Raw genomic sequence first — 56,822 nt, forward strand, 5'->3', positions numbered from 1 at the left:
CATGCCCTCGGCGGGCGGACGATGTCGCCCTGGAAGAGCGAGAAACCGGACGGCACCTCGACCCGGCGGGTGAGCTGCTCGGGTGGGAGCGCGCTGTTCGCGTTGTACATGCGCATGGAGGAGCCGATCGTCCCCGTGAGCCAGTAGAGGGTGACGTTCGTGAGGATCTCGTCCTTCGTGAAGCTCCGTTCGAGATCGCCGTCGCAGTCGCTCCACGCCCGCAGCTTCTCGACGATCCACGCGGCGAGCCCGGCCGGTGAGTCGTTGAGTCCGGCGGCGGCGGTCTGGGGCCTCGTGCGGTGCAGGGCGCCGTAGGCACCCTCGCTCGCGCCCCAGGCCGCGGCGTTCGCGAACCAGGCGCGCTCCTCGGGGGTGAGCTCGGCCGGGTCACCGGTGAAGACGGGCAGTCCGCCGTCCATACGGTGGACGGCCACGACCCGGTCGGGGTGGTCGAGTGCCAGATAGCGGCTCACGTGGCTGCCGATGTCCCCGCCCGCCGCGCCGAACCGCGCGTAGCCGAGGACGTCCATGAGTTCGGCCCACAGGCCTGCGACGCCGATGGAGTCGAGCGGCGGGCCGGTGGGTCGGTCCGAGTACCCGTACCCCGGCATGTCCGGCACGACCACGTCGAACGCGTCCGCGGGGTCGGCGCCGTGCGCGCCGGGATCGGTGAGCAGGGGGACGACCTTCGAGTAGCGCCAGAACGAGTCCGGCCAGCCGTGGCTGAGGACCAGCGGCAGTACGGGGCCGGTCGGCGCGACGGCCCGGGCGTGCACGAAGTGGATGCCGAGGCCGCCGAGCCGGGCGCGGAAGCGGGGCAGCCGGGCGAGCGCCGCCTCCTGCGCCGGCCAGTCGAACGTGTCCGCCCAGTACGCGACGAGTTCACGGAGGTAGCCGACATCGGTCCCGAGCGACCATCCGGCGTCCTCGGGGGCGTCCGGCCAGCGTGTCGCGCGCAACCGCGTACGGAGGTCTTCGAGCGCCGAGGGTTCGGTGTAAGGGGTGAACGGCTCCGGCCGAGGCGATGCGTCCGACATGGCACGCATGCTATCCGGGGCCCGCCGTGCCCTCACGCGCGGCGGACCGCGAGCCGGAGCGCTTGCTCAGGCGTTCACAGCCTGTTCAATGGTGGGGTGGCAACTGATCAAGGTGTCCATTCCGACGATCTGCAGGATGCGCAGTACGGACTCCTGGGCACCGGCGATACGCAGCCAGCCCTGGGTGCCGCTCACGGCCTGGTACGCGCCGATGAAGACGCTGATCCCGCTGGAGTCCATGAAGGTCACCCCGCTGAGGTCGACCACCGTGCGCGGGTGCGCCGTGCCGTCGGGCGCCAGCAGAGCCTTGCCGAGCATGTTCTTGACGGTGTGGTCGATCTCGCCGCGCACGGTCACGACACGGATGCCGTCGATCGCGGAGTGCTCGACGGAGAGCCGGCCTGGCTGGTCCACACTCTGAATGTTGGTCACCGTCTCCTCGACTGCGGTTGTGTGCCCCGACGTGCCCCGGGCAGGTGCCCGGCCATTGTGCCCGAACGCTCCCCTTCCCGCACCCACACAGTTGTGCCGGAGAGCACATTTGTACGATGCATGAATGACGGGTCCACGGGTAGCGGAGCGCCTGTGAACGGAGAATGAGGGCGATGCCGGTGGGATCCCACGACGACGGTGACGGCTGTACCGAGTCGGACGGACGGATGATGCAGACCGGCTACGCCATAGGCGGAGACGACGGATGCATCGCCGACGCCCGCCATCACGCCGCCGCCTTCCTCGAACGGGTCCGCGCCGGACAGCACGCGTCCGTGTCCGCCCGCGTGATGGACCTGACCCAGCTGGTGGTCAGCGAGCTGATCACCAATGCCTGCAAGTACGCCCCCGGCCCCGTCCTGATGGAGCTTCGCGTCACCCTTGAGACCGTGGACGTCATCGTGTGGGACAGCGACCCGACGGTCCCCGAGGCGCATGCCGCCGACGCGGGCAGGGTCGGCCAGCACGGCCTGGAGATCGTCAAGGCCGTGGCCCAGGACCTGCAGATCCACCAGGAGCCGGTCGGGAAGCGGATAACGGCCCGCATCGCCCTGTCCGACCCACCGTGACCGTGCGACTGCGACTGCGACTGCGACTGCGACCGTGACCGCGCCCCGGCCGTGGCTGTCCGTGTCGCCGCACCTCGCTAAGGTCGGTCCGTGATCGCTACCTCCGCCCGGCTGCTGCGGCTGGTGTCCCTCCTGTCGAGCAGGCCCACCTGGTCCAACGCGGAACTGGCACGGCAACTGGACGTCACCGAGCGCACCGTGCGCCGGGACATCGACCGGCTGCGTGAACTGGGATACGGCGTCGAGTCGATCCCGGGACCGGGCGGCGGCTACCGCTTCGGCGCGGGCAACCGTATGCCTCCGCTGAACCTCGACGACGACGAGGTCTTCGCCGTGGCCGTGGCGCTCCGGGAGGCCGCCCACGGCGCGGCGCTCGGCGCCGACCCGGCAGCGCTGTCGGCCCTGCTCAAGCTGCGGCAGATCCTGCCCACCCGGATGGCGAAGCGCCTGGCCGGTCTGGACGCCACCGTCGAACACACCCCGCGCTGCGAGCCGCCCCAGGCGTCGGCGGACGTGCTGTTGCTGCTGGCCTCCGTGTGCCGGGCGTCCGAGCGCACCACCCTCACGTACCGCGACATGCACGGCACGACCACCGTCCGGAGCGTCGATCCGTACCGCCTCGTCCACACCGGCGTGCACTGGTACTTCGTGGCCCGCGACGTCGACCGGGAGGCCTGGCGGACGTTCCGCGTCGACCGGGTGGTCGATGTCGAGTCCACCAGGGAGGTGGTCGCACTGCCCGACGCGCCGGACGCCGCGCAGATGGTCTCCGACACCATCACCCGCACCGGCTACCCGTTCTTCGCCCGCGTCCGGCTCCCGCTGTCCTACGACGACGCCCGCCGGCTGGTGGCCCCCATCGTCGCCACCCACGAGGCCGACGGACCGGACGCGACGGTCATCACCATCGGCGGCTCCGATCCCGACCAGCTCGCCGGCTACCTCCTGAGCCTGCGCACACCGCTGGAGATCCTGTCGCCGGAGCCCGTGCGCGCGGCACTGCTCGCCCGGCTCGACGCCCTGTATCGCGGCAATCAGCCAGGCAGCCAGGGCGGTGACCAGGCCTCTCGCCCCCTTCCGGAGGAGCAGAGGTGACGTCCGAGGAGGGCTCCGGCAGCGTCCGGTACGAGACCAGGACCGTAACTGTCCTGATCTGCTCCTAGCCTGGAACGGCAGCTCACCACCGCCGCCCGCCGCACCCCGCCCCGCAGACCGACAGTCCGAGCAGAGGGACCGCCATGCCGTTCGCCGACGAACTCATCGGCCGCCACACCGTCGACAGCCTCACCCGTGCCATCCGAACGGCCGCCCCGAAGGCCGAACTCACGGCGCTGCGCGCGGCACCCGGACTGATCGACCCGTTGTCCCTGCGGGAACGCGCCGATCTGCTGCGCGACGCCCTGCTCACCGACCTCCCGGGTGACTACACCGCGCTGGCCCGGACAGTGCGTACCGCGCGCGACGAGGCGCCGGAGTTCACCGGTTGGCTGATCTGGCCGGTCACCGGCGCGCTCGCCACCCGTGCCGTCCAGGAGGGCGGGGCGGCGGCCTTCGACGACGCGATGGAACTCCTTGCGAGTCTCACCGGGCGCCTGTCCTCGGAGTTCGCCATCAGGACCCTGCTGCGGCACGACCTCGACCGGGCCCTCGGCATCGTCGTGGGCGACTGGACCGGGTCGGCCGACGCCGACGTGCGCAGACTGGCCTCCGAAGGCACCCGCCCCTACCTTCCCTGGGCGGTACGGGTCCCGGACATCCTGGCCCGTCCCGCGGCGACCGTGCCCGTCCTGGACGCCCTCTACCGCGACGAGAGCGACTACGTACGCCGCTCGGTCGCCAACCACCTCAACGACCTGAGCCGTGACCATCCCGAGCTCGTCGTCGACACCGCCCGCCGCTGGCTGGAGAGCCCCGACGCCACCACCGGGCGCCTGGTACGCCACGGGCTGCGCACCCTGGTCAAACGCGGCCACCCCGGCGCCCTGGAACTGCTCGGGTTCGCTCCCGCGACCCTGGAGGTCGACGGACCCCAACTGGACCGGGACACCGTCCCGTTCGGCGGCACGGTCCGCTTCACGGCCTCGATCCGCAACACCGGTGACGTCCAGGCGCGGCTGACGATCGACTACGTCGTGCACCATCGCAAGGCCAACGGCGGCCAGACCGGCAAGACCTTCAAGCTCACCACCCGCACCCTCGCACCGGGCGAACGGACCGACATCGCACGGGAGCATTCGTTCCGGCCGATCACCACGCGCCGCTACCACCCCGGGCAGCACGCGATCTCCCTGCAGATCAACGGAGTTGCGACGCCTCGCGCCCACTTCGAGCTGGCGGCCCCGGACACGCCCTGAGCGGTCCACCGCGCCGCACCGCCAGGTGCCGTCAGACGTAACCGGGCTCTGCCGACGCCAGTCGTGTCGGCGGCGGCAGCGGCGCGTGCCGGGGGCAGGCCTCGAACGCCTGGATCACGAACCCCGCGAACCGGCGTGAGGCCATGACCTGGGCGGCGGGCGAAGCGGAGTGGATCCCCTTGTTGGCCATGAGCATGAGGATGAGGTCGTCCAGGACGAAGTCGGGACGCAGACGCCCGGCCTCCTTGGCGCGCCCGGCCAGTCCGGCGACCGCCCTCACCGTGTACTCACGGCCCGCGTCCACGTCCGTCGTGCCGGGGAACGTGGACATGAAGGCCTCGGTGAAGCCACGGTCGCGTGCGTGCAGCTCGCAGACCCTCTCGATCACCTGGCAGAAGCCCCGCCAGGGATCGGGATCGGCGCACCCCTCGTCGACGATGTCCCGGCAGGCGCGCAGCTGGTCCGCGAAGACCGCGGTGACCAGTGCCTGCTTGGTCGGGAAGCGGCGGTACAGGGTGGCGGGGCCGACCGCGGCGCGCCGGGCGATCTCCCGCATCGGTACGTCCAGGCCCTCGGCCGCGAACAGTCTCCTGGCCGCGTCGAGGATGCGTTCGCGGTTGTCCAGGGCGTCGGAACGCAGGGTGTGAGGCAAATGATCGGTCACCGCTCTCACTTTACCTAAGTGGACGGGGGCGTCCGTTAGCGTCCGGGAGAGGGAAGCAGCCGCCCAGGTCATCGGGTGCGGCACACCGGTCCGAACACCGATCCGAGCACGTGGAGACGACATTGAAGGCGATCGAGATCCGTACGTACGGAGGCCCCGAGGGGCTGGCCGTGGTCGACCTGCCCGCGCCCGTACCGGCCGCGGGCGAAGTGGTGATCGCCGCGGAAGCGGTGGGCGTCGGCGGTGTCGACACCGTGATCCGGAGCGGCGCTCTGGCCGCCTACGGCTTCAAGGAGGGGCATGTCCCCGGCAGCGAGGTGGCGGGCACGGTCACCGCGGTGGGCGAGGGCGTCGACACGTCATGGGTCGGCCGACGGGTCTGGGGGTTCACCGGCACGGGCGGCGGCTATGTCGAACAGGCCGTCGCTCCGGTGCAGGAGATCCTTCCCCTCCCCGACGACCTCTCCGCCGCCGACGCGGTGACGCTCGGCAGCTCCGGAGTCGTCGCCCACTACGCACTGGCGCACGCCCGTTTCGCCCCCGGCGAGACGGTCCTGGTGCGCGGCGCGGCCGGCAGTATCGGCATCATGACCGTCCAACTGGCGGCCAAGGGCGGTGCCGGCGCGGTGGCGGTCACCACGTCGTCGACCGAACGCGGCGCGCGGCTGCGGCAGTTGGGCGCGACCCATGTGCTGGACCGGTCCGGCGAGGGCGGCCAGGACGCTCCCGCGGGCTACGACGTCATCATCGACGTCGTCGCCGGTGACGACCTGCCGTCGTTCTTCGACCGGCTCAACCCGAACGGCCGCATGGTCGCCGTCGGCGTCGTGGCGGGCCAGCCACCGGCGGACTTCGGTACGAAGTTGATGGCCGCGTTCCGTAAGTCGCTGTCCTTCGCCACCTTCAGCGCGGACACCGTCACCTCGGCCGACCGGCATGCCGTACGCAGCGAACAGTTCGCCGCCGCGGGTCGCGGTGAGCTGGCCACGGTCGTCCATGAACTGCTCCCGCTGGACCAAGCCGTACTGGCCCACCGGAAGATGGACGACGGTGAGGTCTTCGGCAGGATCGTGCTGACTCCGTAGCGCTCGCTCTCCCAGCTTTCTTCGCGGCCCCGCACGGAGTGACCGCGTCAGCTCGGCTCGGCCCAGCCCGGCTCAGCTCAGCTCGGCTCAGTTCGAAAAGCGTGTAGCGATCCGGGAGATGTTCGAGGTGTGGCTGTGTGCCCGCATCAACTCCTCGGCCCGCTCGCCGTTGCCGGCGGCGATGGCCTCGTAGATGACCCGATGCTGTCTGTACCGCTCGTCGACGACCTTCGAGTGCGCCCCGCGCACCTCCGACAGGATGCTGTCCCGTCGTTCCTCCGAACCGAAGGCGTCGACGGTACGCAGCATCTGGATCAGGGTCGCGTTGCCGCTGGCCTGGTCCACGATCATGTGGAAGTGGCGCATGAGTGCCTGGATTTCGAGCACCAGGTCCCGCTCCGCGTCGGTGCCGGGGTCCGCGTCGCGCAGTGCGCCGCGCAGGGCGTCCGCCTTGTCCAGGCAGTCGGACATCTCGCGGCGCTGGGCCGCGGTCGACTTCTCCGCGGCCAGCCGGGCGGCGAGCGCCCGGAGCACGTCCTCCATCATGGTGAACTCGCGCAGCTCCTCCTTGCCGAACTGCGCGATACGGACCGACCTGGGCCCCGTCCGCTCCACCAGCCGGTCCTGCTCCAGGCGTCGCAGCGCCTCGCGGACGGGGGTCGCGCTGATGCTGAGTGACTCCGCCAGGCCCCGCTCCGTGACCTTCTCCCCGCGCTTCAGGGTTCCGGTGACGATGGCCTCGCGGATCGCGGCGTACGCCTGATCGCCGAGGGTGACCGGGGACGAGAGCTGGGGGAGCAGAGCCATGCGGAACATGGTATTTGCTACAGCATAAATGTCAAACAAGCGATCCCACAATGGAGGAGCTCGTCGAGGAGCTCGTCCGCAAGCGCGCCGGGTGGCCCGCCGAGGATTCCGTCGGGCAACCCTCAAGAAACCGTCAGGTTCGGCGTGGGGCGGCCGTCAAGTCCGCCGAGCAGCATCAGTGCCTCAACCACCTAACCCATGGGGGATGCAGGCATGGCAGCACTTCTGTACCGGCTGGGCGCGCTCGGCGCCCGACGGTGGCGAACGATGTTGGTCGGATGGCTCCTGGCGCTCGCCGCGGTGACCGGTCTCGGCTTCTCGTTCGCCGGTTCCTTCGAGGACAGCGGTTCCATCCCCGGGTCACCGGCGCAGACGGCGTTGACCAAGATGGACCGTCACTTCCCCTCCCCGGACGTCCAGTCCGCGGACATCGTGTTCCAGGCCCCCTCCGGCCGCAAGGTGACCGACTCCGATCTGCGCGAGTCGCTGGCGTCCGTCATCGCCGCGATGGGCGATGTGCACGGTGTGGCCGAGGTCGGTGACCCGGTCGAGGAGGACACCGTCTCCGAGGACGGCCGCACGGCGGTCGCGCAGGTCGCGTTCACGACGAAGAAGGACGAGGACGTGCCCGCCGGCACGCTCGACGGAGTGCAGGAGGCGGGGGAGCAGGCCCGGCAGGCGGGTCTCAAAACGGTCTACGGCGGTGACGCCTACGCCCCCTCGACCTCGCCCTTCGGACCTCCCGAGATGGTCGGGCTGGGCGTGGCCCTGGTCATCCTCGTCATCACCTTCGGTTCGCTGCTCGCCGCCGGACTGCCGCTGCTCACCGCGGTCCTCGGTGTCGTCGGCACCATGGCGGCCATGATGGGCGCGGCCACGGTGCTCGGCGTGAGTGACAGCGCGCCGACCCTGGCGATGATGCTGGGGCTCGCCGTGGGCATCGACTACGCCCTGTTCATCGTCTCGCGCCACCGGGCCCAACTCGCCGCCGGAATGCCCGTCGTGGAGTCCGTCGCCAGGGCCAACGCGACCGCGGGCAGCGCGGTCGTCTTCGCCGGTGCCACCGTGGTCATCGCGCTCGCCGGACTCTCGGTGGCGGGTGTCCCGATGCTGACCTCCATGGGCCTCGCGTCCGCCGGAGCCGTGGCCGTCGCCGTCGTGCTGGCGCTCGGGCTGCTCCCCGCACTGCTGGGCATGTGCGGCCGCAGGCTCACCCCCAGGGCCGGCACCCGCTGGCGCCGGCGAGCGGCACGAGCACCGGGCAGGCCCTCCATGGGCGTGCGCTGGACCGAAGGCGTACTGCGCCGCCCGGTGCGCACCCTGATCCTCGGAACCGTCGCCCTCGTCGCCCTCGCCCTCCCGGCCCTGCAGCTCAAGCTCGCCCTGACCGACGAGGGCAACAGCCCCACCACGACGTCGAGCCGTCAGGCCTACGACCTGGTCGGTGACGCCTTCGGAGCCGGGGCGAACGGCCCGCTCGTCATCCTCGTCGAGGACGACGACCCGGCCGCCGTCGCCGCGACGGCCACCGCCGTCGAGGACAGGCTGCGGGACGTCAGGGGCATCGCGGACGTCAGCGGCGTCGACGTGGCCGAGGACGAGTCGGCCGCACGCATCCGGATCATCCCCGACACCGGACCGCGTACCCAGGAGACCAGCGACCTGGTCTCCCGGTTGCGCACCGAGATGAAGCCCCTCGCCGCGTCCGGGGGCAGCTATGTCGCCGTCACCGGCCTGACCGCGGTCAGTATCGACGTCTCCGACAAACTCAGCGGCGCGCTGGTCCCCTTCGCGGTCGTCGTGGTCGGCCTCTCCCTGCTCCTCCTGATGATCGCCTTCCGGTCCGTCGCCATCCCCGTCAAGGCCACCATCGGTTTCCTGCTGTCCGTCGGAGCCGCGTTCGGAGCCACCGTCGCGGTCTTCCAGTGGGGCTGGCTGGCCGGCCTGCTGGGAGTGGCGAGCACCGGGCCGGTGGCGGGCTTCATGCCCATCATCGTCATGGCCGTGCTCTTCGGACTCGCCATGGACTACGAGGTGTTCCTCGTGTCCGCCATGCGGGAGGACTACGTCCGCCACCGTGACGCCCGCGCCGCCATCCTCACCGGAGCCCGCAACGCCGCCCGCGTGGTCACCTCCGCCGCCCTCATCATGATCTCGGTATTCGTCGGCTTTCTGTTCTCGCACGACGCGGATATCATGCCGATCGCTTTCGCCCTGGCCTTCGGAGTCATGGTGGACGCCTTCCTGGTCCGTATGACGCTCGTGCCCGCGGTACTGGCTCTCCTCGGGGACCGGGCCTGGTGGCTGCCCCGGCGCCTCGACCGCTTCCTGCCCCGGCTCGACGTGGAGGGCGAGAACTTCCACGCACCCGACGCCGAGCCCCGGGCCGCCGACAAGCAGTCCGCTCCCGTGAGCATCTGACCGGCCCGTGTCGGTGGACTCAGAACCTGTGTCGACGGCCTTCGGGCAGCCCGACCCGCCCGTACAAGGAGCACGTATGAACGCCGTCGACGCGCCGGAGACCACCGACCGGGTGCTCGTCATCGACGACGACCCGGGGATCAGACGCCTGCTGATCTCGGCCCTCGGGTTCGCCGGATTCGAGGTGGACGTGGCGGGCGACCTGACCGAAGCGCTCGAACAGGTCGCCCGCAGGCCCCCCGACGTCATCGTTCTCGACGTCATGCTCCCCGGAGCCGACGGCTTCGAGATCCTCCAGCTGCTGCGTGACCGCGGTATCGAGGTGCCGGTCCTCTTCCTCACCGCACGCGACGCGATCGAGGACCGGGTACGGGGACTGCGGCTCGGCGGGGACGACTACGTCACCAAGCCCTTCAGCGTCGTCGAGGTCGGCGCCCGACTGCAGGCCCTGCTCCGGCGGGCCCGCAGCGGGGCGTCGGCCGCGCCCGAGGAGCCGGCCCTGTCCCTCGCGGACCTCGCGATGGACGACCCCCGCCACGAGGTCCGCCGCGCGGGGCGCCTTCTGGAACTCTCACCCACCGAGTACCGCCTGCTGCACTACCTCCTGAGCCACCAGGGCCAGGTACTGTCCCGCGCGCAGATCCTCGAAGCGGTCTGGCAGTACGACTTCGGCGGGGACACCGTCGTCGTCGAGCGCTTCGTCTCCAACCTCCGCCGCAAGATCGACCACGGCCACCCGCCCCTGCTGCACACCGTCCGGGGCGTCGGCTACACCCTCCGGGAGCAGGCCCGCACATGAGACTCCGCGACCGCCGCGTCTGGTCCTTCTCCAGTGTCCGTCTGCGTCTGCTGACCGGCCTGGCCGTACTGCTCGTGTCCGGGCTGACGGTCAGCGCCGTCATCACCGGCGTCCTCCTGGAGGACTACCTGGACAGGCGCTACGAGAGAACCCTCGAAACGTACGCCGACCGGATCACCGAAGTCGTCGGACGCGGCCCGCAGACCGCCGACGCCGACCAGCTCGGCACCCTCCTGGGGCCGCCGCTCGGCCTGGTCGCCGTGGACGCCGACAACAACGTGCTGCTGAGCACCGGTTCCGCGTCCTCGGCGGCCCGCCCGGTCGCCGAGCTGAGCACGACCGCCCCGGCCGGCACCATCGTCGACTACGACGGGCACGACAAGGAGCACGGCCTCGCGGCGATCCGTATCCCCAGCCCCGGACTCACCGTCGACCGCGGACCCGACGAAGCCGTCGTACGGCCGGCGGCGCTCGTCCTCACCATCGACTCCTCGGTGGGCGACGGAACCGTCGCCGTACTCGTCAAACGCCAACTCGTCCTGGTGGGAGCCGCGTTGCTGCTCCTGCTCGCCCTCGCCGTCATCGTCCTGCGGCTCGGTCTGCGGCCCCTGGCCCGGATGGCCCGTACCGCCGACGCCATCGCCGAGGGCCACCTCACGGAACGGCTGCCGGCCACCCGGAACGGCAGCGAGACCGACCGGCTCGCCGAGGCGGTCAACCGGGCCTTCGACGCCCAGGCCCGCGCGGAGGCGACCGTCCGCTCCCTGGCGGCCGACACCTCCCACGAACTGCGCACCCCGCTCTCCACCATCTCGGGCTGGCTCGACCTGCACCGCCAGGGCGGGGTCTCCGGACCGGGCCTGGAGACAGCGCTCGAACACATCGAGAACGAGGTGGGACGGATGCGCCTGCTCGTCGAGGACCTCGCCCTGCTCGCACGCCTGGACGCCGGCCGTCCCGTCGAGCGGCACGACGTCGACCTCACGGCGCTGGCCGCCAGCGTCGTCGAGGACGCCCAGATCATCTATCCCCGACGCGCCATCACCATGGCGACCGCACCGGAGGCACCCGTCGTCGGTGAGGCCAACCGCCTCCAGCAGGTGCTGCGCAACCTCGTCGGCAACGCCGTCCAGCACACGCCCGCCGGGACCGCCGTACGGGTCGAGATCACGCGGGACCGCAAGGACGTACAGCTGCGTGTCGTCGACGACGGTCCCGGTATCGCGGCCCAGGACCTGCCCCGCGTCTTCGAACGCTTCTGGCGCGCCGAGGCCAGCCGCAGCCGCGCCTACGGCGGCTCGGGCCTGGGCCTGGCCATCGTGGAGGCCATCGTCCACGCGCACCAGGGACAGGTACGGGTGCAGTCCGAGGTGGGAGTCGGCACCACCGTCACCATCCGGCTCCCGCACGCTCCCCGCGGCGCAACTGGTTGACAATCATGCTGTAGCAAATACCATCTCTTCCGTGGGGTGATTCAGCTCCGCGGGGCGATGGGCGGCCCCGCCCGGCCCATCGCCGTACGCACCGCCCCGGTTGGCGTGCTGACCCCCTCGGACACCGAGTCCCGCACCCGCAATCCACCTCCCGATTCATGCGTACCGGGCCACGTGTTCCGTGTGCCCCGTCCAGAAATCTCCCCGTCCATCTACGGCACTAGTGCTATAGCAAATAGTGGAGGATCAATGATGATCTCGCTCCCCAGGGCCAGGGCCTTCGCCCTGGCAGCCGCCTGCATGGTCGTTCTGGCCGCGTGCGGAGGCTCCACGGGTACGGACGGGTCGGCGAAGCCGACGTCCTCGGTCGACGTGGGCAAGGCGGCGCCCGTCACCCCGCTCGACGCGGCCACGGTGGCCAGGGCCGAGAAACAGGGATCGGTCCTCCTCTACACGAACGCGGACGCCGACCAGATGACACCGCTCACCAAGGCCTTCGAGGCGAAGTACGCCGGCATCAACGTGCGCGTCCTCAACATGAACGACCCGCAGACCTTCCAGCGCTACGCCACCGAATCCGCCACCGGTGTACGCACCGCGGACGTCGTGATGGCCACGGACGCGGTGGAGGTACTGAACTTCGTCAGCAAGGGCAATGTCCTCGACTACAAGGACCCCAACCTCAAGCACCTTCCCGCATACGCGCAACTCGCCCCGGGTGTGGTCTCCATGTCGGAGGACCCGCTCGTCGCCGTGTACAACACCGCGCTCATTCCCAAGGACAAACAGCCCAAGGACCTCGAATCCCTCGCCGCGCTGTCCAAGTCCCTCAAAGGGAAGATCGGGACCACCGACATCAGCAATCCCCATTCCTTCGGCGCGGTCAGCAACTACACCACCGCGCACGGAGACGCGGGGTGGAAGAACATCGAAGCCCTGGGCCCGAACACCGGCGTCGAGTCGGGCAACGGAAACCTGATGCAGAAACTGGCCCAAGGGCAGTACCAGGCCACCTATTTCGTGGCCGGATCGGTCCGGGCGCTGATCGAGGGGGAGGAGGCGTCGAAGATCCTCAACTACACGTATCTGACGGACGGAACGCCGCTGCTCCCCAGGGCCGTCGCCGTCACCAAGAAGGCGAAGTCACCCGACGCGGGAAAGCTCTTCGTGAACTTCCTGCTGTCGGTCGAAGGCCAGGAAGCCGCCTGCAAGGGCGGATTCACTCCGTATCGCGACGGAGTGGACTGCGCCTACGGTCTGCCGGCCGTGGAAAAGGTCGTCGGCGCCGACAACATGATGCTCGGCGGCTATCCCAAGGACATCGTCAAGAACAAGCCGGAGATCGTCGACCGCTGGAAGAAGGCGTACGGCCGATGAGCACTGCCCGACTCCGGCCGCCACCGGCCCGTATCCCCTCACCACCGCCGAAAGGATCCCGACGGCGCTGGATCTCGACCAACGCGAGCCACTACATTCTCTGGGCACTCGCCCTGCTGGTCATCGTCGGATCGGTCGTCCCGGTCGTGGCCGCCGCGGTGTGGTCGACCCCGCTCTACGCATCAGGCGGGCATCTGACGTGGAACAACTTCGACGCGCTGCTCACCGACCGCAATTGGTGGACCGCGGTCACCAACTCGATCCTGTTCGCCGCCCTCAACACCGCCGGATCCCTTCTCGTCGGCGTGACGTGCGCGCTGTTCCTCACCCGCACCGACATTCCCGGACGCCGTGCACTGACGACATTCCTGCTCGTTCCGATCGCGCTGCCCGGACTCGTCCTCATCATCGGCTGGGCGGCCATGTGGACCCCGGCGGGATTCGCGTCCTCCTGGCTCGAGGCGAACACGGTCCTGAGCATGCCGGTGAATCTCTACAGCATTCCCGGTATGGCCATGGTCGCGATGAGCGTGGCCTCGCCCACCGTGTTCCTGCTGTGCCGCGGCACGCTGCTGTCGATCGACCCGTCCCTGGAGGACGCCGCCCGTACGTCGGGCGCGAGCCCACTGCGCAGCCTGCTCTCCGTCAGCCTGCCGCTGATGCGTCCGGCGATCACGAACGCGGCGCTCCTGGTCTTCGCCCTCTCGATGGAAGTACTGGGGCTGCCCCTGATTCTGGGATTCTCCAGCAAGATCAGTCTGATCTCCACGTATCTCTACGACCACTGGGTCAACGACGCCCAGCAGGGCCTGGTGTCCGCCGGCGCGGTGTTCCTGCTCATCACGGTCTCCGGGCTCCTCGTGCTGCGGAACCGGCTCGTGGGTGATACCGCGCGCTTCACCACGACCACCGGAAAACCCACCGGAGTCCGGATTCTGAAGCTGGGCCGGGCTCGGTGGGCGGTCGCGGGAGGTCTCGCCTTCTTCGTGCTGGTGTTTGTTCTGGTTCCCCTGGCCGGAGTCGTGATGGCGGCATTCACCTCCATTCTCTCGCCCTTCATCTCCCCGTGGAGCGTGCTGACCCTCAGCAACTTCTCCGCCGTGTTCGAGAATCCGCTCTACACCGACTCGATCGTCAACAGCCTTCTCATCGCGGCGGTCGGCGGGGCGCTGACGACTCTTGCCATCGCCGTTCTCTCGGTGATCGCACACCGTTCCCGATTCCGCTTCCGCGGCTCCCTGCAACAGGGCATGCTCTGGCCGCGCATGATGCCGGCGCTCGTCACCGGTATGGCGTTCTTCTGGAGCTTCGCCCTCCTCGACAGATCCGGAGCAATACGCGCCAGCCTGTGGGGAATCGGCATCGCGTTCGCCGTCAGAAGTCTCGCCCTCGGCTACAGCGCCTTCTATCCGGCGCTCGCCGGAATCGGCGCCGATCTCGACAATGCCGCCCGCACCTCGGGTGCCACCTGGTGGACGGCGATGCGCACCGTCGTCCTCCGCCTCGTCGCACCCGCCATGGGCGCCTCATTCGTGCTGCTTTTCGTGGCCATGCTCAACGACGCCGAACCGGCGGTCTTCCTCGTCACCGACGAGACCCCCGTACTCGGCCTCACCATGCTGCAACTCGCGGCAACAAGCATCGGCGGGACCGTCGCCGCGTTGGGAGTAATCCAGATGGTCATCACCTTGGTCGTTCTGGGCGCGGGTCGCGCCCTGCTGGGGGTGCGTCCGCGTGCCTAGTCTCCAGCTGAACAAAATCACCAAGCAATTCGCGCGGCACACCGCTCTGCACGAGGTGTCACTCACCGTCCGGGACGGCGAGATATTCACCCTGCTGGGGCCCAGCGGCTGTGGAAAGTCCACCACCCTGTGGTCGATCGCCGGACTGCACCGGCCCGACTCGGGCAGTATCGCGTTCGGCGACCGTGTCGTCTTCGACCACGGACGCGTCAATGTCGAACCGGAGCACCGCAATTGCGGTGTCGTGTTCCAGTCCTACGCCATCTGGCCGCACCTGTCGGTCGCGCAGAACGTGGGTTATCCCCTCAAGCTCCGCAAGACCCCCAGGGCGGAACGCGACCGCCGGGTGCGGGAAGTCCTCGAACTCGTCGAACTGGGCCGCCACGCAAGCCGCTACCCCCACGAGCTGTCCGGCGGCCAGCAGCAACGGGTCGCACTGGCCCGCGCCCTCGCCCACCCACCCGACCTGCTGCTCCTCGACGAACCCTTCTCCAACCTGGACGCCAAACTCCGCGACCGCTCCAGGCAGTGGCTCAAGACCCTCCAGTCACAGGTCGGAGTCACCACCGTCTTCGTGACCCACGACCAGGACGAGGCGCTGTCCGTCAGCGACCGCGTCGCCGTCATGGACCAGGGGAAGGTACGCCAGGTCGGTACCCCCACCGAGATCTACGAGCACCCGGCGGACCTGTTCGTCGCCGACTTCGTCGGAACCGCCAACCTCCTCGCCGCCACCGTCGTCGAGGCGGACGGCACCCATGCGGTGATCCGCGTCGACGGCGTCGGCGAACCGCTGAGGGTGCCGCATCCGGACAGGCGCCTGGGACCGGTACGGATCTGCATCCGCCCCGAGAACATCGAGATCCGCCGCGGCGGCGCCGATGTGGGCCAACCCCTCGACACGCTGACGGCCAAGGTCGACAACCAGGCCTACCTCGGCGACCACTACCGGTACACCATCCGCATCGGCGGCACCCCGGTGATCGTGACCACCACGCGCCCGGCGACCACCGGTGAACTCACCGTCAGCCTTCCGCCGGAAGACATCCGCATCTTCCACGAGGAAGCCGACTCCAACGAGGAGAACCACCATGCCCCCGTCCACTGACTCCGCCGCGCAGGTCGGAATCCTGACGCCGTCCGGCATGCTCGGTGCCGGCTTCACCCCGGAGAGCATCGAGCGAGGCCTGACCCTCCAGCCGGACGTCATCGCGGTCGACGGCGGATCCACCGACTCCGGACCCCACTACCTCGGCGCCGGTGTCGCGAAGACCACCGCCGCCGCGGTGGGCCGCGATCTGCGCATCCTCCTCAAGGCCGCCGCCACCGCGGACATCCCCCTCATCGTGGGTTCCTGCGGCACCAGCGGCACCGATTCCGGTGTCGACTGGGTGGCGGGGATCGCCGAGCAGATCATGGCCGAGGAAGGCCTCGATCTGAAGATCGCCCGGATCTACAGCGAGCAGGAAGCCACGTTCCTCAAGGACGAACTCGACGCGGGACGGATCCACCCCCTCGCCCCGCACGGCCCCCTGGAGCCGGAGACCCTCGAAAGCTGCACGCACATCGTCGGCATGATGGGCCACGAACCCTTCGTCGACGCCATCCGCGCGGGCGCCCAGGTCGTCCTGGCGGGACGGGCCACCGACACCGCCCTCGCCGCCGCCGTCCCGCTGATGCTCGGCATGCCGGCCGGACCCACCTGGCACGCCTCGAAGATCGTCGAATGCGGCGGACAGTGCACCACGGACCCGCGCGCCGGAGGCGTCTTCGCCACCATCGACCAGCACGGTTTCGTCATCGAGCCCCTCGACCCGGCCAACGCCTGCACGCCGATCTCGGTCGCCGCACACATGCTGTACGAGACGGCCAACCCGTACCGGATGCGGGAACCGGCGGGCACGCTGGACGTCTCCGACGCCACCTACACGGCACTGGACGAGCGCCGGGTACGCGTCGAGGGATCACGCTTCGAGCCCGCCGAGCAGCACACCATCAAACTCGAAGGAGCCAGGGTCACCGGCTACGAGACCGTCTCGTTCACCGGCATCCGCGACCCGTACATCGTCGCCCACATCGACCGCTGGGCGGCACTCCTGCGTGTCATCCTCACCGAGCGCGTCAGCCAGACGCTCGGACTGACCGACGACGACTACGGCCTGGACATCCGCCTCTACGGCCACAACGCCATCCTCGAAGACATCGACCCCGACTCCGGGCCACCCCGCGAGGTCGGCGTCATGCTCCTCGTCAGCGCACCCTCGCAGGCCACCGCGACGGCGATAGCCAAGGTCGCCAACCCCCTCATGCTGCACCTCCCGCTGCCGGAGATGGAGTACCTGCCCAGCTTCGCCTTCGCCACCTCACCTGCGGAGACCCAGCGCGGGGCGGCCTACGAGTTCGTCCTGAACCACGTCGTCGACGTCGACTCGCCCACCGGCATGTTCCGTACCCAGCACTCCCGCGAGGTCTCCCATGTCTGAGCACGCCACCCGTTCGCCCGTGCTGGGTGACTACGCGACCGAGATCCGCTCCAAGAACGCCGGACCGTTCTGGGTCACCATGGAAACCTTCATGAAGGACAGTGCCGGTTACGCCGTCGCGGCCGACGAGTCCTTCCTCAACGAGGCGGTCGTCGCCGACCTCTACCGGGTGGACGCCGAGCAGGTCCAGATCTTCCGCATCCCGGCACTGAACGTCGTGAAGATCTCCTTCCCGCGCCCCGTCACCCAGGCCGGTCTCCGCGACCGGGACATCCACGCCGGCCAACACCACGTCCCGCTGGCCGCCTTGAGGGTGCCCGACAGGCTGACCCGGGAGGATCTGACCCCGATCCCGGAGGAGAAACTGACCTTCCGGCTCCCCATCGTGTTCACCGACCCGGCCGCCGAGCGACGGCATCGCAAGGAACGCCTCGCGGGCGCCCTGCGCATCTTCGGCCGGTTCGGGTTCGAGGAAGGGGTCGCCGGACACATCACCGCACGCGACCCGGAGTTCCCCGACCACTTCTGGGTCAACCCCTTCGGCGTGTCCTTCAAGCACGTGAAGGTCAGCGACCTGCTGCTCGTCAACCACCAGGGCGAGGTGGTGCAGGGGCGTCACCGGGTGAACCGGGCCGCCTTCGCCATCCACGCGGCCGTCCACGCGGCACGGCCCGACGCGGTCGGCGCCGCCCACAGTCATTCGGTGTACGGCAAGGCGCTGTCGGCGACAGGCCAGCGGCTCGAACCGCTCACCCAGGACGCCTGCGCCTTCTACGAGGACCACGGCTGCTACGAGGACTACTCGGGCGTGGCCGACGACCCCGCGGAGGGCAGGCGTATCGCCGAGGCGCTGGGCGGGCACAAGGCGGTCATCCTGCGCAACCACGGCCTGCTCACCGCGGCGGGCTCGGTCGACGCCGCCGCGTACTGGTTCATCACCATGGAACGCTCGGCGCAGGCCCAACTCGCCGCCAAGGCAGCGGGACCCACGATCCAGATCCCCCACGAGGAGGCCAAGCACACCTACGGGCAGGTGGGCTTCGACCTGGCGGGCTGGTTCCAGTTCCAGCCCCTCTTCGACCAGATAACCCGCACGGACCCGGACCTCTTCGACTAGAACGCGTCCGCCCGAGGCGGCGGCCGGGGTCTGCCGACGGACACGAGAGCATCCGTCGCGGCAGACCCCGGCCGCCGCCCGCTGTCGCACGTGGTTGTCGCACGTGGCTGTCGGGGGTGCGCGGTGGTGGCACGACGATCTGATCAATTAGCTCGATCGGGGGGTGGGGGACCCCATTCGCCGAAAGAGGCACGACGGCGGCGTGGATGCTCTTGGACGTGGTGCTCTGCGCCCTGGTGCACGTCCGGCCAGGGCGTCTCTTGCAGATCCTGGAGGATCTATGCGACACCGTGTCTCCCGCCCGCGCAAGCGAGCGCTGGCCGTCGGACTCGCGCTGATCGTGGCCGTGCTCGCGCCCTCGGGCTCAGCCGGCGCGGCCGACCGGTACGAGTGGGCCGCGCTGGGTGACTCGTACACCGCCGGAGGGTTCGTCGGAGACCCCCAGCCCGCACTGGGTGACGCGTCGCGGGACGGCTGCGACCGTACCTCCGACGCCTACCCCGGCGTCGTCGAGCGGGAGCTGGACGAGTTCCCGCCGGGCAAGCCCGTCCACCTGACCAACGTCAGCTGCGGCAACGCCACCATCGCCGACATCGCCGCCGCCCGTCAGACGCCGATCAGCCCGGTCCAGCCACCCGCCGACGGCTGGCCCGCGGTGGATCCGCAGATCGAGCGCGCCGGACTCAATGACCAGACCGACGTCGTCACCGTCGGAGTCGGCGGCAACAGCCTGCCCTTCGGCGGCATGCTCCTCACCTGCCTGACAAAGGGGGCGACGGGCGCGTCCTGCCGCGACCACTACACGAATCCCCCCGAGGGGGAGGAGAGCATCCAGGACAAGCTCGCCCGGGTCCAGGACGAGTACGTCCAGATGCTGGCCGAGGTGCACCAGGCCGCGCCCAACGCCAAGGTGATCACGGTCGGCTACCCGGCCGTCCTGCCGGAAGAGGGCAGTGCCTGCAACCGCCTCTCCCTCAGCGAGCTGGGCTCGGTCACCCACGCCGACGTCGACTGGCTCCGTGACGACGTCCTCAAGCCGCTGAACAACACGATCAGGCAGGTCTCGGAGTTCTTCGGCGACCGTTACGTCGACGTGTACTCCTCCAGCGTGGGCCACGACGCCTGTCAGCCCGCCGACACCAAGTGGGTCGAGGGAATCTGCGGGGCCGCCGAGGACTACTGGCCCGGCAACCTCCCCGGCACCCTGCTGGACTGCCGTCTCATCGGCAAGCGCATCACCCTGGTCCACCCGAACGCCGCCGGGCACGCCAACGCAGCCGCACACGTCGAACGCGCCATCCGTATCGCCCTCCTCGAACGCTGACCGACCGCCGCGACCGGCCGCTGGAACCGCCCGCCGGTTCCCCGGCGCCCTGTCAGTAGTCCCGGCCGCCGCCGTCAGTTGACGGTGAACCGGGCCCGACCTTCGAGCGCCGCCACGAGTTCGGCGGCGCCCGCCAGGCCCGCCGCGCGGCGGGCCTGCGCGGTCTGGCCTGCGAGGTGGGAGTAGACGGTGATGCCGTCGACGCCTCGCAACGGGCTGTCCGCCGGGAGGGGTTCCCGCGTCACCACGTCGAGTGCCGCACCCGCGATGCCGCCCGTCCGGACCGCGTCGGCGAGCGCCCGCTCGTCGACGACGGCCCCGCGGGCGGTGTTGATCAGCACGGCCGTCTCCTTCATCCGCGCGAACGCGGCAGCGTCGAACATGCCCCGGGTGCCGTCGGTCAGCGCGGTGTGGATCGACACGTAGTCGGAGACGGCCAGCAGTTCGGCGAAGGGCACGAACCGCACCGCGAGGTCACCGCGCAGGCCCTCGGGGACACCGGTGCTGCACACCACGTCCATCCCGAACGCCCTGGCCAGAGGTACGACGGCCCGAGCGGCGGCGCCGAAGCCGACGAGGCCGAGTGTCGCCCCGCGCAGCTCGTGACCGTCCTCGCGCGGCCACCCTCCGGCCAGCACGCCCGTCGCACTGTGGACCAGCCGTCGCGCGGAGGCGAGCAGCAGGCCCAACGTGTACTCGGCGACGGCGTTCGCGTTGATCCCGGGCAGGTTGCTCACGCCGACACCGAGGCGGCGCGCGGCCTCGATGTCGATGGAGTCGTACCCGACACCCGTACGCACCACCACCCGCAGTCGCGGAGCACGGGCCAGTACCCCGGCGGTCAGGGGCTCGTTCGCGACGAGTGCCGCGTCGATCCCGTCGAGCGCGGACACGAGGTCCTCCGGATCGCGTCGTCCGACCATCGGAACGTGGCGCGTCTCAAGACCGGCCGCCCGGAGGTAGTCGTCCACCTCGTCGCCGGGACGCAGATAGTCAGTGGTGATCAGGACGCGTGGCACGCTCCGCCGCCTCCTCGGCCTTCGCGCGGCCGGCTCCGTGGCCGATCCGGTGTGCGACGGCCGAGCCGAGCGCCGTCGTCGTCCCGTTGCCGCCGAGGTCCGGCGTGAGGACGTCCGGCTGACCCTCCAGGACCGACTCGATGGCGGCGACCATGTCCGCCGCGGCAGCGGCCTCGCCCAGGTGCTCCAGCATCATCGCGCCGCTCCAGATCTGCCCGACCGGGTTGGCGATGCCGCGCCCCGCGATATCGGGGGCCGACCCGTGGACGGGCTCGAAGAGGCTCGGACGGGTCCGCTCCGGGTTGATGTTCGCACTCGGCGCTATCCCGATCGTGCCGGTACAGGCCGGGCCCAGGTCGGAGAGGATGTCACCGAACAGGTTGCTCGCGACGACGACGTCGTACTGCTCGGGCCGCAGCACGAACTTGGCCGCCAGGATGTCGATGTGGTCCTTGTCGGCGGACACCCGCGGATAGCGCAGCGCCATCTCGCTCGCCCGCTCGTCCCAGTAGGGCATGGATATGGAGATCCCGTTGCTCTTGGTCGCCCAGGTCAGCTGCCTGCGCGGCCGGGAATCGGCGAGTTCGAAGGCGTACCGCAGCACCCGGTCGACGCCGACGCGGGTCATCACGGTCTCCTGCAGTACGGTCTCGCGCTCGGTGCCCTCGAAGATCCGCCCGCCGATGCTGGAGTACTCGCCCTCGGTGTTCTCGCGCACCACGTAGAAGTCGATGTCTCCCGGACCGTGGTCGCGCAGCGGACTGCGCACGCCCCGCAGCAGCCGGACCGGCCGCAGATTGACGTACTGGTCGAATCCGCGGCGCAGCTGCAGCAGGCTTCCCCACAGCGACACATGGTCGGGGACGACCTCGGGCCAGCCGACCGCACCGAAGAAGATCGCGTCGAAGCCGCCCAGCACGCTGTGCCAGTCCTTCGGCATCATCTCCCCGTGGCGCGTCCAGTAGTCCGCGCTGGCGAAGTCGAACTCCTCCACGTCGAGGACGAAGCCGTACGCGTCGGCCGCGGCGCGCAGGCACCGCAGCCCCTCGGGAACGACTTCCCGGCCTATGCCGTCCCCGGGCACGGCGGCGATGCGGTAACGCTGTGGCACGACTGCTGCTCCTTGCTCGATGCGTGTGCGGCTCTTCACTGTGGGCTCCGGCGCTGTCCGCCACAACGGGCCACGGGGCAACCTAGACTTGCCTCAGCGGAAAACCCGGCCGGACAGGAGACGGTATGGACCCGGGCGGCAGCCCCACGAAGATGTCCGTCGACGACCTGAAGTTCTTCCAGGTCGTGGCAGCCAGCGAGACGCTCACGGCGGCCTCGCGCCGGCTCGGCTGGTCCCTCCCGGTGGTCAGCAAGCGGCTCAGCGCACTGGAGAGCCGTCTCGACGTGCGTCTCGTCCAGCGCGGCACCCGCCGCCTGGTCCTGACCTCGGAGGGCGCCCTGTACGCGAGCGGGCTCGACTCGATCCTCGACCGGCTCCGCGAGCTGGAGGACCTGGTGACCGAACGGTCCGGGGAACTGCGCGGCGCCCTGGTAGTCCAGGCGACCCTGGGCCTCGGCCGAGCCCATGTCGCCCCGCTGCTCGCGGAGTTCGCGGCGGCGCACCCCCAGCTCCAGGTGCAGCTGAACACGTCGGCGTTGCCCCTGCGCCCGCATCGGCGGACCTTCGACGTGGCCGTTCACGTGGGAAGTCCGCCGGACTCCTCACTGCGGATGCGCCGGCTGGCGGAGAACCGCCGGGTGCCGTGCGCGTCGCCCGCGTACCTGGCACGGCATGGCGCGCCCACCTGTGTGGAGGATCTGGCGCGGCACGACTGCATCGTGCTGCGCGAGAATGAGGGGGACTACGCGCTCTGGCGGTTCGGCGACGTCGGCGATCCGCGCCATGTGCGGGTGCGGGGTCCGCTGCAGAGCAACGACGGGGACATCGTGACCGGTTGGGCGCTGGAGGGCCGAGGAGTGATCATGCGCTCCGAGTGGCAGGTCCGGCCCCACATCGAGCGCGGCGACCTGGTCCGCGTACTGCCGAACATCCCGACGCCCGCGGCCGACATCTATGCCCTGCTCGAAGACGACGGACATGTTCCCCGGCGGGTGACCGAACTGATCGAGCACCTGGCGGCCCGGTTGCCGGGACGATTGGCACGGTCGGCCTGACACGACTGTTTCTGACAGGGAAAGGCTGGGTTGCCCCGTACGGCATACATCTCGGCCGTGCCAAGGCTGTCAGCCGTATGCATGCTTAACCGCACCTATCCGTGCCGGGCCAGGACGTCCTCCGTCAGGTCGGGGAGGGGGCGCCCTGTCCCCAGGGCCGTGGAGCGCAGCCGTGCCAGCGCTTCGGCCGGTGTGATGCCCAGCCGCTCGGCCATCACGCCGGTCGCCACATGGGTGCGCTGCCAGTGGACGTCCAGTGCAGGGGTGATCCTCGCGGTGAGCAGGATGAGCGCCGCCGCCCGTACGGCCAGCCTGGCGGCCTCTTCCGCCTCGTCGCCCAGCGGACCCGCCTCGTAGCGCAGCATGTCCGCCGTCCCCAGATGCGCATGGCCCTCCACCAGCGGAAACGCATAGATGGCGCCCACCGTGGACAAGCGCTCCCGGGCCAGCGGGCCGAACAGGGGCCACGGGGTCACAGAACCTTGGAGGTCCTCGACCATGAGCGGCCGGCCGATCGCCGCGGCCGACACACACGGTCCTTCGCCCACCTCGAACTGCAGCTCCTCCAGGCGCTGGGCCGCCGCGTTCGTGGCGTGCAGCATTCGCCGGTGCGGGGTCTCCGTCCACAGCGCCAGGGTGACGGCGTCCACCGGCAGCGCCTCGCACAGTGCCTCGGCCACCCGCTGGGACATCCCGCGCTCGTGGTCGGGCCCGGTGGCCGCCCGGACCACCGCTTCAGCGGGCCACGGGTCGGCAACCATGTCGGCCTCACTCTCCACGCGTTTCCCCGGAGCCCCCGCCGGAACGGGGTGCCCTCCGGGTTTCCGTCCCGGAGGCTTCCAAACGAAAGGCGGCCCTCCGCCCGGTCCGTGGTCACCCCGAGTCATGTCAGCGGCCTTGCTTCCGATCATCGCCGCTCCTCCTCTAGGCTCGGCGCAGGCGCGGTCGGGTTCTCGGCCGCACACCGCAGGCTCCCGGCCCCCGAGCCCTGACCGACTGCCAAGGCCGGCCGGAGCCGCACCGCCGACATCCTCAGTGGTTCCGGCCCTGCCCTCCTGGCGTGTCGGCGAGGCAACTCCCGCCGTCTCGCCCGGCTGCCAGGAGGGCAACTCGCGCGGCGGCCGATCACCCGACGACCGGCGACCCGAGGACCATCCGGGGGTTCTGAACAGGCGTCCCTTGTTGCAGGAGTGGCTGAATGGGGTACCCAGCCGACGAACGCAGAGGAAGGGGCGTACGAGATGCGCATCGATCTGACCGGCCGCACGGCACTGGTCACCGGATCCACCCAGGGAATCGGCGCGGCGATCGCCACCGGCCTCGCACGGGCGGGCGCCCGCGTCGCCGTGAACGGCCGGAGCGAACAGCGTGCCGAGGAGGCTGCGGCCCGGCTGGCCAAGGACGTGCCCGGCGCGGACGTGGTGCCCGTGGCGGCGGACGTGACCACCGAAGAGGGGGCGGCGCAGGTCGTGGACGCCCTGCCGCAGGTGGACATCCTCGTCAACAACCTCGGGATCTTCGGGTCCGCGGACCCGCTGGAGATCACCGACGACGAATGGCGCCGCTACTTCGAGGTCAACGTGCTGGCCGCCGTGCGACTGATCCGCTCGTACCTGCCGGGCATGACCGAGCGGGGCTGGGGGCGCGTCCAGAACATCGCCAGCGACTCGGCCGTGGTCATCCCCGCGGAAATGATCCACTACGGCATGTCGAAGACCGCCCTGCTCGCGGTGAGCCGGGGCTTCGCGAAGGAGGCGGCGGGCACCGGCGTCACGGTGAACTCCGTCATCGCCGGCCCCACGCACACGGGAGGCGTCGAGGACTTCGTGTACGGGCTCGTCGACCGTGACCTTCCGTGGGACGAGGCCCAGCGTGCCTTCATGAAGGAGCACCGCCCCCAGTCCCTGCTGCAACGGCTGATCGAGCCGGAGGAGATCGCGAACATGGTCGTGTATCTCAGCTCCGACCAGGCGTCGGCCACCACCGGGGGCGCACTGCGCGTCGACGGCGGATACGTCGACTCGATCCTGCCGTGAGGCGCATGCTGTGACGCGCCTGCCGTGAAGCGCCTGTTGTGACACGGCCGGTCCGCGCCTGCTCCCGCAGACACTCCCGGGCTCTCTCAAGCAGGGCGTGGGCCGTCCCTGCCCGGCCGCTCGACCATCCGTGACAGCTCGACCCGTGAACGCACCCCGAGCACGGCGAACACCTTCCGCAGGTGATAGTCCACCGTGCGGGTGCTCACGGCCAGGCGCAGCGCCACCTCCCGGTTCGTGGCACCCTCGGCCACACAGCGCGCGATCCGCAGCTGCTGCGGCGTGAGGCCTTCCAGCACTCCGGCCCGCGCCGCGGCCGGTGCCACCCCGTTCGCCCTGAGTTCGGCCCGCGCCTGGTCGGCCCAGATCCGGGCGCCGCAGCGCTCGAAGGCGACCAGCGCGGCCCGCAGACAGCCGCCCGCCTCCCGGAGTCTGCGCCGCCTGCGCAGCCACTTGCCGTACAACAGCTGCGTACGCGCCTGCTCGAAGTCGCCGCCCGCCTGCGCGTGCAGGACGAGGGCGTCCCCGTACAGCCCGTCGGCCAGGTCCGCGTCGGCCACCAGTGCCCGGCACCGGGCGAGTTGGGCGGGTGCCTGCACGTCAGCGCCGAAGTGCGCCCACAGCGCGAACTCCTCGACGACGGCGCGCGCGTCCTCCCGCTGCCCGGCGAGCACAGCGGCCTCCACATAGCAGGGCATGACCAGCATGCGTACGGCGAAGTGACCGCCGTCCGGGCCCGGGTGGACCAGTGAGCCGAGCCGGGCAGCCGCCTCGAACGGGCGACCGCGCCCCAGGTCGGCGCGGCCCGAGGCCCATTCGGCGAGGGTGGTCGCCTGCATCAGACCGTGACGCCGTGCGGTGGCCAGCGCGGCGCCGGCGTGGTGTGCGACGAGCGTCGACTCGTCCGCGATCGACGCCGCCAGGGCCAGTACGGCGTGGTGGTGGGCCGCCACATTGCTCTGCCCGTACCGGTGCGCGGTACGCAGCCCCTCCTCCGCGTGCGCCCGGGCCCGTGCGTGCTGCCCCGTCCTCAACTCCGCGTAGGCCAGCAGCTCCAGGGCCCGCGGCACGGCCGCCTCCGGGCCCTGGGAGCGGGCCGCAGCGAGGGTCCGCGCGCCGATCCGGCAGGCGGCGGGCACGTCCCCCAGCAGGAGGGCCGCCGCGCCCGACCACAGCAGCCGCTCCGGCCCGTCCTCCTCCCAGGCGTGCTCGACCACGTGCCGCAGCCAGGGAATGGCCCGGCCGAAGTCCCGTTCCAGCATCGCCCGCATGCCGTGCAGGTAGTCCCGCGCCAGGCTGTCCCGTTCGGCGGCGGGGGCCGTCACCGTCACCGTCGCCACCGGGGTACGGTCCGCCGCGTTCAGCGCCCGCAGACAGGCGACGGCGTCTCCCGTGGCCCAGGCGGCCTCCGCTGCTGCGAGCCCCGCGAGCAGGGCGTGCGCGGGATCGTCGTCGGCGAGCAGGGAGTGGGCGAGCAGCAGGGCCTCACCGGCGTCGGCCGCGGGGCCGTCACGCAACGCGAGGATGCCCCGCACCCGGGCCGAACGCCCCCGGACGACGGCGGGCAGTGCGCCGTCGCGGGCCCGGCCGACCAACCGGCGGGCCATCCGCGCCCGGCCCGCGAGCAGCGCCTGCCCGGCTGCCGCAGTCAGGTGTTCCGCCCGCTCGCGCCCGTCCGCCATCAGCTCAGCGGCGCAGGCGTACGCCATCGAACGCTGGGCGCGGGACGCGGCGACGCACGGGTCGGCCGCGGCGGCGGACAGCTGATCCGCCAACGCCGGGGCGTGTCCGGCGACCGACCAGGCCCGATGGAGCAGCGCGACGAGCCCGTGCCCCTCGTTCTCCAGAACGGAGGCGAGTGCCCGGTGCGCCGCACGCCGCCGGTCGGGGGGAGCGCAGGCATGGACGGCTCCGCGGATCAGGGGGCTGGTGAAGCGGAACCGGCCGTCGGACAGCACGAGTACGTCCGGGAGTTGGTCCGAACCGAGTACGGCCCGCGCCCGGTCGAGCCGCGCCGCCGCCCCGCGCACCAGGTCGGCGTCGGCGCCGGCGCCCGCCGGATCGTGCTCGTGCGCGGCCGACACCAGCAGGAGGAGTTCACCAGCGGCGGCGGAGAACCCCGCCAGATGTGCGCCTGCCACACTCCGCAGCGCTTCCGCGTCGGCCAGCGGCCACGGCAAGCGGTGTTCACCGGACAGCTCGGCGGGGGACAGCCCGGCCACCAGCGCGCGCAGCAGGGCGGGGTTGCCGTCGGCCTCGTCCAGCAACTCCGCGCGGACGGCCGGGTCCACGGGCCCGTACGCCGTGTCGTCGAGCAGCATGTCCATGGCGGACGACGGCAGCGGTGCGAGGGTCAGGACGGGCAGTGCGGCGAAGTCGGGATCGGCCGCGTGCTGCCCGGCGACCGTGAGGAACAGCCGCACCGGCCCGGACGCGGGCAGCCGCCGGGCGGCGAAGCCCAGGGCGGCCCGCGAGGGAGCGTCCCACAGGTGCGCGTCGTCGACGCACACCAGCAGGGGCGAGCCCGCGGCGGCGTCGGTCAGCGACCGGAGCAGCCACTCAGGTGCCGTCCCGGGGTCCGGGGCGCCGGCGGTCCGCCCTCCCGGCAGACCGTCGGCGGCACACCGCAGCGCGTGCACTCCGCTCAGGGACAATGCGGACTCGGCACGACTGGCTCGTACGCGCAGCACGGGCCCGGCCGTGAAGGAGCGGGCCGCCCAGTCGATCAGCGCGGTACGGCCGAGGCCCGGATCCCCGGTCAGTACGAGCACTGGGGCATCCGGGGAGTCTGGGCCGGACAGGTCCAACACGGTTGCCAGGGCGGCGAGTTCCGCGCTTCGGCCGTGCGGGGGAAGAGATCGTGGTGGGGGTGACTGCGGTGCGGGGGACCGCGGTGGGGGAGACTGGGGCGCGTTCGTCCGTCCGGTCATCCCTGTGACGTTACTTTCGCGCGACGAGAGGCGGAAGCTCTCCGTCCGGCGCCTCCCGGCAGGCGGTTTCCTGCTTCCACCTGCGCCGACACGGCCTGAGGCCGACCCTCCCGTGGACGACTGCCCAGCGGTGCCACCGCAGATCTGTGCACCCGCACAGCGCCGATGGGCGGCCGCGTTCCCCGCACGACCGCCCACCGGCTGCTTATCGGGGTGCCGGACTCAGGAGGTGTGCGGGCAGTTGCCCCGGTACTCCTCGATGGTCAGGCTCGGCCGCGGCAGCGGGCAGAGGAACTGCTCGTAGCGGGTGTCGTTGTCCACGAACCGCTTGAGCCAGGAAATGCTGTACTTCGCGATCGTCGTGTCGGACGAGTTCGGCGTGAAGTGTGTCGCGCCGTTGAGCTCCAGGTACGCCTTGTCGGTGGACGACGGCAGGCTTCCGTAGAACGGCTCCGCGTGCGAGGCGACCGGCGCGATCGTGTCGCCGTCGGCCCCGAAGATCAGCGTGGGTGTGCTGACCTCGGGCCAGGACTTGTCGGTGTTCCAGGGAGTCAGCGGGATCGCCGCCTGAAGGGCCGGGCGGGACTTGGCGGCTTCGAGGCTGCCGCCGCCACCCATCGAGTGCCCCGCCACCGCGAGCCGGCTGCTGTCGATCCGGGTGCGTACGCTGCTGCGCCCGGTGAGGTAGTCCAGCGCGGCCAGCAGCTGACGGCCGCGCGAGTCGGGCTGGTCCAGGGTCGTCAGGGTGTCGATGGTGAAGACGACGAAGCCCTGGGAGGCCAGCCGCGGGCCCAGCCACGAGATCGAGGACTGGGTGCCGGTGTACCCGGGGGAGATCGCCACCGCGCCGAACGTGCCGTCGCCGGTGCTCGTCGGGTAGTACACGGTTCCGCCGCCGAAGCCGGTGACCGACAGCGAGGAGACCGTGGTCTGGGACACGCTGTAGGAACCCCGTGCCGCCTCGATGCTCGACGTGGTGGGGGCGGGGCCGCGCTCGTAGGGGTTGTCCGCGGCCTGCGCCCCGGGAGTCGCCAGGGAACTGAGCCCCACGACGGCTGCCAGCGCCGCGAGGGCGCCGGTCAGCCGCTTCGCGGTCCTCCCCCTGCGATCGCGCCGGCTGTGGACGGCGGATGCGGGCGGGACCGTACCGGGGGTGAGCGAGCTGTTCTGCGAGTGCTGCTGCACGACGAAGTCGTCCTCTCGGCCGTGACGAGCCGCCGGACCGGACGTGCCGCACGGAGGACCCGCGGGGCACGTCCGGCAGCTCTGCCGACGGCGCCGACCGGTGGTCGGCCGTGCCACTGTCCGGCCGGGAGGAGGGCGCGGCCATCGGCAATATCACCGGTCTTCGACAACCGGCCCCCGGCCCGGGTCACTTGACGGTGATGCTGCCCGCGTGGTCGAGGTCGGCGGCGGAGCGTCCGACGTACACGGGCACCTGGCCGGTGGGAGTCACCCAACGGCCCCTGGCCTCGTCCCAGTAGGACAACGCGCGCCGGCTGACGGTGACATGGACCTTCTTCCGCCGCCCCGCCTCCAGCTCGACGCGGGCGAAGCCGACGAGTGTCCTGGCCGGGGTGTCGGTCCTGGTCGGCAGGTGCCCTATGTAGACCTGAACCACCTCGGACCCCGTACGGCGGCCGGTGTTGTGCACCTCGACGGTGACCTCGGCGGCCTCGTCCCCGCGGCCGAGGCTGTGCACGCGTGCCGTGCCGTGGCGGAAGGAGGTGTACGACAGCCCGTGGCCGAACGGGAAGAGGGGCTTGGCGCGGTGCTTGTCGTACCACTTGTAACCGACGTGGATGCCTTCGTCGTACGTGAGGGTGTTGGCGATGTCGTCGTCCTTGGCGCCGGTGTAGGTGGCGGGGCCCTGCTGTTCGTCGGCGGGGAAGGTGACGGGGAGCCGGCCGCCGGGTTCGGCGTCGCCGTAGAGGATGTTGGCGATTCCGGTGCCGGTCGCGGCGCCTTGGTACCAGGCCTGCAGTACGCCCTTCACCCTGCCCAGCCACGGCATGAGCATGGGCCCTGAGGTGTTGAGGACGACGACCGTGTTCGGGTTGGCGGCGGCGACGGCTTCGATGAGCCGGTCCTGGTCGCCGGGCAGGGAGAGGTCGTCGCGGTCGAAGGCCTCGCCGGTGTAGTTGTTGACGAACACCACCGCCACGTCGGCCTTCCTCGCCGTCGCGACGGCGGCCGGTATGAGTGACTCGGGCTGCCAGCCCAGGGTCATGGCGGGCCCCCGGAAGCCGGCGTCCCTGGTGCTGTACTCGACCGTGATGTCGACGGCTCTGCCGCCGGTCAGTTCGGCGACACCGCCGATCGCGCTCTCCTTCGGGCCGAAGAAGGAGTCCCAGAGGAAGCGGGACTCGTCGAGGAGCGTCACCCCGTTCACGACGATCTTCGCGGCGCCCGCCAACAGGGCCGAGATGCGGACCGGACCGGTGCTGGGCGGGGTGAGGCGGCCGGTCCAGCGAGCGGACCACGTGGCGGGGAGGCCGCCGACCGGGGCGCCGCGGAAGTCCACGTTCGCCGTCGTAGTGGTGGTCAGCGGGCTGCCGGAGTGGTCCTCGCCCGCGAAGAACTCGGCGTGCAGGCCGGGTTCGCCGTCGGGGGTGGTGAAGACGTCACCCGGGATCGTGGGCAGGGCGACATCACCGAGACTGCCTTGGGAGAACAGCACGCGGGAGGCGCCGGCCTTGCTCCTGATCGCGTCCACGGCGGTGGTGAAGTCTCCGGGATCGACGTACGAGGAGCCCTCGACACCGGTGACGGCGTCCTTGCCCGCCGGGCCGATCACGGCGACCGTCTTCTTCATCGACAACGGCAGGAGGGTGCCGCTGTTCTTCAGCAGGACGGTGGCCTGTTCACCGGTGATCCGGGCCAGGGTCTGGTGCGCGGCGGTGGTCACCACGTCGGCGGGCCTGTCCGGCAGCGGATGGTCGTAGGCACCGGAGGCGAACAGCGCGTACAGGATGCGGCGGGTGGCGTCCCGGGTGCGCTCCTGCGGGATCCGGCCGTCGGTGAAGGCCGTCTTGGGGGTGTCGGGGGTGAGGGCGGCGGAGTCGACACCGGCGTTGATCTCCGCGACGCGGTCCCCGGACGGGTAGTAGTCGGTGCCGAGGTAGCCCTTGAGCCCCAGGTTGTTCTTGAGGGCGCCGATGAGGTGCGGGTTCTCGCAGGCGAACACCCCGTTGACCCTGGGGTAGGAGCCCATGACCGACAGGGCGCCGCCGTCGCGGACGGTGTGTTCGAAGGCCGGGTAGTACACCTCGCGCAGGGCCCGCTCGGAGACCCGTACGTCGAGGGAGTTGCGGCCCTCCTCCTGGTTGTAGACGGTGAAGTGCTTGATCTGGGCGATGACGTCGTTCTTCTGGAAGCCGCGGGTGACGGCGGCCCCGATCAGCCCGTTGACCAGGGGGTCCTCGCCGTACGACTCGGCCTCGCGGCCGTTGCGGGGATTGCGGTCGATGTCGACGGTCGGGCCGAGCAGGACGTTCCAGCCCTTGCCCCGGGCCTCGGCGCCGATCGCGTCGCCGTACCGCTCGGCCAGGTCGGTGTCGAAGGTCGCCGCCAGTGCGTTGGGGGCGGGGAAGGCGGTCACTCCGGTGTCGCCGCGCAGGCCGTCGGAGGCGTCGACGCGGGTCATGGCCGGGATGCCGAGGTGGGCGAGGGGCGCGAAGTCGGCCACCTCGACCGCCGTGACGAGGGTGATCTGCTCCTGGAGCGTCATGGCGGCGAGGAGGGCGTCGGCTCGGCGGGCGGCCGACTTCTTCCTGTCACGCCAGGGCTGACCGGCGAGGGCGGTACGCGGGGCGGCTGCGGCGGTGGCGGTCGGAAGCCCGGCGGTCAGCACCGCGGCTCCGCCCAGAGCGGCCACGGACACGGCGACGGCTGCGCGCCGGGTCAGTCCTGTGGAGCCTTCTCCGGGATCTTCGGAACTTCCTCTGGAACGGGTCACTTCACACTCTCCTTCGAGCGTCGGGTTCCTTCGAGCGGCGGCGGATGCTCTTTCACGAGGCGGTGCGTGGAGCCGGGCAGTGCCAACAGGGCTCAGGCGGCGCTGCGTTCGAGGTCGCGGGTGTCGAGGTGGTGCCGGCCGGGGCCCACGGTCAGCGGAGCGTGCCCGGGGAGTTCGACCACGCCCTGGCAGCCGTCGGGGACCGTGACCTCCGCGGTCATGCCCGAGTCGGTCAGTTCCCAGGAGATGGCCGCCTCGCCGTAGGGCGTCTCGTGACGGGCCCTGGCCCAGGTGATGCCACCGCCGGGACGCGGCCGGAAACGCAGCGTGCGATACCCGGGGGAGGAGAGGTCGAGCCCGGCGACGACCCGGTGCATCCAGTCGGCGACGGCGCCCAGCGCGTAGTGGTTGAAGGACGTCATCCCACCGGAGTTGAGGGTGCCGTCGGGCAGGAGGCTGTCCCAGCGCTCCCAGATGGTGGTCGCGCCCATGGACACGGTGTAGAGCCAGGACGGGCACTCGGTCTGGGTCAGCAGCCGGTACGCCACTTCGAGGTGTCCGGTGTCGGTCAGGGCGTCGCAGATCAGCGGCGTGCCGACGAAGCCGGTGGCGATCCGGGCGTCGTCCTGGAGCACCAGTTCCGCGAGGCGGTCACCCGCTTCACGGCGCTGCCGGTCGTCGTCCAGCAGACCGAAGAGCAGAGCCACCGAGTACGCGGTCGGGGCATCGCTGGTCATCCGGCCGTCGGGCCGGACGTAGCGGGCCCTGAAGGCGCTGGTGACCTCGTCCGCGAGCCGCCCGTACCGCTCGGCGAGTTCCAGGTGGCCGAGTGCGCGGGCCGACCACTGGAGATGGCGGGCGGAGTGGGCGAAGTACGCGGTAGCCACCAGGTAGCGGTCGGTGCGGGCCCCGGCCGGATCGTCCGGCGGGGCGATCGGGTCCAGCCAGTCACCGAGCTGGTGCCCGGTGTCCCACAGCCGGCTCTCCCCGGCCAGCCGGTCCATCAGGTCCACCCACGCCCGCCCCATGCCGAAGTGGCGGCGCAGCAGCTCCAGGTCGCCGAAGCGCTGGTAGAGCACCCACGGGGTGAGGGTCGCGACATCGCCCCAGGCGGCGCCCGGCTGGATCGGCGTCCACTGGGGGCCGCCGGGGATGACCGGCACGTACCAGGGGATCGTGCCGTCGGGAAGTTGCTCGACGGCGACGTCGTCCAGCCAGGAGTCGAGCATGCCGGCGCAGTCGTACAGGAAGGACGCGGTGGGGGCGAAGACCTGGATGTCGCCGGTCCAGCCGAGGCGTTCGTCGCGCTGGGGGCAGTCGGTGGGGATGTCGACGAAGTTGCCGCGCATGCTCCACACGACGTTCTCGTGCAGCCGGTTGACCAGGGGGTCGCTGCACTCGAACCAGCCGGTGCGGGTCATGTCGGTGTGGTACACCCGGGCCGTCACGTCGTCCGCGGTCAACTCGCCCGGCCAGCCGCCGACTTCGGCGTAACGGAAGCCGTGCAGGGTGAAGCGCGGTTCCCAGGTCTGCTCGCCGGAGCCGTCGAGGACGTAGGTGTCGGTGGACGTGGCCCCGCGCAGGGGGCGGGTGGCGAGTTCGCCGTCCTGTAGGACCTCGGCATGGCGCAGGGTGATGGTCGTGCCCGCCGGTCCGGCGACGGTGATGTGCAGCCGGCCGACGAGATTCTGCCCGAAGTCCAGGATGTGCCGGCCGTCGCCCTTGGCGGTGACGGTGGCGGGTGACAGTTCCTGGGTGCGGCGGACGGGGGCGCCCTTGGGGGCGATGAGGGTGTGCGGGTCGCGGGTGCGGGTGGCGACCGGTGTCCACAACTCGTCTTCTTCCAGGCCGCCTTGAGGGGTCGACCAGCCGGGGTCGTGCAGCCGCGCGTCGAAGGTCTCGCCCTCGTAGAGGCCGCTGAAGAGGATCGGGCCGGGTGCCGCCTGCCACGAGCCGTCGGTGGCGACGACCGCCGTGGTGCCGTCGGCCAGGGTGACTTCGAGCTGGGCGAGGAGGGACTGGTCACTGCCGTAGAGGTCGCGGTAACCGCCGTCGAAGCCGATGTGGCCGCGGTACCAGCCGTCCCCGAGCCAGGCGCCGATGGTGTTGGCGCCGGGCACGAGGTGCTCGGTGACGTCGTAGGTGTAGTACCGCAGGCGTTCGCCGTACACGGTCCATCCCGGCGAGAGGATGTCGTCGCCGACCCGGCGGCCGTTGATCTCGGCCTCGTACACGCCGTGGGCGGTGACATAGAGCCGGGCCCGGAGTATGGGGGCGTCGAGGGTGAAGGTCCGGCGGACGCGGGCCGGGCGCCGGTCGGTGCCGGGCTCCTCGGGCCAGGCGGCGCCGACCGGTACGGCACTCCAGTCGGCAGCGTCCAGGAGCCCGGCCTCGACCGTGCTCGGCTCGCTCCACCCGGTCGGGTCAGAGGCCCCGTCCACCCACACGCGCACACGGACGCCGACCCGTTCACGGGAGTCGAGAGGTTCGCCGGGCCACGGTACGAGGACCTGTTCCGTGTGGGTCGTCCGGCCGGTGCGGTGGAGGGCGCCGGCCCGGTCGAGTTCGATCTCGTAGGCGTCCTGGACGGCGGCTCCCCGGGGCAGACGCCAGGTCAGGCGTGGCCGGGCGACGCCGGTTCCGAGGCCGTCGGGCAGGTGCTCGAAGGTGACCGGGGCAGGCTGAGAGGACATGGGTGGGGGACCTTCCATGGATACGGGTGCGGACGGCCGGCGCCTGGCCGGAGCTGAAGCCCGGTGAGGGCGTGGCCGTCAACCCTTGACGGCTCCCGAGGTGAGGCCCTTCATCACCTTCTGGTTGAGGAAGAGGTAGATCACCAGGGTGCCGAAGACGTTGATGCAGATGGCGGCGAACAGCGGGCCGTACTGGGTGGCGCCGAAGTCGCCGGTGAAGTTGAGCAGGCCGACCTGGATGGTGCGCAGGTCCTGGCTGTTGGTGAAGGTCAGCGCGATCAGCAGGTCGTTCCAGATGAAGAAGAACTGGACCAGGCCGACGGTCAGGATCGCGTTGCGGACCATGGGCAGGCTGATGGTCCAGAAGGCGCGCAGGATACCCGCGCCGTCGATGGTGGCCGCCTCGAACAGCTCGCGCGGGACGGTCTTGTAGTAGGTGGCCATCATGAACACCGTCAGGGGCAGGCCGGTGCCCGTGTAGGTGAGGATCAGCGGCCACAGCGTGCCGGACAGACCTGTCTGGAAGTACACCGTGAACAGGGGCAGCAGGATCATCTGCGCGGGGACCATCATGCCCGTGAGGAAGACCAGCAGGGTCAGACTGCGGCCCTTCCACACCATGACCTGGAGGGCGAACCCGGCCGCGGTGCCCAGCAGCAGGATCAGCGCGAGCGCCGGCAGGACGGCGAGCAGGCTGTTCTGCACGTACAGGCCGATGTGCCCGGTGGTCCAGGCGTCGGTGTAGTTGCCCCACTCCCAGGTGGTGGGCAGGGACCAGGTGGAGTTGTTGAGGTAGTCGTCGTTCGACTTGAGCGAGGTCAGGAACATCCAGACGAGCGGATAGACCTCGACGACCAGCAGCAGCGCGACGACGAGCTTGACCCACAGGCGGCGCGGACGCCGGATCCTGACAGATGTGTCGATGGCCATGGGTTCAGCCCTCCGTGGGGTCGCGCCGCGAGACGCGGAAGACGACCAGGGTCACCAGGAGACACACGACGGTCAGCAGCAGGGCGATGGTGCTGCCGTAGCCGTAGTCGCCGTAGGTGAACGACGTCTGGAACATGTACAGGGTCAGTGGGGTGGTCCCGCTGCCGGGACCGCCGTTGGTCAGTGCCACGATCGAGTCGAAGACCTTGAGTGTGCCGTTGATGCTGAAGATGACCGACGACATCAGCACCGGGAACGACATGGGCAGGACGATGTGGCGGACGAGCCGCAGACCGGAGGCGCCGTCGAGACGCGCGGACTCCAGCACCTCCTCGGGGATGTCCACCAGGCCGGCGAAGAGCAGTACGGCGTAGAAGCCCATGGAGCGCCAGATGTCCATGACGATCAGGACCCAGAAGGCGTGTCCCGCGCTGCCGAACCAGTCGACGGAGTCCAGACCCACCGCGTTGAGCAGGGAGTTGACCGGGCCGGTCTGCGGGGCCACCTGGAAGAACTTCTGGAAGAGCAGACCGACGGCCACGGTGGGCAGCACCACGGGGAAGAACACCAGGGTACGGATGAGCGCGGAGGCCCGCTTGAGGAAGAACACGTACAGCAGGGCCAGCAGATAGCCGGCGACGACCTGGCCGACGGTCACGACGACCGCGTACTTGGCGGTGAACCACAGGGCGTCCCGCACGGCCGGGTCGGAGAACAGGCGCTGGAAGTTGTCCAGGCCGTTGCCGGTGAAGCCCTCGATGGTGTTGCCCTTGGTGAACGAGTACCCGAAGGACCACACCATGGGGACCAGCATGATCAGGGAGTAGACGAGCAGGGCGGGACCGAGGAGGATCAGGACCGCCTTGCGGTCACCGAGTACGCGGTGCATGGAGGGGTGTCCAGTTCGTGAGGTGTCAGGCTGTCGTCAGCGGGGGCCCGTCGCCGGGCCCGTCCGCCTCACTTCTCGGCCAGGGCGTCCTGCACGGTCCGCATGAACTTCTCGGGGCTCAGGCTGCCGGCGACCAGGCCGGCCGCGTTGCTCTGGCTGACCGTGGTGGCCTTGGTGGAGAACAGGGCCTCGAACCAGAGCACGTTCTGCCGTGACCCGCTGATGGTCTCGCGGACCTGCCCGGTGACCTCGTTGCCGTCCTCGACGGGGGTGTTGACCTTGAAGCCCGAGATGGCTCCCTGGTCCTTGAGGGCGGTGCTGCCGTAGTTCTTGGCGATGCAGGACACCCAGGCGCCGGTCTTCTTGTCGAAGGACTTGGCGCCGAGGGTGATGCCCAGGCCGACGTTCGAGGGGTACTGCTCGATCGAGCCCTTGCCGCCCTCGACGGCCGGGAAGGGCATGAAGCCGATGTTGTCGGCCCCCACCTTGTTCTGTTTCTCGTCGGCGATGTTCGCCAGCGCCCAGCTGCCCATGTAGAGCATGCCGGCCTTGCCGCCCAGGAACTCGTTCATGGAGGTGTCGTAGTCGATGGAGCCGACGCCCTTGCCGAAGTAGCCCTTCTTGCCGAGGGAGGCCACTTCCTGGGCCGCCTTGACGTACTCGGGGTCCGTGAGCTTGGCCTTGCCGTCCGCCACGGCCTTCAGGGCGTCAGGGCCCAGGCTGCGGTAGAGGTAGCCGCTGATCAGCCGGGTCAGGGGCCACCCCTGCTGGCCGGAGGCCGAGAACGGCTGGATGCCCTTGGCCTCCAACGCGCCCGCGGCCGAGACCAGTTCGGCCCAGGTGGCGGGCACGGTCAGCCCGTTCGCGCTGAAGATCTTCTTGTTGTAGAAGATCCCCTCGATGTTGTACTCGTAGGGCAGGACCTCCACCTTGCCGCCGTACAGCGCCTTGATGGTGGAGACGGCCGCGGGCTCCAACTGGTCGTAGACGCCCAGCGACTTCAGCTCGGACTCCAGATCGGCGACCTTGCCCGACTTGTACAACTGCTGCGTCAGAGCGGGGGCGTTGCCCGCCGCGAACTGGACCGGCAGCGCGTCCTGACCGGCCAGCAGCTGCAGCTTCTGGTCCAGGCTCGCCTGCGGGACGGTCTCCACCTTGAGCGGCAGGCCCTCCTGGGCGGTCTTGCACCCACCCTTCGACAGGGTGGTCAGCGCCGTCTTGACGGTCGTGTTCTCCGTGACGCTCAGGTAGCTGAAGTTCTCGGGTGAGGAAGCGGAACCTCCGCCCGTGCCCCCGCAGGCGGAGACGAGGACGACCAGGGCGGCGGCGCCCGCGGTCGAGCCGGCGAGGCGGGACCTTCTGGCGGAGATCGAGGAGGTGGTCACAGCATGGCTCCCTGTCATCGTGGGACGAAAGGCGCGATGGAGGCGCGACGAAAGCGCACGGCGAAGGCCCTGCGGAAAGTGGTGGAGCGAGAGTTTGTATAACGTTCTCTACGTCGAAGTGCGCACCACAGTGCACGCAGCCAAAGCCGTCGTCAAGACATCGCGTCGCAACATCACCGAAAAGCCGACTACATCTGGCGTCCGAACCGGATCGTCCTGTAGAACGTTGTCCTCAGCAGTACGGCACTCCAGGGGGCAGCACGCATGGAGCAGGGATCACAGCGGAAGAAGCGTGTGACGATCACGGACGTCGCGCGTCACGCGGGAGTGTCCACCGCCGCGGTCTCCAAGGTCATGCGCAACGCGTACGGGGTCAGCGCGGCCATGCAGGAGAAGGTCCGGGCCGCCATGGCGGAGCTGGACTACCGCCCCCATGCCGCCGCGCGCGGGATGCGCGGCCGGACGTACACCATCGGCATCCTGCTGGACAACATCCGCAACACCTTCTTCGCCGACATCCTCGACGGCGTCCGCGACGAACTGCGGGACAGCGAGTACACCGTGCTGATCGGTGCCGCGGGCTTCGACGCCGAGGCCCAGGACAAGACCATCCGGTCCATGGTCGACCGTCAGATGGACGGCCTCGTCCTGATCGCCCCCGGCATCCCGCGCTCCGAAGTGCTGTCCACCGCACAGTCGACGCCCACGGTGGTCATCGGCCACCACGACACCTCCGACCTGCACGACTCCGTCGTCGACGCCGACGGCTCCGGTGCCGGTCTCGTCGTGGACCACCTGGTGTCCCTCGGGCACCGCAACATCGCGCTGGTCTCCTCTCCCGGGACCCGGTCGAGCAAATGGGCCCGTACGCCTGAGATCGTCCTGAGCAACGGCTATGCCGAGGCGATGGGCCGCAACCAGCTCGCGGAGCACACCCGGATCTGCCGGACGTCGTACTCCGACGAAGGTGGCTACAAGGCCGGGATGAGCCTGCTGACCGCGGGGGAGCGGCCCACCGCGATCATGACGGGAGCCGATGTGGCCGCGCTCGGTGTCTGGCGGGCGGCCCACGAACTGGGTCTGCGGGTCCCGCAGGACGTCTCCCTGGTGGGCTACAACAACACCGCCATCGCCGACCTCGCCACCGTGCAGCTCACCAGCGTCGACCAGGCCGGGCACAACATGGGGGCCACCGCCGCGCGGCTGCTCATCGAGCGGGTGGAGGGCCGGCGCGAACACGCCGTCCAGACGACCATGACGCCGCGTCTCGTCGTCCGGGGGAGCACTTCGGCGCCGTCGGCGCTCTGAGGGAGCGGTTCGCCGAGGTCTCGCGGATGCCGGCGCATTCCGGTGGACGCCTATGGGCGCCGGTCGATGCCGGCGGGCGGTTCAGCGGGTCAGGGCGATGGACGCGGTGACGCGTTTGCCGGCCGGTTCGAGGTCCACCCGGAACTCCTGGGCGACGGCCATGACGATCTCCAGGCCGTGCTGGCCGACTCGGTGCGGGTCGACGGAGCGCGCCACGGGCGTGGCGCCGACGCTGTCGTGCACGCAGACCGCCACCACCTCGTCGGTGATGCGCAGCTCCACCAGCAGGGGGCCGGGGGCGTATTTATGGGCGTTGGTGACCAGTTCGCTGACCACCAGCTGCGTGAGGTCCGTCGCGCGGGCGGAGACGGGGACGCCGTGGTCCGTGCTGGCCCGGGCCAGGAAGTCGACCGCGAAGCGTCGTGCTTCGGCGATGCAGGAGCCGCCTCCGTTCATGGAGACGGCGGCGGCTATGGCATGGGCTTCCGACGGCCCCGCGCCGCCTCTCCCGACTGACTCCACTTTTTGTCCACCTTCGTTCCCGTTGTCCGTTCGCGGCTACCCTGTTTGGTGTGACACATGCCGCTTCCGTTGGGATGGACCATTCGTTCGAGCGTGGCGGTCCGTGTCACCGGGGCGGGCTTCAGGTGTGAGCTCGGGCTTGAACCGCATCGGCAAACCGAGTCGAGGACATGGTGTCAGACGCATATCCCGCACGGTCCGGCCATCTGTCGGTGACCCGGTCCGACGTCGGCGGCGTCCGGGTCGTCAGCCTGCGCGGCGAACTGGACCATGCCGCCCGTCACGCGGCTCAGGAAGCCCAGGGGCGGCAGCGTGTGGCAGGGGCGCGGCAGTCGGTGCGGAGGGTGATCGAGCCCGTCGGGGTCGACGCCCTCATTCCGTGCCGTCCCACCCTGCGTCAGGCGCTGGAGAGCTGACCTGCGCGGGGCCCGTGCGCTCGCGGCGGACGCCCGGCCCGGCCGCGTCGCTCCCCGCCGGAGAGGTCCGGCCCGTCCGTGCCGCTCCCCGTCGAAGAGGTCCGGCCGGTGTGCGCCGTCAAGGGCCTTTCCCAGGTCGCACCTGCCGGTGAGGGCAAGTGCCGTAGGCTTCCCAGGTCGTCCCTGACACGTAAATATGAACATTGAAGGAGCGCCGGAATGGCGAAGCGAGACAGCGCTGCGGACTTGGTAGGGCTCTTGACCGTCGAGGGTCAGGACCTTGCCGCGGCGTGGGTGCGGGAGGTGTCCGGGTCGCTGGGAGGGCGCATCGGCACCGCCGAGCTCGACCGCGAGCTTCGGGAGCTGTACGACGCCCTGGTGGACGCGCTGCGTCAGGGGGCCGTCGATGTCCACTCCGAACAGATGTCCGAGATCCGTGCCCTGCTGACGGAGCTGTCGAGGAACAGGGCCCGCCAGGGGTTCTCGCCGAGTGAGACCGCGATCAGTGTCTTCGCCCTGAAGCGGGTCCTCGAACCTGTTCTGGCCGACGGAAGCGCCGACCAGATCCGTGCCTACCTGCAGTTCAACGGCATCCTCGACGGACTGGGCCTCTTCGCCATCGAGACCTACACGCAGACGCGCGACGAGCTCATCACCGCGCAGGCCGAGCAGCTCCTGGAGCTGTCCACACCGGTGGTGCGCCTGTGGGACGGGGTCATCGCCGTACCGCTCGTCGGCACGCTGGACTCGGCGCGTACGCAGGTGGTGATGGAGAAGCTTCTCCAGGCGCTCGTGGACACGGGCTCGGAGCAGGCGATCATCGACATCACGGGCGTTCCCGCGGTGGACACCCAGGTCGCCCAGCACCTGCTCAAGACCATCGTCGCCGCCCGGCTCATGGGCGCCGAATGCACCGTGTCCGGCATCAGCCCGCAGATCGCGCAGACCATCGTCGCGCTGGGCATCGAGTTCGACGACATCGTGACGAAGGCCAGCCTGGCCGACGCCCTCAAGCTGGCGCTGCGCCGGTCCGGTGTGGACCTCGTCGCCCACGAGGGTGCGCAGCGATGAGCGAGCGCCTTCCGATCCTGCGTATCGGAGACATCCTGCTGGTGTCCGTCCAGTTCGATCTGGAGGACCAGATGGTGCTGAACCTCCAGGAGGACCTGGCCGACGAGATCGTCGCCAAGTCCGCCCGGGGCGTCATCATCGACATCAGCGCCCTGGAGATCGTCGACTCCTTCGTGGGCCGCATGCTCGCGACGGTCGCCGCCATCTCGCGCGTGCTCGACGCCAGGACGGTGGTGGTGGGCATGCGTCCCGCCGTGGCCATCACCCTGGTCGAGCTGGGCCTCTCGCTCGGCGGGGTCAGCACTGCGCTCGACCTTGAGAAGGGGCTGGCGAAGCTGCGTCAGCCCACCAGTTCGGCCTTGCGGTGACAGCGCCCTGGACTGCGGGCGAAGACCCGCAGGCCTACCCCATCGCGCGCAGCGGCGATCTCGTGCACATCCGGCAGGCCATCCGGGCGTTGTCCCAGCAGTGCCGGCTGTCCCTGGTCGACCAGACGAAGATGATCACCGCGGCGAGCGAACTCGCCCGCAACACCCTCATCTACGGCGGTGGTGGCACGGTCAGTTCCGGACTGGTCAGCGCGAACGGCAAGAAGGGCGTGGCCGCCGTCTTCGAGGACTCCGGTCCCGGTATCGCCGATGTCGACCAGGCGATGACGGACGGCTGGACGTCCGGCGGCGGACTCGGTCTCGGCCTCAGCGGTGCCCGGCGCCTCGTCGACGACTTCCGGCTGGTCACCGCGCCCGGCGAGGGAACGACCGTGACCATCATCAAGTGGGTCCGGTGAACACCACCGTCGCCCTCAGTTACGAGGACGTCGCGTGGTTCAGGGACGGCGCCTCCCTGGCCGCGGCGGCCAGGGGCGCGGCCGCCACGCTGGCCAGGCGCATCGGACTGAGCAGTCACCGGGCCGCCGAGGTCGCCCTCGCCGTCACCGAGGCCGCCACGAACGTGCAGCGGCATGCCGACGACGGAGCCCTGCTGCTGCGCGTGGTGCGATCCGGGGACCAGGCCGGCGTGGAGTTCCTCACCGTCGACTCGGGGCCCGGAATGACGGACGTGCCCGCCGCGCTGGCCGACGGATCGTCCAGCGCGGGCACGCTGGGCATCGGTTTGGGCGCGGTCGCCCGGCTCGCGGACCGGTTCGACCTGCACTCCGTGCCGGGCCGCGGCACGGTCATGGCCGCACAGTTCTGGCCGCGCACCGCGGACGGCAGTGCCGTCGTCGCCTCCCGGGACCTGTCTGTCGCCGCCGGGGTCACGCGGCCAATCAGCGGTGAGACCGTGTGCGGGGACGCGTGGGCGGTACGCACCGAGGAGAGCGACAGCGACAGCTCCGAGGACCGCCCGGCGATCCTGGTGATGCTGTGCGACGGACTGGGGCACGGCCCCCTCGCCGCGCGCGCGAGCCAGGCAGCGGTCAAGGCGTTCCAGGAGACCCGTGACCTCAGTCCGGCGGGCGCCCTCGACGCGATCCACCGTGCCCTGCGGGGGACACGCGGCGGCGCGGTCGCCGTGGCGCGCGTCGAGCCGGCCGCGGGACGGGTGCTCTACTGCGGAATCGGCAACGTCAGCGGCTTCCTCCTGGGTGACGACGGCCGCAAGGGACTGCTGTCGGCGCCCGGTATCGTCGGCGCGCACATGCGGCGCCTGCGGACGTTCGAGGAACCGCTGCCGGCCCACGGCGCCCTGGTGATGCACTCCGACGGTCTGACCGAACGCTGGGACCATGGGAATCTGCCCGGTCTGCTGCACCACACACCGCTCGTCATGGCCGGTCAGCTGCTGCGAGAGGCAGGAGTGCGACGGGACGACGCCAGCGTTGTCGTGATCAAGGGGGCATGGTGACCGGCGAGGGGCGGGATGAGCGTGATGTCTGACTCGGGCCCCCGCGGCGACGCGGCCCACCACGGCCGCCCGGCCGCCGTCGGCCCCGTCCGCACGGTGGCGCCCTTCGCCCTGGCCTCGTCCCAGGACGTGTTCGGTCTGCGGCGCACCGCGCAGCAGGCGGCGGCGGCCATGTCGCTGGAGCGACAGGACCAGGTCCGGCTGGCGACCGCGCTGAGCGAACTCGGCCGGGACCGGCTCGGCTGCCGCGGCCTGGAGGTCTCCTTCGGCCTGGTCCCACAGGACCGGCCCACGGCCCTGCTCGTCACGTTCGACTGGACCGGCGGACCGCCCCCGGCGAAGGAGACGCTCGACCTGGCCGCGAAGCTCGTGGGGATCGAGTACGAGGCCGCCCCGGCAGGCGGGCGCATCGTCGTCAGCCAGCCGCTCACCACCGAGTCCGGCGGCGTCGCCGAGCAGCATGACCGGCTGGCGGACGTCCTCAAGGCCGGCTCCCGGTCGACCGAGGCGGACGATCTCCGGGCCCAGACCCGCGACCTGATCGCCACGCTGGAGGAGACCCGCGCCCAGCGGGAGGAACTGCGCCATCTCAACGAGGAGTTGGAGGAGACCAACCGGGGTGTCCTCGCGCTGTACACCGAGCTGACGCAGGAGCTGGAGGCCACCAACAGCGGTGTTCTCGCGCTGCACACCGAACTGGAGGACAAGCGCCAGCAGCTGCAGGAGGCGAGCGAGGCCAAGACCCGGTTCTGGACGAACATCAGCCACGAACTGCGCACCCCGGTCAACTCTGTCGTCGCCCTCTCCACGCTGCTGCTCTCGCCCAGTTCCCCCGCCCTCAGCGCCGAGCAGCGGGAACAGGTCGAACTCATCGGGGCGTCCGGCCACACGCTCCTGTCGCTCGTGAGTGACCTGCTGGACGTCGCGAAGGCCGAGGCCGGGCACCTCGACATCCATACGGAACCGGTGGATCTGCGGCTGCTCGTCGCCCACCTGCGAGGACTCATCCTGAGCAGCCACGGCCACGACCGGGTGACCCTCGTCACCCCTGGCCTCGAACAGCAGTTGCCTCTGGTGACCGACGAGACGCTGCTGGTACGCATCCTGCGCAACCTTCTCTCCAACGCCCTCAAGTTCACCGAGCACGGTGAGGTACGCCTGGAGATCGAGGTCGATCCCGAACCCTCGGCCCCCGCGGTGCTGTTCACCGTCACGGACACGGGGATCGGCATCCCGCCCGAGGAACTCGGCCGGGTCTTCGAGGTCTTCTACCAGGTCCGCGGCCCCCACCAGACCGGCCGGCCCGGCACCGGCCTGGGCCTGCCCTACGCCCGTACGCTCGCCGAACTGCTCGGCGGTTCCCTCACCCTCACCAGTACTCTGGGCGCCGGTACCAGGGTGGAGGTCCGTCTGCCGGACCTCGGCCACGAGTACGCGCAGGACTCGCAGAACCGAAAGGGCAGGCCGTGACCGACAGCGCCCAGGAGCTTCTGCCCGCGACCGTGCTCGTCGTCGACGACAACGAGACGAACCGCTACATCCTCACCAGCTGGCTGCAGCGCGCGGGACACACCGTCATCAGCGTCGGCAGGGGCGAGGAAGGCCTCACCCGGCTGCACAGCGGCGAGGACGCGCTTCCGGACATCGCGATCATCGACGTCCTGCTGCCCGACATGAGCGGCTTCGAGGTCAGCGAACGGGTCAAGAACAGCCCGCGGACCGCCTATCTGCCGATCATCCAGATCTCCGCCGCCGCCATCACCCCCGACGACCACGCGGAGGGGCTGAGACGGGGCGCGGACGCCTATCTCGACCAGCCCATCGACCCCGGCGAGCTCCTCGCCACCGTCTCCGCGACCCTGCGCTACGCCAGGGCCCGGCAGCGCGCCGAGAAACTCGCACAGCGCCTCATAGCGCTGAACCAGGCGACGCTGGACGTCTACAGCGCCGTCGGCTTCCACTCCTTCGCGTCGGCGGCCACCGGCGGCGCGGCGGCCGTCCTGGACAGCCGGGCCAGCGCGGTGTTCCTCTCGCCCCGTGCGCAGGCCGTCCACAGCATGGTCGACGCCCCACGGTCACCGGTACGGATCCATCCCGCTCACCCCAGCCTCCTGAAGCAGCTGGCGGCCCAGAGCCTGCACCAGGAAACCGGCGTCACGATCGTCCGGGTCCCGCACGGACAGTGGCAGGCCATGCTGCCCGACGACCACCTCTCCGGAGACATCGCACTCGCGGTGTCCCGCACCAAGCGAGGCCGTCCCCCCATCTGTCTGGCCGTCCCCGCGACAGCCCTGCAGAGTGCCGACGACGAGCAGCTCCTGCAACAGCTGGCCAACTCCGGCGCCCTCGCTCTCGAAGCCCTGCGCACCTACAACGAGGAACACGCTCTGGGCCTGGCGCTGCAACGTTCCTTCCTCCCCAAGGAAATGCCGACCGTCCCGGGCGTCCAGCTGGCCTTCCGCTACCTCCCCGCCTCAGAACACGCGGAGATCGGGGGCGACTTCTACGAAGCGGTGCGGACGGTCAACGGCCTGCTGCTCGCCATCGGGGACGTCGTCGGGCACTCGGTGGAGGCCGCGACCGTCATGGGCGAGGTACGCCACGCACTGCGGGCCTACGCCATCGAAGGGCACGCCCCGCACCACATACTGGACCGGCTGGAAACGCTGCTGGGCCAGTCCCAGCCCGGCCTCACCGTCACCCTCTGCCTCGTCCTGGTCGATCTGGACGAACGCCGCCTGCACATCGCCAACGCCGGCCACATCCCGCCGCTGGTCATCGACCCGGAGAAGGGGCCGCGGTTCCACGAACCCCACGGCCCGCTGATCGGCCTCGGTCTCCCGCACCCGCCGCCCACCGTGGTGGACGCCCCGCCCGGCACCCGGCTGCTCATGGTGACGGACGGTCTCGTCGAGGTACGGACCGCCCATCTGGACGCCACCCTCGCCGAGTTCCGCGAGGCCGTGGCCGACGGGCCGGCCGATCTGCAGGAGATGTGCGACCTGCTCCTCGCCCGCTTCGGACAGAACAAGGACGACGACATCGCCCTGATCACCGCACTGTTCGCATAAGGCTCCGCGGCCGGAACATCCGGGGTCCGGCAGGGGGCTAGGCTCTGCCTGTGCTCGGATCAGCGGGGTCGGACTTGAGGAAGAACACGCCTGTTCTCGTGGCGCGTTGGGGTGCGCTGAGCGTGGTGAGCCGGGACGCGGTGTTCACCGTACTGCTCGCTCCGCTGGTGTTCGCGCCGGTGACGGCCCCGATCGGCGCACAGTTCGGCGATCTGCCGGAACATCCGTCAGGACTGCCGGGTGCGCTGGTGACGGCCGTTCTCTGGCTGCCGCTGGTGCTGCGGCGCAGGTGGCCCGTCGTGTGCCTCGGGCTGATCGCGGGCGCGTTCGCGGTCCATCAACTGGTCGGTTATCCGCAGAGCTGCGCGACGCTGGGCCTGTACATCGCGCTGTACAGCCTCGGAGCCCATGGGAACCGCGCCAGTGGCATGCGCCGCGTTCTGGCGGTCGCCGTCGCCGTCACGGCGTTCACGCTGTTCGCGTTCGGGCTGCACCACAGGGGCTCGCCCCAGCACGCGGCCGACTTCGTCCTCATGTACCTGATCCTGGTGGTGTGCTGGGCCGTCGGCAGGACCGTACGGGCCCGGCAGGACGGGGAGGCGGAACGGCGCCGGCTGAGTGTGGAGGCGGCGATGTCACGCGAACGCGCCCGTATCGCACGGGAGTTGCACGACGTGGTGACCCACCATGTCACCGCCATGGTGGTCCAGGCGGACGCCGCCCAGTTCCTGCTCGCCGACGCGCCCGAGCGGGTGGAGACAGGACTGGAAGCGATCAGTGACTCCGGGCGGCGGGCCCTGAGAGACCTCCAGCATCTGCTGGGCGTACTGAAGGCGTCCGGCGGGACGTCCGACGGCACGGCCGCCGACGGCCCCGCGGACGCGCCGGACCGGACCCCGGAGCCGGGCCGACTGAGCGATCTGGTCGAGCAGACCCGCACCGCCGGACAGCCCGTGGAACTCGCCGAGCGGGGCGAACGGCAGGAGCTGGCCACCGCCGTGGAACTGGCCGCGTACCGCGTGGTGCAGGAGGCGCTGACCAACGCGCTCAAGCACGCCCCGGGCCACCGGACGCTCGTCCAGGTCCACTACGGCCGCAAGGACGTGGAGGTCGAGGTGACCACCGAGGGAGCGCCCGCAACGGCGACCGCCCAGCGGCGCCGACCGCTGGGCCGGGGCGGCGGGCACGGCCTGATCGGGCTGCGCGAGCGGGTGAGCGTGTTCGGCGGCGAACTCTCGGCCGGCGACCGGCCGGACGGCGGCTTCAGCGTCCACGCCCGCATACCGTCCGCGGGACACGGCGAAGCCGCCGCACACGGGGGAGAGGCATGACCGGGCCGGGCGCCGCGGCGCCGATCAGGGTCCTGGTCTGCGACGACCAGGAACTCGTACGCACCGGCTACGTCACCATCTTCACCGCACAGCCGGACATCGAGGTCGTGGGAGAGGCCGGGGACGGCCGCGCGGCGGTCGAGAGCGCGCGGCGGCTGCGCCCGGACGTGGTGGTGATGGACATCCGCATGCCCCTGCTCGACGGCATCGAGGCGACCCGGCTGCTCGCCGGCCCCGGCGTCGTCGACCCGATGCGGGTCCTGGTCGTCACCACCTTCAACCTCGACGAGTACGTGTACGAGGCACTGCGGGCCGGAGCGAGCGGCTTCCTGCTCAAGGACTCGCCCCCGCGCGACCTGGTGCACGGCATCCGGACGGTGGACGCGGGAGAGTCACTGCTGGCGCCCGCCGTCACCCGGCAGCTCGTCGGCAAGTTCGCTGACCGGCTCCGCCGACCCCAACGGGACCCCGCCGCACCGGCGTTGGCCGCTCTGGCGCCGCGCGAGACGGAGGTGCTGAAGCTGATCGCCGAGGGCCTGTCCAACACCGAGATCGCCGACCGGATGGTCATCAGCCGCGAGACCGTCAAGACGTACGTGTCCCGCATCCTGACCAAGCTCGATCTGCGGGACCGGGTCCAGGCGGTCGTGCTGGCCCACCGGGTGGGCCTGGTCGGCGCCCACGACTGAGCGCGGGCTCCGGTCGGCCCGGCTCAGCTCGACGGGTACGGGGACGCCTTGAGCTGCCGGGCCAGATGGGCCGTGTTGGCCGCCAGAGTGGCCGTCGTGGCGGAGGTGGTCTCGGGCGTCTTGTCGAGGTCCTGGTAGTCGGTGCCCTGCATGGCTTCGCCGACCCAGTAGGTGACCGCGTTCGGAGCGAGTGAGAAACCCACGTCGTTGAGCCCCTGGAAGAGGTCGGCGCTCACCTTGTGGGCCCCGTCCTCGTTGCCGACGACACACACCGCGGCGACCTTCCCGTAGGTGAGCATCCGCCCCTCGTCGTCCGTCTCGGAGATCTCCGCGTTCAGGCGCTCCATGACCCGCTGGGCGATGCTGCACGGGTGGCCCAGCCAGATCGGCGTCGAGAGGACCAGGATGTCGGCGCCCAGGACCGTGGCCCGGATCGCCGGCCACTCGTCACCGTCCCCCATGTCGGTCTCCACTCCGGGGCGGACGTCGTGGTCGGCGATCCGGATCACCTTGCCGGTGACACCGTGTTCGCCCAGCGCCGCCATGGTCTGCTCGGCCAGCAGCTGCGAGCTGGAGGCCGCGGGCGACGGCGAAAGGGTGCAGACGAGAGCGACAGCGCGCAAAGGGGTCGTTTCTGTGGTGGTCATGGCGCAGGAGTACCCCTTGTCGCGGCCGCATACCCAAGTTCACCTCAGAGGCGGAGGGCCGGCGGTGCGTCGGGAGCGAAATGTGCGCGAACCGTGAATTCGTGTGAGTGGACGGAGATCATCTGGGCACACGGTGTCTCGGAGGTCAACAAACATGATTCCCCTGCTTCTTGTTCTTCTGCTTACCCTGATCCTCTTTGGTGCGGGTTTCGCGCTGAAAATTCTGTGGTGGGTCGCGATCGTCGTTCTGGTCCTGTGGCTGATCGGCTTCGTCGCCCGCCCGAAGGGCGGCAGTGGCCGCTGGTACCGCTGGTAGCCGACCACATCGGTGCAGTTCAGGCCGTATGCGGCAGCGCTGGGCCCCCGATTCGGGGCAGCGCGTGCCCGCTCCGGGAAACCCGAGAAAAACCCGGCCCGAATTGAGTGAGTGAAGCCCCGGACGAGGGGCACCCGCCGCCAAGACGGTGGTTACGAAAATCGCCGTGCACGACGTACGGAAAAAGAGAGGGCCGGTGGGGAACCCCACTGTCCTCTGTTTACCGGAGGAGTTGTTTTCGCGTGACTGAAAATGTATGGGGTTACAAGTCGACCGCGGGTCGTCTGGCAGGCGTCGACCTCACGGGTTACAAGGTCGAGGCCACGGACGGCAGTATCGGCAAGGTCGACAAGCACTCCGACGACGTCGGTGACGCTTACCTGGTGGTGGACACCGGTGTGTGGATCTTCGGCAAGGAGGTCCTGCTCCCCGCCAGCACGGTCGTCAGCATCGACCAGGGCGAGCAGAAGATCGTCGTCGACCGCACCAAGCAGCAGATCAAGGACGCCCCGGAGTTCGACCGCGACAAGCACCTGGGCGACCAGGGCTACCGCGACGAGCTGGGCACGTACTACGGCACGGGCGGCCCGCACATCTGAGTCGGACCCGTACCGCATCACCCGACGGCCCCGGGACTCCTCCACGAGTCCCGGGGCCGTCGCGCTGCCCCGGACCGCCCGGCCGGACGCGTCATTGAGAAGATCACTCGTGACGTGAGCGTCCATCGCACCATCGCGTCCCGAAAGGAACCAACGAACTCATGCGTGTCATCGTGGCCCGCGGTCCGACGGAGGTAATCGGATGACCGGCAACGAAGAGTCCGTCCTGCTGCACACGGCCGGCCGGGCCGCCCACCTCACCCTCAACCGCCCGAGAGCCATCAACGCCCTCGACCACGCCATGGTGCGGCGCGTCGACGAGGCGCTGACCGCGTGGGAGCACGACCCCGCCGTCGAGACGGTCGTCATCACCGGAGCGGGGGAGCGCGGCCTGTGCGCGGGCGGCGACATCCGTGCCGTCCACGACGACGCCCGCGACGGCAACGGCGCCGCCGCGGCCGCGTTCTGGCGTGACGAGTACCGCCTCAACGCCCGTATCGCCCGCTGGCCCAAGCCGTACGTCGCCGTCATGGACGGCATCGTCATGGGCGGGGGCGTCGGCATCTCCGCGCACGGCAGCGTCCGGATCGTCACCGAACGGTCGAGGATCGCCATGCCCGAGACCGGCATCGGCTTCGTGCCCGACGTCGGCGGCACCTACCTGCTCTCCCGCGCCCCGGGCGAACTGGGCACCCGGCTCGCCCTGACGGGCGCGGCGATCGGCGCCGGGGACGCCCTGCTGTGCGGGCTCGCCGACCACTACGTACCGTCCGACTCGCTCCAGCACTTCATCGACGACCTCGCCGAGCTGCCCGTACGGGAAGCGCTGGACCGGCACGTGCGGCCCGCGCCGGAAGGGGAGTTGGCCGGGCAGCGGGAGTGGACCGACTCCTGCTTCGCCGCCGACACGGTTGAGGAGATCGTCGGGCAGCTGCTCGACCACGGCGATCCGGCGGCGAAGGAGACCGCGGAGACCCTGCTCGCCAAGTCGCCCACCGCGCTGAAGGTCACCCTGGCGGCTGTGCGCCGCGCCGGGCGGCTCGATTCGCTGGAGCGGGTGCTGGCGCAGGAGTACCGCGTCTCCTGCGCCGCCCTGACCACGCCCGACCTGGTCGAGGGCATCCGCGCCCAGGTCATCGACAAGGACCGCAACCCACGCTGGTCACCGCCCACCCTCGCCGAGGTCACCGACACCGACGTGGAACGCTTCTTCGAGCCGCTGGGGGAGCACGGACCGGAGTGGGAGCCGGGCAGCTGAGAGGTAAGTGTTCGGTGTGAGCAGGTTCTTGTCGGCTCCTGGTCTTGGGCATGAACCCGTCGAGCGGTAGCGTCACTTCGATACCGACGACGGCGACACGGAAGCCGGTGGGAAACCGGCACGGTCGCGCCACTGTGAACGGTGTGACTCCCCCGAGGGGAGCGCACCGTGAGTCAGACCCGGGGCCGTCGTCCTGTGCACCACCGAGATGGGACGCGAGTTCCCAGAGGAGGCCCCGTCATGGCGCAGCATGTCGCCCCGCCGAGCACCACCCCCGTCGTGCCCGCCAAACTGCCGCTGAAGGACATCGCTCCCTGGGCGGTCTTCATCGGCGTCCTGATGCTGGTCCTGCTGTACTTCGTCGGTGCCGAACAGGGCGCCACCTCCCTCGTCTCCGGCGAGAACGTCCATGAATGGGTGCACGACGCACGTCACCTGCTCGGCTTCCCCTGCCACTGACGAGGGGCCCCGCACACCCATGAACTCCGCAACGGTAAGAAACCTGCTCGTGCGGGGCATGCTCGCCGGCCTGGCCGCCGGCGTGCTCGCCCTGATCGTCGCCTACTTCCTCGGCGAACCGAACGTCGACAGCGCCATCGGTTTCGAGGAGTCCCACGCAGCCGCGCACGAGCACGGGCACGAGGTCGAACTCGTCTCCCGCAGCCTGCAGTCCACCGCCGGCCTCGCCACCGGCGTACTGATCTACGGAGTGGCCTTCGGCGGCATCACCGCCCTCGCCTACTGCTTCGCCCTCGGTCGCGTCGGCCGTTTCGGCGCCCGCGCGACGGCGCTGCTGCTCTCGGGCGCCGCACTGCTCGCCGTCTACGTCGTACCGTTCCTGAAGTACCCGGCCAACCCGCCCGCGGTCGGCAACGGCGACACCATCGGCAAACGGACCACCCTCTACCTCCTCATGATGGTGCTGAGCGTGCTCCTCGCGGTCGCCGCCGTGATCGTCGGCAAGCGGCTCGCCCCGAAACTGGGCACCTGGTACGCCACCGTCGCCGCCGTTCTCGGCTTCATCGTCCTGATCGGACTGGCGTACGCGTTCCTGCCCACCGTCAACGAGGTCCCCGGCGACTTCCCGGCCGCCCTGCTCTGGCGGTTCAGGCTCTCCGCCCTCGCCCTGCAGATCACGCTCTGGTCAGGCTTCGGGCTCGTCTTCGGTGAACTGGCCGAACGGCTGCTCCACCCGAAACCCGCCACGGCCCGGACGAGTACGGCGGCACCCGCCCCGCACTGACCGGCCGCGCGGACTCACCGGTCCGCGCCCGCTCCGGCGGCGTCCAGCGGCTGCCCGAGCCGCAGGTTCCACCGGCCGCCGCGTCCACTGACCGTGGTGGACGTCAGCGGCGGCACGTCGATCCGCCAGAAGGCCGCGGCAGGCGCTCCCAGCACGTGCGCCACCGCGGCCCGTACGACATCCGGTTCGACGACGGCGAGGGTACGGCCGTCCGTGGCCGTACCCGTACCCGTACCCGTGTCCGTGTCCGTTTCGGCGGAGGACTCCAGCCAGCGCGCCACCCGGGCGCAGAAGTCGGCCACGGACTCCCCGTCGTGCGGTGCGGAGGCCGGCTCGGCGAGCCATCGGGCCACGGCCTCCGGTTCGGCCGCGGCGACCTCGGCGAGCGTACGGCCGCGCCAGCGCCCCGCGTCCAGTCCTGCCAACTCCGCCGTCTCCACCGCGTCCAGTCCGAGCGCGGCGACCGTCTCCCGGCAACGCGCCGAGGGAGAAGCCACGACGCGCGCCGCCGACGGCAGGGATCCGGCCGCGGCACGGGCCTGCGCCTCCCCGCCGGCGTCGAGCGAACCCCCGTCGTCGAAGCGCGCCTGACGCAGTGCCGAACTCATCGCGGGCGAGACGAACGTGATGCGGTGGGTCATGCGCCCGCTTCCCGCGCTTCCCGTGTTTCGTGTGCTTCCAGTGTCACTTTGCTGAGCATGTCCATGCTGGCGGATGCTACCGCCGGGGCTGCATGCGATCGACGCATCGCATCGATGCATCAGATCGGTGCGTGCGGTCAGCCCCGCACCGGCGTCCCCGTACGCGCCGCGATCTCTCCGGCCGTCACGCCGGGGGCCCTTTCCACGACCGTCAGCCCGTCCGCCGTGATGTCGAAGACGCCCAGATCGGTGATGACGCGATGGACGCAGGCGCGGCCGGTGAGCGGTAGCGTGCAGGTGTCGACGAGCTTCGGCGTCCCGTCCTTGGCGGTGTGCTCCATCAGCACGATCACCCGCCGGGCACCGTGGACCAGGTCCATGGCACCCCCCATCCCTTTGATCATCTTTCCCGGGACGCTCCAGTTGGCCAGGTCTCCCGCGGCGGACACCTGCAGGGCGCCCAGAACGGCCGTGTCGACATGACCGCCCCGGATCATGCCGAAGGACAGCGCGGAGTCGAAGAAGGAGGCCCCGGGCAGGACGGTCACCGTCTCCTTGCCCGCATTGATCAGGTCCGGGTCCACCTCCCGCTCGGTGGGGTACGGGCCTGTGCCGAGGATGCCGTTCTCCGAGTGCAGGGTCACCTGTACGTCAGGGGACAGGTGGTCCGGGATCGTCGTGGGCAGCCCTATGCCCAGATTGACGTACGAGCCGTCGGTCAGCTCCCTGGCGGCGCGGGCCGCCATCTGTGCACGGGTCCAGGCCATCAGGCGCGTACCGTCCTCTTCTCGATCCTTTTGGCGGTGGCCTGATCCGGGGTCAGGGGCACGACCCGCTGGACGAACACGCCGGGCAGGTGCACCTCGTCGGGAGCGAGGTCTCCCGGCTCGACCAGTTCCTCCACCTCCGCGATCGTGACGCGGCCGGCCATGGCGGCCAGGGGGTTGAAGTTGGCGGCGGCCCTGCGGAAGACCAGGTTGCCGTGGGCGTCCCCGCGCCAGGCCCGTACGAGGGCGAAGTCGGTGGTGATGCCGTGTTCCAGGACGTGCGCCCGGCCGGCGAAGGTCCGGGTCTCCTTCGCCGGGGAGGCGACGGCCACCGAACCGTCGGTCGCGTACCGCCACGGCAGCCCGCCGTCGGCGACCTGGGTGCCGACACCCGCCGGGGTGTAGAACGCCGGGATGCCCGCACCCCCGGCCCGCAGCCGTTCCGCGAGCGTGCCCTGGGGGACCAGCTCGACCTCCAGCTCGCCGGAGAGGTACTGCCGGGCGAACTCCTTGTTCTCGCCCACGTACGAGCCGGTCACCCGCGTGATCCGGCCGGAGGCGAGCAGGATGCCGAGGCCCGCGCCGTCGACACCGCAGTTGTTGGACACGACGGACAGGCCGGTGCTGCCGCGGGCGTGCAGCGCGTCGATCACGACGTTCGGCACACCGCTCAGCCCGAACCCGCCGACGGCCAGCGACGAGCCGTCGGCGATGTCATGGACCGCCTCGGCGGCGGTCGGGCGCACCTTGTTCACGAACGGGACTCCTTCATGGACGGGACTTTTTCACCGGCCGGGCTCCTTCACGGGGACCGGGTACGCGGAACAGGCGCAGTTGGAGGGCGAGCGTGGCGTAGTAGCCGACCAGCGTGGAGAGTTCGAAGAGCGCGGCCTCGCCCAGGGCGGCGCGGGCAGCCGCGTACCAGTCGTCGTCGAGCGGGTCCGAGGGGGTGGCGAGGGCGCGTACCGCTGACCACGCGGCGCGTTCGAGCGGGTCGGTGAAGCCCGGATCGGCTCCTTCGCGCAGGGCGCGCACCTCCGCCTCGGTGAGCCCGGCGGCCCTGGCCAGTGGCTCATGGGCGTACCGCTCGAAGTCGCTGTCCCAGACCGCGGCCACGACGAGGATGGCTGTTTCGCGCACCCGCGGCGACAGGTCCGTCCGATAGCGGATCGCCGCGCCCAGCCCCTGGAGGTCGCGGCCCAGTCGTGGGCTCAACAGCATCGCGTTGAAGGGGCCGTTGAGGCGTCCCTCGGTGTCCGTGAGAGCGAACAGCTGAGGACCGTCGGAGCGGGGGCCGCCGGTGATCTCCTCGTACAGGAGCCGTTGGGCGGGGGAGAGGCTGTCGGGATGCAGGAGGGGGAGGCGGCTGCGGGGGCCGGGTGGGTTCGAGGGCATCGTCATCACTCCGTACGAGCCGGGGGCTCTGCAACCTCGGTCACCTCTGGCACCTTGGTCGCCTTGGTCGATTCGGGCTCTTCGGCAGCCTCGGCCGACTCGGGCTCGTTGGCCGACTCAGGCGCCCCGGTCACCTCGCGCGCGAGGGCCGCCAGGTCCGTGTCGGTGAGCAGCCGGGCTTCCCGTGCCATGAGGTCGCGGGCCCTGCGCAGGATCTCGTCGACCTGGGCGACCGTGGTGTCGACACCCAGCGCGGTCAGCTTGTCGGCGAGTGTGTAGGGGCCGCTGTCGGGAGTGAAGGGGACCTTGCGCGCGTTGCCGACGAGAGCCGGTTCCAGGCAGTTGTGCAGCAGGGGATCGACCGCGGTCTCCTGGGTGATGAGGTCCATCCCGCCCCAGGAGAAGGCGCTCGTGCCGGTCACCGGGTGGTTCCAGGCCAGGTGATACCCCGTCAACTCCTCTCCGGCGCGTGCCAGTTCGGTGAGACGTTCGGTCCTGATCCCGGTGTGCACCCCGTACAGGGCCTCGAAGGCCAGCGCGGTGGCGGCCAGGTCGGCGTTGCCGGGGCCGCCGCAGTAGCCGTTGACCGACAGTTCGACGACATCGGCGCCCGCCCGGACGGCGGCGACGGCGCAGGCGACGGCCAGCCCGAACGTGTTGTGCGGATGCAGGCCGACCTCGACTCCGGGGGCGAGTTCCCTGGTACGGGTGACCAGGTGGGCGTACGCCTCGGGGCTCATGGCGCCGGGGCCGTCGAAGAGGGTGAGTTCGGTGGCGCCCGCGGCCGTCAGCGCGGTGACCGACTCGTCGAGGATGTCGTCGGTGAGGAAGGAGACCATCAGCATCGGGACGACGGCGTCGAGCCCGCGCGAGCGGGCGTGCCGGATCAGGGGCAGCGCACGGGCGAGAACGTCGTCGCGCCCGGCGGGCGTTGCGGGCCCGCGCCAGTCCTCGCCCCGCCAAGCCTGCTGGTAGACGGCCGGGTTGTAGAGGAGCGACGCCTCGCCGAGGCCCTGGACCCAGATCTGTACGGCGTCGTAGCCCGCGTCGGCGGCGCGGTCGATGTCCTCGGTGGTGCGCAGCAGGGGCAGCACCGCCCGGCAGTCCGGGTTCTCGCCCTTGATGACCTCGACCTCCGCGCGCAAGGCCTTGTCGTCGCGCCCGGTGAGCCCGGCCGTGACCACCTCGCGGACCCCGGCACCGGCGAGCCGGCGCAGATACGCCTCCTTCGCCCCGGTGGAGGCGACGACACCGGGCAGGGTCTCCACCGATCGCAGGGTGGCGTCGCGCAGCCGCACCGACCCGGGCATCGGCCCGCGTACGTCCGGGCGGCGGGTGAGCGGGCTCACCGACCAGCGGCCCGGTTCGTACGCGCCCGGCGAGCGTCTGGCGGCCAGCTCCGCGCGGAAGCGGGTGATCTCCTCGGCGGTGAAGACGGCCGGCTTGTCCATGGATCCCTCCGGAAACGGAAACGTACGAGAACTGGTCCGGCGACGTACGAGCGATGGTTCGGCTGAGCGCCATTCAAGCATCGCTCACGGCTCGCTGTCGACACTAATGAATTCATTGCGTGTCTTGAGGTGCATATCTCGCATCGGTGTTTACTTTCTGTCGACACTAAGTGAAACTGCCGACAGTTGGCCGCTCCAGCGGCATCACGCTCGGGCGGCGTCACGCCCGGGTCGGCGTTCCACCTCGCGCCCGGACCGGGCTCTGACCAAGGGAGACCTCCGTGACCCAGGACGTGCCCTCCGCACGGCCCGGCCGGCTGGCCGGGCGGGTAGCCGTCATCAGCGGCGCCGGCAGCGTCGGCCCCGGCTGGGGCAACGGCCGTGCCACCGCCGTGATCTTCGCCCGCGAGGGCGCCACCGTGTACCTCACCGACCGGGACAAGGACGCCCTCGACATCACCGCGGACCGCGTGCGCACGGAGGGCGGCACCGCCCACACCCACCTGCTCGACGTGACCGAACCGGACGCCGTCGAGGAC

At 70.5% G+C, this 56,822-nt stretch carries 52 protein-coding genes, 1 pseudogene and 1 riboswitch (2 of these 54 only partly in view); of the genes and pseudogenes, 32 read left to right on the forward strand and 21 right to left on the reverse strand.

The window, feature by feature from the left end:
* Together ACZ60E_RS01950 and ACZ60E_RS01955 are read right to left on the reverse strand one after the other, a co-directional pair.
* Window positions 1-1,037 carry the 5' portion of an epoxide hydrolase family protein gene (locus ACZ60E_RS01950; protein ID WP_469437059.1) on the reverse strand. The gene continues 169 nt to the left of window position 1, outside the view, so only the first 1,037 of its 1,206 coding nucleotides appear in the window; the start codon lies at window positions 1,035-1,037; its stop codon lies beyond the left edge, outside the window.
* A gap of 66 nt (window positions 1,038-1,103) precedes the next feature.
* Window positions 1,104-1,469 (reverse strand): STAS domain-containing protein, encoded by a 366-nt coding sequence (locus tag ACZ60E_RS01955; RefSeq protein ID WP_469437062.1) that lies wholly within the window; start codon window positions 1,467-1,469, stop codon window positions 1,104-1,106.
* Window positions 1,470-1,642: 173 nt separating this feature from the next.
* Between ACZ60E_RS01955 and ACZ60E_RS01960 the strand changes: the two genes are divergently transcribed.
* The 3 genes from ACZ60E_RS01960 (at window position 1,643) to ACZ60E_RS01970 (ending at window position 4,452) form a co-directional block, all read left to right on the forward strand.
* Window positions 1,643-2,098, forward strand: coding sequence for an ATP-binding protein (locus tag ACZ60E_RS01960; protein WP_453790234.1), 456 nt, complete (start codon window positions 1,643-1,645; stop codon window positions 2,096-2,098).
* 90 nt (window positions 2,099-2,188) lie between these two features.
* Window positions 2,189-3,193, forward strand: coding sequence for a helix-turn-helix transcriptional regulator (locus tag ACZ60E_RS01965; protein WP_469437064.1), 1,005 nt, complete (start codon window positions 2,189-2,191; stop codon window positions 3,191-3,193).
* Window positions 3,194-3,336: 143 nt separating this feature from the next.
* Window positions 3,337-4,452, forward strand: a complete 1,116-nt coding sequence (locus ACZ60E_RS01970; RefSeq protein WP_469437067.1) for a DNA alkylation repair protein — start codon at window positions 3,337-3,339, stop codon at window positions 4,450-4,452.
* Window positions 4,453-4,483: 31 nt separating this feature from the next.
* Here ACZ60E_RS01970 and ACZ60E_RS01975 read toward each other — a convergent pair whose 3' ends face one another.
* A complete protein-coding gene (locus tag ACZ60E_RS01975) occupies window positions 4,484-5,116 on the reverse strand; it encodes a TetR/AcrR family transcriptional regulator (RefSeq protein WP_469437069.1) in 633 nt (210 codons plus the stop codon).
* Between the two features lie 122 nt (window positions 5,117-5,238).
* Here ACZ60E_RS01975 and ACZ60E_RS01980 point away from each other — a divergent pair, with 122 nt between their 5' ends.
* Window positions 5,239-6,201 carry a zinc-binding dehydrogenase gene (locus tag ACZ60E_RS01980; protein ID WP_469438303.1) on the forward strand — a complete coding sequence of 321 codons (963 nt, stop codon included), beginning with the start codon at window positions 5,239-5,241 and terminating at the stop codon, window positions 6,199-6,201.
* An 87-nt stretch (window positions 6,202-6,288) separates the two neighbouring features.
* Here the strand turns inward: ACZ60E_RS01980 and ACZ60E_RS01985 are convergent, their stop codons facing one another.
* Entirely contained in the window at window positions 6,289-7,008 is a 720-nt protein-coding gene (locus tag ACZ60E_RS01985) for a GntR family transcriptional regulator (protein ID WP_469437071.1), read from the reverse strand.
* A gap of 213 nt (window positions 7,009-7,221) precedes the next feature.
* Between ACZ60E_RS01985 and ACZ60E_RS01990 the strand changes: the two genes are divergently transcribed.
* From ACZ60E_RS01990 to ACZ60E_RS02035, 10 genes and pseudogenes are all read left to right on the forward strand, one after another.
* Entirely contained in the window at window positions 7,222-9,429 is a 2,208-nt protein-coding gene (locus ACZ60E_RS01990; protein ID WP_469437073.1) for an MMPL family transporter, read from the forward strand.
* 76 nt (window positions 9,430-9,505) lie between these two features.
* Window positions 9,506-10,228, forward strand: a complete 723-nt coding sequence (locus ACZ60E_RS01995) for a response regulator transcription factor (RefSeq protein ID WP_469437075.1) — start codon at window positions 9,506-9,508, stop codon at window positions 10,226-10,228.
* Entirely contained in the window at window positions 10,225-11,661 is a 1,437-nt protein-coding gene (locus tag ACZ60E_RS02000; protein WP_453790230.1) for a sensor histidine kinase, read from the forward strand. Before ACZ60E_RS01995 ends, ACZ60E_RS02000 begins: the two co-directional genes overlap by 4 nt.
* Before the next feature lie 249 nt (window positions 11,662-11,910).
* Window positions 11,911-13,038 (forward strand): ABC transporter substrate-binding protein, encoded by a 1,128-nt coding sequence (locus ACZ60E_RS02005; protein WP_469437078.1) that lies wholly within the window; start codon window positions 11,911-11,913, stop codon window positions 13,036-13,038.
* Entirely contained in the window at window positions 13,035-14,780 is a 1,746-nt protein-coding gene (locus ACZ60E_RS02010) for an ABC transporter permease (protein ID WP_469437080.1), read from the forward strand. Before ACZ60E_RS02005 ends, ACZ60E_RS02010 begins: the two co-directional genes overlap by 4 nt.
* Window positions 14,773-15,888: an ABC transporter ATP-binding protein gene (locus ACZ60E_RS02015; RefSeq protein WP_384796678.1), complete on the forward strand. Its 1,116-nt coding sequence runs from the start codon at window positions 14,773-14,775 to the stop codon at window positions 15,886-15,888. The genes ACZ60E_RS02010 and ACZ60E_RS02015 overlap by 8 nt, the downstream gene beginning before the upstream one ends.
* Window positions 15,872-17,263, forward strand: coding sequence for an acyclic terpene utilization AtuA family protein (locus tag ACZ60E_RS02020; RefSeq protein ID WP_469437082.1), 1,392 nt, complete (start codon window positions 15,872-15,874; stop codon window positions 17,261-17,263). The genes ACZ60E_RS02015 and ACZ60E_RS02020 overlap by 17 nt, the downstream gene beginning before the upstream one ends.
* Window positions 17,256-17,561 (forward strand): annotated as a pseudogene (locus ACZ60E_RS02025) (DUF4387 domain-containing protein); the annotation flags it as partial. The gene ACZ60E_RS02020 and the pseudogene ACZ60E_RS02025, both read left to right, overlap by 8 nt.
* A gap of 27 nt (window positions 17,562-17,588) precedes the next feature.
* Window positions 17,589-18,380 (forward strand): class II aldolase/adducin family protein, encoded by a 792-nt coding sequence (locus tag ACZ60E_RS02030; protein WP_469438305.1) that lies wholly within the window; start codon window positions 17,589-17,591, stop codon window positions 18,378-18,380.
* Between the two features lie 280 nt (window positions 18,381-18,660).
* Window positions 18,661-19,704 (forward strand): SGNH/GDSL hydrolase family protein, encoded by a 1,044-nt coding sequence (locus tag ACZ60E_RS02035; RefSeq protein ID WP_469437083.1) that lies wholly within the window; start codon window positions 18,661-18,663, stop codon window positions 19,702-19,704.
* A gap of 74 nt (window positions 19,705-19,778) precedes the next feature.
* On the opposite strand, the gene ACZ60E_RS02040 is transcribed toward ACZ60E_RS02035, so the two are convergent.
* Window positions 19,779-20,723, reverse strand: a complete 945-nt coding sequence (locus ACZ60E_RS02040) for an NAD(P)-dependent oxidoreductase (RefSeq protein WP_469437085.1) — start codon at window positions 20,721-20,723, stop codon at window positions 19,779-19,781.
* Window positions 20,698-21,834, reverse strand: coding sequence for a tartrate dehydrogenase (locus tag ACZ60E_RS02045; protein WP_469437087.1), 1,137 nt, complete (start codon window positions 21,832-21,834; stop codon window positions 20,698-20,700). The genes ACZ60E_RS02040 and ACZ60E_RS02045 overlap by 26 nt, the downstream gene beginning before the upstream one ends.
* A 125-nt stretch (window positions 21,835-21,959) precedes the next feature.
* On the opposite strand from ACZ60E_RS02045, the gene ACZ60E_RS02050 reads away from it, so the two are divergent.
* The gene (locus ACZ60E_RS02050) at window positions 21,960-22,889 is read left to right on the forward strand and encodes a LysR family transcriptional regulator (protein WP_469437089.1); all 930 of its coding nucleotides are present in this window, start codon (window positions 21,960-21,962) and stop codon (window positions 22,887-22,889) included.
* A gap of 95 nt (window positions 22,890-22,984) precedes the next feature.
* Here ACZ60E_RS02050 and ACZ60E_RS02055 read toward each other — a convergent pair whose 3' ends face one another.
* A complete protein-coding gene (locus tag ACZ60E_RS02055) occupies window positions 22,985-23,650 on the reverse strand; it encodes a GAF and ANTAR domain-containing protein (protein ID WP_469437091.1) in 666 nt (221 codons plus the stop codon).
* 480 nt (window positions 23,651-24,130) lie between these two features.
* On the opposite strand from ACZ60E_RS02055, the gene ACZ60E_RS02060 reads away from it, so the two are divergent.
* Window positions 24,131-24,925: an SDR family NAD(P)-dependent oxidoreductase gene (locus ACZ60E_RS02060; protein ID WP_384796699.1), complete on the forward strand. Its 795-nt coding sequence runs from the start codon at window positions 24,131-24,133 to the stop codon at window positions 24,923-24,925.
* An 86-nt stretch (window positions 24,926-25,011) separates the two neighbouring features.
* Here ACZ60E_RS02060 and ACZ60E_RS02065 read toward each other — a convergent pair whose 3' ends face one another.
* From ACZ60E_RS02065 to ACZ60E_RS02095, 7 genes are all read right to left on the reverse strand, one after another.
* Window positions 25,012-27,696, reverse strand: coding sequence for a LuxR C-terminal-related transcriptional regulator (locus ACZ60E_RS02065; RefSeq protein WP_469437094.1), 2,685 nt, complete (start codon window positions 27,694-27,696; stop codon window positions 25,012-25,014).
* 381 nt (window positions 27,697-28,077) lie between these two features.
* Window positions 28,078-29,040 (reverse strand): bis(hydroxyethyl) terephthalate hydrolase, encoded by a 963-nt coding sequence (gene bdeA / locus ACZ60E_RS02070; protein WP_469437096.1) that lies wholly within the window; start codon window positions 29,038-29,040, stop codon window positions 28,078-28,080.
* Between the two features lie 187 nt (window positions 29,041-29,227).
* Window positions 29,228-31,813 carry a beta-glucosidase gene (locus tag ACZ60E_RS02075; RefSeq protein ID WP_469437099.1) on the reverse strand — a complete coding sequence of 862 codons (2,586 nt, stop codon included), beginning with the start codon at window positions 31,811-31,813 and terminating at the stop codon, window positions 29,228-29,230.
* Window positions 31,814-31,905: 92 nt separating this feature from the next.
* Window positions 31,906-34,506 (reverse strand): family 78 glycoside hydrolase catalytic domain, encoded by a 2,601-nt coding sequence (locus tag ACZ60E_RS02080; RefSeq protein WP_469437100.1) that lies wholly within the window; start codon window positions 34,504-34,506, stop codon window positions 31,906-31,908.
* Between the two features lie 78 nt (window positions 34,507-34,584).
* Window positions 34,585-35,436, reverse strand: a complete 852-nt coding sequence (locus ACZ60E_RS02085) for a carbohydrate ABC transporter permease (protein WP_384796711.1) — start codon at window positions 35,434-35,436, stop codon at window positions 34,585-34,587.
* Window positions 35,437-35,440: 4 nt separating this feature from the next.
* Window positions 35,441-36,325, reverse strand: a complete 885-nt coding sequence (locus tag ACZ60E_RS02090) for a carbohydrate ABC transporter permease (protein ID WP_469437103.1) — start codon at window positions 36,323-36,325, stop codon at window positions 35,441-35,443.
* A 68-nt stretch (window positions 36,326-36,393) separates the two neighbouring features.
* Window positions 36,394-37,710 carry an ABC transporter substrate-binding protein gene (locus ACZ60E_RS02095; RefSeq protein ID WP_469437105.1) on the reverse strand — a complete coding sequence of 439 codons (1,317 nt, stop codon included), beginning with the start codon at window positions 37,708-37,710 and terminating at the stop codon, window positions 36,394-36,396.
* Between the two features lie 294 nt (window positions 37,711-38,004).
* Between ACZ60E_RS02095 and ACZ60E_RS02100 the strand changes: the two genes are divergently transcribed.
* Window positions 38,005-39,018 (forward strand): LacI family DNA-binding transcriptional regulator, encoded by a 1,014-nt coding sequence (locus ACZ60E_RS02100; protein ID WP_469437107.1) that lies wholly within the window; start codon window positions 38,005-38,007, stop codon window positions 39,016-39,018.
* 81 nt (window positions 39,019-39,099) lie between these two features.
* Here ACZ60E_RS02100 and ACZ60E_RS02105 read toward each other — a convergent pair whose 3' ends face one another.
* Window positions 39,100-39,474 (reverse strand): ATP-binding protein, encoded by a 375-nt coding sequence (locus ACZ60E_RS02105; RefSeq protein WP_453790403.1) that lies wholly within the window; start codon window positions 39,472-39,474, stop codon window positions 39,100-39,102.
* Window positions 39,475-39,710: 236 nt separating this feature from the next.
* Between ACZ60E_RS02105 and ACZ60E_RS02110 the strand changes: the two genes are divergently transcribed.
* From ACZ60E_RS02110 to ACZ60E_RS02150, 9 genes are all read left to right on the forward strand, one after another.
* On the forward strand, window positions 39,711-39,956 hold the full coding sequence (locus tag ACZ60E_RS02110) for a hypothetical protein (protein ID WP_469437109.1): 246 nt from the start codon (window positions 39,711-39,713) through the stop codon (window positions 39,954-39,956).
* A gap of 219 nt (window positions 39,957-40,175) precedes the next feature.
* Window positions 40,176-41,027: an STAS domain-containing protein gene (locus ACZ60E_RS02115; protein WP_469437111.1), complete on the forward strand. Its 852-nt coding sequence runs from the start codon at window positions 40,176-40,178 to the stop codon at window positions 41,025-41,027.
* Complete coding sequence (locus ACZ60E_RS02120; protein WP_384796733.1) at window positions 41,024-41,395, forward strand: STAS domain-containing protein; 372 nt, start codon at window positions 41,024-41,026, stop codon at window positions 41,393-41,395. The genes ACZ60E_RS02115 and ACZ60E_RS02120 overlap by 4 nt, the downstream gene beginning before the upstream one ends.
* Window positions 41,392-41,814, forward strand: a complete 423-nt coding sequence (locus ACZ60E_RS02125; protein WP_469437114.1) for an anti-sigma regulatory factor — start codon at window positions 41,392-41,394, stop codon at window positions 41,812-41,814. The genes ACZ60E_RS02120 and ACZ60E_RS02125 overlap by 4 nt, the downstream gene beginning before the upstream one ends.
* Entirely contained in the window at window positions 41,802-42,875 is a 1,074-nt protein-coding gene (locus ACZ60E_RS02130; protein ID WP_469437116.1) for an ATP-binding SpoIIE family protein phosphatase, read from the forward strand. Before ACZ60E_RS02125 ends, ACZ60E_RS02130 begins: the two co-directional genes overlap by 13 nt.
* A gap of 15 nt (window positions 42,876-42,890) precedes the next feature.
* On the forward strand, window positions 42,891-44,345 hold the full coding sequence (locus ACZ60E_RS02135) for a sensor histidine kinase (RefSeq protein WP_469437118.1): 1,455 nt from the start codon (window positions 42,891-42,893) through the stop codon (window positions 44,343-44,345).
* Window positions 44,342-45,946, forward strand: coding sequence for a SpoIIE family protein phosphatase (locus ACZ60E_RS02140; RefSeq protein WP_469437120.1), 1,605 nt, complete (start codon window positions 44,342-44,344; stop codon window positions 45,944-45,946). Before ACZ60E_RS02135 ends, ACZ60E_RS02140 begins: the two co-directional genes overlap by 4 nt.
* A gap of 98 nt (window positions 45,947-46,044) precedes the next feature.
* Window positions 46,045-47,277 carry a sensor histidine kinase gene (locus ACZ60E_RS02145; protein ID WP_469437123.1) on the forward strand — a complete coding sequence of 411 codons (1,233 nt, stop codon included), beginning with the start codon at window positions 46,045-46,047 and terminating at the stop codon, window positions 47,275-47,277.
* The gene (locus ACZ60E_RS02150) at window positions 47,274-47,966 is read left to right on the forward strand and encodes a response regulator (protein WP_384796751.1); all 693 of its coding nucleotides are present in this window, start codon (window positions 47,274-47,276) and stop codon (window positions 47,964-47,966) included. The genes ACZ60E_RS02145 and ACZ60E_RS02150 overlap by 4 nt, the downstream gene beginning before the upstream one ends.
* 23 nt (window positions 47,967-47,989) lie before the next feature.
* Here the strand turns inward: ACZ60E_RS02150 and ACZ60E_RS02155 are convergent, their stop codons facing one another.
* On the reverse strand, window positions 47,990-48,613 hold the full coding sequence (locus tag ACZ60E_RS02155) for a flavodoxin family protein (protein ID WP_469437125.1): 624 nt from the start codon (window positions 48,611-48,613) through the stop codon (window positions 47,990-47,992).
* Window positions 48,614-48,767: 154 nt separating this feature from the next.
* On the opposite strand from ACZ60E_RS02155, the gene ACZ60E_RS02160 reads away from it, so the two are divergent.
* The 5 genes from ACZ60E_RS02160 to ACZ60E_RS02180 all read left to right on the forward strand — a co-directional run bounded on the left by ACZ60E_RS02160 (window position 48,768) and on the right by ACZ60E_RS02180 (window position 52,029).
* The gene (locus tag ACZ60E_RS02160) at window positions 48,768-48,929 is read left to right on the forward strand and encodes a hydrophobic protein (RefSeq protein WP_469437128.1); all 162 of its coding nucleotides are present in this window, start codon (window positions 48,768-48,770) and stop codon (window positions 48,927-48,929) included.
* 242 nt (window positions 48,930-49,171) lie between these two features.
* Window positions 49,172-49,528 (forward strand): ribosome maturation factor RimM, encoded by a 357-nt coding sequence (locus ACZ60E_RS02165; protein ID WP_384796754.1) that lies wholly within the window; start codon window positions 49,172-49,174, stop codon window positions 49,526-49,528.
* A 202-nt stretch (window positions 49,529-49,730) separates the two neighbouring features.
* On the forward strand, window positions 49,731-50,786 hold the full coding sequence (locus ACZ60E_RS02170; protein WP_469437131.1) for an enoyl-CoA hydratase/isomerase family protein: 1,056 nt from the start codon (window positions 49,731-49,733) through the stop codon (window positions 50,784-50,786).
* Window positions 50,787-50,859: 73 nt separating this feature from the next.
* Window positions 50,860-50,990: riboswitch (cobalamin riboswitch) on the forward strand.
* Between the two features lie 36 nt (window positions 50,991-51,026).
* Window positions 51,027-51,245 (forward strand): CbtB domain-containing protein, encoded by a 219-nt coding sequence (locus tag ACZ60E_RS02175; RefSeq protein WP_384796760.1) that lies wholly within the window; start codon window positions 51,027-51,029, stop codon window positions 51,243-51,245.
* Between the two features lie 19 nt (window positions 51,246-51,264).
* Window positions 51,265-52,029: a CbtA family protein gene (locus tag ACZ60E_RS02180; protein ID WP_469437134.1), complete on the forward strand. Its 765-nt coding sequence runs from the start codon at window positions 51,265-51,267 to the stop codon at window positions 52,027-52,029.
* Window positions 52,030-52,043: 14 nt separating this feature from the next.
* Here ACZ60E_RS02180 and ACZ60E_RS02185 read toward each other — a convergent pair whose 3' ends face one another.
* From ACZ60E_RS02185 to ACZ60E_RS02205, 5 genes are all read right to left on the reverse strand, one after another.
* On the reverse strand, window positions 52,044-52,670 hold the full coding sequence (locus ACZ60E_RS02185) for a histidine phosphatase family protein (protein WP_469437136.1): 627 nt from the start codon (window positions 52,668-52,670) through the stop codon (window positions 52,044-52,046).
* Between the two features lie 137 nt (window positions 52,671-52,807).
* On the reverse strand, window positions 52,808-53,437 hold the full coding sequence (locus tag ACZ60E_RS02190) for a 3-oxoacid CoA-transferase subunit B (RefSeq protein WP_469437138.1): 630 nt from the start codon (window positions 53,435-53,437) through the stop codon (window positions 52,808-52,810).
* A complete protein-coding gene (locus tag ACZ60E_RS02195) occupies window positions 53,437-54,192 on the reverse strand; it encodes a CoA transferase subunit A (protein ID WP_469437140.1) in 756 nt (251 codons plus the stop codon). The genes ACZ60E_RS02190 and ACZ60E_RS02195 overlap by 1 nt, the downstream gene beginning before the upstream one ends.
* Window positions 54,193-54,205: 13 nt before the next feature.
* Window positions 54,206-54,832, reverse strand: a complete 627-nt coding sequence (locus ACZ60E_RS02200) for a carboxymuconolactone decarboxylase family protein (protein WP_469437142.1) — start codon at window positions 54,830-54,832, stop codon at window positions 54,206-54,208.
* A 5-nt stretch (window positions 54,833-54,837) separates the two neighbouring features.
* Window positions 54,838-56,283: a hypothetical protein gene (locus tag ACZ60E_RS02205; protein ID WP_469437145.1), complete on the reverse strand. Its 1,446-nt coding sequence runs from the start codon at window positions 56,281-56,283 to the stop codon at window positions 54,838-54,840.
* Between the two features lie 281 nt (window positions 56,284-56,564).
* On the opposite strand from ACZ60E_RS02205, the gene ACZ60E_RS02210 reads away from it, so the two are divergent.
* Window positions 56,565-56,822: the 5' end (the start) of an SDR family NAD(P)-dependent oxidoreductase gene (locus ACZ60E_RS02210; protein WP_384796780.1), read on the forward strand. 567 nt of this gene lie beyond the right edge of the window; only the first 258 of its 825 coding nucleotides appear in the window; its start codon is at window positions 56,565-56,567; its stop codon lies beyond the right edge, outside the window.

The sequence above is a fragment of the Streptomyces sp. NPDC102514 genome (genome assembly GCF_055584525.1).

What these genes read in the sequence shown, in the direction of transcription:
- ACZ60E_RS01960 (WP_453790234.1), top strand. Translation starts at nt 1,643, where the DNA reads ATGCCGGTGGGATCCCACGACGACGGTGACGGCTGTACCGAGTCGGAC.
- ACZ60E_RS01970 (WP_469437067.1), top strand. Translation starts at nt 3,337, where the DNA reads ATGCCGTTCGCCGACGAACTCATCGGCCGCCACACCGTCGACAGCCTC.
- ACZ60E_RS01985 (WP_469437071.1), bottom strand. Translation starts at nt 7,008, where the DNA reads ATGGCTCTGCTCCCCCAGCTCTCGTCCCCGGTCACCCTCGGCGATCAG.
- ACZ60E_RS01990 (WP_469437073.1), top strand. Translation starts at nt 7,222, where the DNA reads ATGGCAGCACTTCTGTACCGGCTGGGCGCGCTCGGCGCCCGACGGTGG.
- ACZ60E_RS01995 (WP_469437075.1), top strand. Translation starts at nt 9,506, where the DNA reads ATGAACGCCGTCGACGCGCCGGAGACCACCGACCGGGTGCTCGTCATC.
- ACZ60E_RS02000 (WP_453790230.1), top strand. Translation starts at nt 10,225, where the DNA reads ATGAGACTCCGCGACCGCCGCGTCTGGTCCTTCTCCAGTGTCCGTCTG.
- ACZ60E_RS02005 (WP_469437078.1), top strand. Translation starts at nt 11,911, where the DNA reads ATGATGATCTCGCTCCCCAGGGCCAGGGCCTTCGCCCTGGCAGCCGCC.
- ACZ60E_RS02010 (WP_469437080.1), top strand. Translation starts at nt 13,035, where the DNA reads ATGAGCACTGCCCGACTCCGGCCGCCACCGGCCCGTATCCCCTCACCA.
- ACZ60E_RS02020 (WP_469437082.1), top strand. Translation starts at nt 15,872, where the DNA reads ATGCCCCCGTCCACTGACTCCGCCGCGCAGGTCGGAATCCTGACGCCG.
- ACZ60E_RS02035 (WP_469437083.1), top strand. Translation starts at nt 18,661, where the DNA reads ATGCGACACCGTGTCTCCCGCCCGCGCAAGCGAGCGCTGGCCGTCGGA.
- ACZ60E_RS02050 (WP_469437089.1), top strand. Translation starts at nt 21,960, where the DNA reads ATGGACCCGGGCGGCAGCCCCACGAAGATGTCCGTCGACGACCTGAAG.
- ACZ60E_RS02055 (WP_469437091.1), bottom strand. Translation starts at nt 23,650, where the DNA reads ATGGTTGCCGACCCGTGGCCCGCTGAAGCGGTGGTCCGGGCGGCCACC.
- ACZ60E_RS02060 (WP_384796699.1), top strand. Translation starts at nt 24,131, where the DNA reads ATGCGCATCGATCTGACCGGCCGCACGGCACTGGTCACCGGATCCACC.
- ACZ60E_RS02080 (WP_469437100.1), bottom strand. Translation starts at nt 34,506, where the DNA reads ATGTCCTCTCAGCCTGCCCCGGTCACCTTCGAGCACCTGCCCGACGGC.
- ACZ60E_RS02085 (WP_384796711.1), bottom strand. Translation starts at nt 35,436, where the DNA reads ATGGCCATCGACACATCTGTCAGGATCCGGCGTCCGCGCCGCCTGTGG.
- ACZ60E_RS02090 (WP_469437103.1), bottom strand. Translation starts at nt 36,325, where the DNA reads ATGCACCGCGTACTCGGTGACCGCAAGGCGGTCCTGATCCTCCTCGGT.
- ACZ60E_RS02105 (WP_453790403.1), bottom strand. Translation starts at nt 39,474, where the DNA reads ATGAACGGAGGCGGCTCCTGCATCGCCGAAGCACGACGCTTCGCGGTC.
- ACZ60E_RS02110 (WP_469437109.1), top strand. Translation starts at nt 39,711, where the DNA reads ATGGTGTCAGACGCATATCCCGCACGGTCCGGCCATCTGTCGGTGACC.
- ACZ60E_RS02115 (WP_469437111.1), top strand. Translation starts at nt 40,176, where the DNA reads ATGGCGAAGCGAGACAGCGCTGCGGACTTGGTAGGGCTCTTGACCGTC.
- ACZ60E_RS02120 (WP_384796733.1), top strand. Translation starts at nt 41,024, where the DNA reads ATGAGCGAGCGCCTTCCGATCCTGCGTATCGGAGACATCCTGCTGGTG.
- ACZ60E_RS02135 (WP_469437118.1), top strand. Translation starts at nt 42,891, where the DNA reads ATGAGCGTGATGTCTGACTCGGGCCCCCGCGGCGACGCGGCCCACCAC.
- ACZ60E_RS02150 (WP_384796751.1), top strand. Translation starts at nt 47,274, where the DNA reads ATGACCGGGCCGGGCGCCGCGGCGCCGATCAGGGTCCTGGTCTGCGAC.
- ACZ60E_RS02155 (WP_469437125.1), bottom strand. Translation starts at nt 48,613, where the DNA reads ATGACCACCACAGAAACGACCCCTTTGCGCGCTGTCGCTCTCGTCTGC.
- ACZ60E_RS02160 (WP_469437128.1), top strand. Translation starts at nt 48,768, where the DNA reads ATGATTCCCCTGCTTCTTGTTCTTCTGCTTACCCTGATCCTCTTTGGT.
- ACZ60E_RS02170 (WP_469437131.1), top strand. Translation starts at nt 49,731, where the DNA reads ATGACCGGCAACGAAGAGTCCGTCCTGCTGCACACGGCCGGCCGGGCC.
- ACZ60E_RS02175 (WP_384796760.1), top strand. Translation starts at nt 51,027, where the DNA reads ATGGCGCAGCATGTCGCCCCGCCGAGCACCACCCCCGTCGTGCCCGCC.
- ACZ60E_RS02180 (WP_469437134.1), top strand. Translation starts at nt 51,265, where the DNA reads ATGAACTCCGCAACGGTAAGAAACCTGCTCGTGCGGGGCATGCTCGCC.
- ACZ60E_RS02185 (WP_469437136.1), bottom strand. Translation starts at nt 52,670, where the DNA reads ATGACCCACCGCATCACGTTCGTCTCGCCCGCGATGAGTTCGGCACTG.
- ACZ60E_RS02190 (WP_469437138.1), bottom strand. Translation starts at nt 53,437, where the DNA reads ATGGCCTGGACCCGTGCACAGATGGCGGCCCGCGCCGCCAGGGAGCTG.
- ACZ60E_RS02200 (WP_469437142.1), bottom strand. Translation starts at nt 54,832, where the DNA reads ATGCCCTCGAACCCACCCGGCCCCCGCAGCCGCCTCCCCCTCCTGCAT.
- ACZ60E_RS02205 (WP_469437145.1), bottom strand. Translation starts at nt 56,283, where the DNA reads ATGGACAAGCCGGCCGTCTTCACCGCCGAGGAGATCACCCGCTTCCGC.